Origin of the sequence: Beduini sp. (assembly GCF_047239305.1) — a bacterium.
Classification (GTDB): Bacteria; Bacillota_I; Bacilli_A; order Erysipelotrichales; family Coprobacillaceae; genus Beduini.
Genome location: NZ_JBKTEM010000006.1, coordinates 1 through 57671 on the forward strand (window position 1 = coordinate 1; position 57671 = coordinate 57671).

General features: G+C 35.9%; 34 protein-coding genes and 1 other annotated feature (1 of these 35 running past the window's edge). Of the genes, 4 read left to right on the forward strand and 30 right to left on the reverse strand.

The window, feature by feature from the left end; all coding sequences use genetic code 11:
- Positions 1 to 100: 100 nt before the first annotated feature.
- From ACLRVU_RS09875 to typA, 3 genes are all read right to left on the reverse strand, one after another.
- Positions 101 to 370 carry a phosphocarrier protein HPr gene (locus ACLRVU_RS09875; protein WP_041140373.1) on the reverse strand — a complete coding sequence of 90 codons (270 nt, stop codon included), beginning with the start codon at positions 368 to 370 and terminating at the stop codon, positions 101 to 103.
- Between the two features lie 121 nt (positions 371 to 491).
- Positions 492 to 1532 carry a hypothetical protein gene (locus ACLRVU_RS09880; RefSeq protein ID WP_412891721.1) on the reverse strand — a complete coding sequence of 347 codons (1041 nt, stop codon included), beginning with the start codon at positions 1530 to 1532 and terminating at the stop codon, positions 492 to 494.
- Positions 1533 to 1643: 111 nt separating this feature from the next.
- Complete coding sequence (gene typA, locus ACLRVU_RS09885; RefSeq protein WP_412891722.1) at positions 1644 to 3461, reverse strand: translational GTPase TypA; 1818 nt, start codon at positions 3459 to 3461, stop codon at positions 1644 to 1646.
- A 202-nt stretch (positions 3462 to 3663) separates the two neighbouring features.
- On the opposite strand from typA, the gene ACLRVU_RS09890 reads away from it, so the two are divergent.
- Positions 3664 to 4332, forward strand: coding sequence for an MBL fold metallo-hydrolase (locus ACLRVU_RS09890; protein ID WP_412891723.1), 669 nt, complete (start codon positions 3664 to 3666; stop codon positions 4330 to 4332).
- A gap of 24 nt (positions 4333 to 4356) precedes the next feature.
- On the opposite strand, the gene ACLRVU_RS09895 is transcribed toward ACLRVU_RS09890, so the two are convergent.
- The 18 genes from ACLRVU_RS09895 to ACLRVU_RS09980 all read right to left on the reverse strand — a co-directional run bounded on the left by ACLRVU_RS09895 (position 4357) and on the right by ACLRVU_RS09980 (position 21658).
- A complete protein-coding gene (locus ACLRVU_RS09895) occupies positions 4357 to 6726 on the reverse strand; it encodes an ABC transporter permease (protein ID WP_412891724.1) in 2370 nt (789 codons plus the stop codon).
- Position 6727: 1 nt separating this feature from the next.
- Positions 6728 to 7483 carry an ABC transporter ATP-binding protein gene (locus ACLRVU_RS09900; RefSeq protein ID WP_412891725.1) on the reverse strand — a complete coding sequence of 252 codons (756 nt, stop codon included), beginning with the start codon at positions 7481 to 7483 and terminating at the stop codon, positions 6728 to 6730.
- Positions 7484 to 7565: 82 nt separating this feature from the next.
- On the reverse strand, positions 7566 to 8837 hold the full coding sequence (locus ACLRVU_RS09905; RefSeq protein ID WP_412891726.1) for an ATP-binding protein: 1272 nt from the start codon (positions 8835 to 8837) through the stop codon (positions 7566 to 7568).
- A gap of 258 nt (positions 8838 to 9095) precedes the next feature.
- Positions 9096 to 9626, reverse strand: a complete 531-nt coding sequence (locus ACLRVU_RS09910) for a GNAT family N-acetyltransferase (protein WP_412891727.1) — start codon at positions 9624 to 9626, stop codon at positions 9096 to 9098.
- A gap of 111 nt (positions 9627 to 9737) precedes the next feature.
- On the reverse strand, positions 9738 to 10415 hold the full coding sequence (locus ACLRVU_RS09915; RefSeq protein ID WP_412891728.1) for a response regulator transcription factor: 678 nt from the start codon (positions 10413 to 10415) through the stop codon (positions 9738 to 9740).
- Between the two features lie 82 nt (positions 10416 to 10497).
- Complete coding sequence (locus tag ACLRVU_RS09920; RefSeq protein WP_147550116.1) at positions 10498 to 10893, reverse strand: hypothetical protein; 396 nt, start codon at positions 10891 to 10893, stop codon at positions 10498 to 10500.
- Between the two features lie 122 nt (positions 10894 to 11015).
- A complete protein-coding gene (locus ACLRVU_RS09925) occupies positions 11016 to 11972 on the reverse strand; it encodes a ribose-phosphate diphosphokinase (protein ID WP_412891729.1) in 957 nt (318 codons plus the stop codon).
- A gap of 11 nt (positions 11973 to 11983) precedes the next feature.
- The gene (gene glmU / locus ACLRVU_RS09930; protein WP_412891730.1) at positions 11984 to 13363 is read right to left on the reverse strand and encodes a bifunctional UDP-N-acetylglucosamine diphosphorylase/glucosamine-1-phosphate N-acetyltransferase GlmU; all 1380 of its coding nucleotides are present in this window, start codon (positions 13361 to 13363) and stop codon (positions 11984 to 11986) included.
- Positions 13364 to 13445: 82 nt separating this feature from the next.
- Positions 13446 to 14285 (reverse strand): 4-(cytidine 5'-diphospho)-2-C-methyl-D-erythritol kinase, encoded by an 840-nt coding sequence (gene ispE, locus ACLRVU_RS09935; protein ID WP_412891731.1) that lies wholly within the window; start codon positions 14283 to 14285, stop codon positions 13446 to 13448.
- Positions 14286 to 14290: 5 nt separating this feature from the next.
- Entirely contained in the window at positions 14291 to 15046 is a 756-nt protein-coding gene (locus tag ACLRVU_RS09940) for a sporulation peptidase YabG (protein WP_412891732.1), read from the reverse strand.
- A 30-nt stretch (positions 15047 to 15076) separates the two neighbouring features.
- Positions 15077 to 15901: a 16S rRNA (adenine(1518)-N(6)/adenine(1519)-N(6))-dimethyltransferase RsmA gene (rsmA, locus tag ACLRVU_RS09945; protein WP_412891733.1), complete on the reverse strand. Its 825-nt coding sequence runs from the start codon at positions 15899 to 15901 to the stop codon at positions 15077 to 15079.
- A complete protein-coding gene (rnmV, locus tag ACLRVU_RS09950) occupies positions 15898 to 16431 on the reverse strand; it encodes a ribonuclease M5 (RefSeq protein ID WP_147550099.1) in 534 nt (177 codons plus the stop codon). The genes rsmA and rnmV overlap by 4 nt, the downstream gene beginning before the upstream one ends.
- Positions 16421 to 17017, reverse strand: coding sequence for a viroplasmin family protein (locus ACLRVU_RS09955; RefSeq protein ID WP_412891734.1), 597 nt, complete (start codon positions 17015 to 17017; stop codon positions 16421 to 16423). Before ACLRVU_RS09955 ends, rnmV begins: the two co-directional genes overlap by 11 nt.
- A 128-nt stretch (positions 17018 to 17145) precedes the next feature.
- On the reverse strand, positions 17146 to 17967 hold the full coding sequence (locus ACLRVU_RS09960; protein WP_412891735.1) for a metallophosphoesterase: 822 nt from the start codon (positions 17965 to 17967) through the stop codon (positions 17146 to 17148).
- Positions 17968 to 18123: 156 nt separating this feature from the next.
- The gene (locus ACLRVU_RS09965) at positions 18124 to 19290 is read right to left on the reverse strand and encodes a M20 family metallopeptidase (protein ID WP_412891736.1); all 1167 of its coding nucleotides are present in this window, start codon (positions 19288 to 19290) and stop codon (positions 18124 to 18126) included.
- A 53-nt stretch (positions 19291 to 19343) separates the two neighbouring features.
- Positions 19344 to 20192 carry a transporter substrate-binding domain-containing protein gene (locus ACLRVU_RS09970; protein WP_147550091.1) on the reverse strand — a complete coding sequence of 283 codons (849 nt, stop codon included), beginning with the start codon at positions 20190 to 20192 and terminating at the stop codon, positions 19344 to 19346.
- Positions 20193 to 20211: 19 nt separating this feature from the next.
- On the reverse strand, positions 20212 to 20946 hold the full coding sequence (locus ACLRVU_RS09975) for an amino acid ABC transporter ATP-binding protein (RefSeq protein ID WP_412891737.1): 735 nt from the start codon (positions 20944 to 20946) through the stop codon (positions 20212 to 20214).
- Positions 20939 to 21658, reverse strand: a complete 720-nt coding sequence (locus ACLRVU_RS09980; protein ID WP_412891738.1) for an amino acid ABC transporter permease — start codon at positions 21656 to 21658, stop codon at positions 20939 to 20941. Before ACLRVU_RS09980 ends, ACLRVU_RS09975 begins: the two co-directional genes overlap by 8 nt.
- A gap of 45 nt (positions 21659 to 21703) precedes the next feature.
- Positions 21704 to 21912 (reverse strand) — a binding site (T-box leader).
- Between the two features lie 236 nt (positions 21913 to 22148).
- Here ACLRVU_RS09980 and ACLRVU_RS09985 point away from each other — a divergent pair.
- From ACLRVU_RS09985 to iadA, 3 genes are all read left to right on the forward strand, one after another.
- Positions 22149 to 22805, forward strand: coding sequence for an HAD family hydrolase (locus ACLRVU_RS09985; protein ID WP_412891739.1), 657 nt, complete (start codon positions 22149 to 22151; stop codon positions 22803 to 22805).
- 269 nt (positions 22806 to 23074) lie between these two features.
- On the forward strand, positions 23075 to 24547 hold the full coding sequence (abc-f, locus tag ACLRVU_RS09990) for a ribosomal protection-like ABC-F family protein (protein ID WP_412891740.1): 1473 nt from the start codon (positions 23075 to 23077) through the stop codon (positions 24545 to 24547).
- A 34-nt stretch (positions 24548 to 24581) separates the two neighbouring features.
- Complete coding sequence (gene iadA, locus ACLRVU_RS09995) at positions 24582 to 25700, forward strand: beta-aspartyl-peptidase (RefSeq protein ID WP_412891741.1); 1119 nt, start codon at positions 24582 to 24584, stop codon at positions 25698 to 25700.
- Between the two features lie 26 nt (positions 25701 to 25726).
- Here the strand turns inward: iadA and trpS are convergent, their stop codons facing one another.
- The 9 genes from trpS to ACLRVU_RS10040 form a co-directional block, all read right to left on the reverse strand.
- A complete protein-coding gene (gene trpS / locus ACLRVU_RS10000; protein ID WP_412891742.1) occupies positions 25727 to 26806 on the reverse strand; it encodes a tryptophan--tRNA ligase in 1080 nt (359 codons plus the stop codon).
- 285 nt (positions 26807 to 27091) lie between these two features.
- Positions 27092 to 27970 (reverse strand): hypothetical protein, encoded by an 879-nt coding sequence (locus ACLRVU_RS10005; RefSeq protein WP_412891743.1) that lies wholly within the window; start codon positions 27968 to 27970, stop codon positions 27092 to 27094.
- Positions 27971 to 28007: 37 nt separating this feature from the next.
- Positions 28008 to 28724: an ABC transporter permease gene (locus ACLRVU_RS10010; RefSeq protein ID WP_412891744.1), complete on the reverse strand. Its 717-nt coding sequence runs from the start codon at positions 28722 to 28724 to the stop codon at positions 28008 to 28010.
- Positions 28724 to 29566 (reverse strand): ABC transporter ATP-binding protein, encoded by an 843-nt coding sequence (locus ACLRVU_RS10015; protein ID WP_412891745.1) that lies wholly within the window; start codon positions 29564 to 29566, stop codon positions 28724 to 28726. The genes ACLRVU_RS10010 and ACLRVU_RS10015 overlap by 1 nt, the downstream gene beginning before the upstream one ends.
- Before the next feature lie 93 nt (positions 29567 to 29659).
- Positions 29660 to 30547 (reverse strand): LytTR family transcriptional regulator DNA-binding domain-containing protein, encoded by an 888-nt coding sequence (locus ACLRVU_RS10020; RefSeq protein ID WP_412891746.1) that lies wholly within the window; start codon positions 30545 to 30547, stop codon positions 29660 to 29662.
- 505 nt (positions 30548 to 31052) lie between these two features.
- On the reverse strand, positions 31053 to 32495 hold the full coding sequence (locus ACLRVU_RS10025; RefSeq protein WP_412891747.1) for an ABC transporter substrate-binding protein: 1443 nt from the start codon (positions 32493 to 32495) through the stop codon (positions 31053 to 31055).
- A 39-nt stretch (positions 32496 to 32534) separates the two neighbouring features.
- Positions 32535 to 35060, reverse strand: a complete 2526-nt coding sequence (locus ACLRVU_RS10030; RefSeq protein ID WP_412891748.1) for an SdrD B-like domain-containing protein — start codon at positions 35058 to 35060, stop codon at positions 32535 to 32537.
- 54 nt (positions 35061 to 35114) lie between these two features.
- On the reverse strand, positions 35115 to 53333 hold the full coding sequence (locus tag ACLRVU_RS10035; protein ID WP_412891749.1) for a hypothetical protein: 18219 nt from the start codon (positions 53331 to 53333) through the stop codon (positions 35115 to 35117).
- A gap of 356 nt (positions 53334 to 53689) precedes the next feature.
- Positions 53690 to 57671, reverse strand: the 3' portion of a protein-coding gene (locus tag ACLRVU_RS10040; protein ID WP_412891750.1) for an acyl-CoA dehydratase activase-related protein. 239 nt of this gene lie beyond the right edge of the window; 3982 of the gene's 4221 nt are visible here — the last part of the coding sequence; its start codon lies beyond the right edge, outside the window — the gene reads right to left on this strand; the stop codon is at positions 53690 to 53692.

Here is a 57671-nt window from a genome sequence, read left to right on the forward strand (position 1 = left end):
TCCTTTCTCCTTTGACAAGTCTTTTTTATTACTTTTTTTATTTTTTTTAATAATTCTGTATATATAAATAAAAAAAGCCCCGATGGGCTTCTATTCATAACTATTCCGCTACTTTTTGTTCTTTGATAACTTTAGCGATAGATGCAATAACTTCTTTTTCGTCTTCACCTTCAGCAACGATTTCTACAGTTGCTTTAGTTGGAACACCTAAAGACATAACACCCATGATTGATTTTAAGTTAACTTCTTTTTCATTATAAATCAATTTAACATTGCTAGCGAATTTGCTTGCTTGATTTACTAAGATAGTTGCTGGTCTTGCATGTAACCCAACAGGATCAGATACTACAAAACTTAATTTTTCAGCCATTATATAATTCCTCCTTAATACAATTTGACTGGATATATTATATCACATTTTCAATGAAATTCTATAGGAAAAGCAAAATTTTTTTAGCGCTTTCACTTTATTTAATTTATATGATGATTTCTCACTTTTTTCGACACACTAAATAAAATTCATGAATAGTCAGTTCAAAGAATCCTCTCTGTTTAATACATTCATCAATATAAGCATACTGGTTAATATACATATCGGAGTTTGTTACTCTATCCGGCATTGCCTCTTTCAGATATGTAAATAGTGCTGATAAGCTTCTAAACCCAATCTTAGCCAATTGTTCTTTGCCGTCAAGAATTGTAAAGCCATTTTGATCCAGAATTGCCTGACAAGCATATTTATTCCATTTAGTATTCGGGTTAATCGGCATATACAGTGGATTTAACTCTTTCAGATTATCTCCACCTCGCTGTTTAACTAATAATAATCCACCCGGTTTCAAAATGCGATGCACATCGCTTTTATCAAAATTAGTATATGCAACGATATATGTATCCAGTTTTTCATCTTTAAATGGTAAGCGATTTTGTTGAGTTAAGGTTGTCACTTTGACACCTTTATCCGCTAAGCGGTGTTCCGCATCGACTTTTCTTGTATCAATCACATAAGTGACATCCGGCAGATCATGGATCGAATCAGCAAATTCTCCGGCATCCATACTCGCTATTCCAAGATGGTCTTCCGGTGTTAAATATGATTGTGCCACTTCTTCAAATCCCAATCCCGGCTCCGGATAGATGATATCTTCTTTATTTTCAATTGTTTTTTCTTCATTAATCTTACTGCGAATAGCAATCGCCTTATCCACTCCATCTTTAAAACGACGCTGTGCATACTTATAATAAGTAAACTGTGAAACAACATCGATAATGACTGAGACACATAATAAAGTAACAAACTCTAACAGCCAGGCCATTGAAAACAAAGGCAAATCATTTGTAAACAAGAAGATCAGCAGCGCAATAAAAATGATATAGCTTGTTCTTCCATAAGCAAAAGGTCGGGTAAACTGTAAAAAGTAAGCAACATTGAACTGCTTGCTGGCACGTCGTCCATCCATCTCAGCAAATATAATTTTTAGTATGTTCATGATTACAATCATCATACAAATTAGTATTATTAAATATCCCATAGGCTCCACCTCACCATTTAAATGTACAACATTACCTCTTTAAAAGCAAATAAAATACAGAAAATCCCATGTTCACTCAAAAAAAAAGCATTAGGCAATTCCTAATACTTCTTATAGCTTCTCACGATTCGCACGACGGCGTTCCTGATCTGTCAATAGACGTTTACGCAAACGAATGTTTTCCGGTGTTACTTCTACCAGTTCATCATCATTAATATAATCTAAGCATGACTCTAAGTTAAACTGTCTTGGTTTCTTTAACACAACAGTAGAGTCTTTAGAAGATGAACGTGTGTTGGTTAAGTTCTTCCCTTTAGTAATATTTACTACTAAGTCATTATCACGACTGTGTTCTCCAACGATCATTCCTTCATAAACTTCAACACCCGGACCTATAAACATAACTCCACGATCTTCCACGCTGCCTAAAGAATATGCCGTTGATTGTCCAGAATCGATTGAGATTAATACCCCTAATTGTCTTTCTCCAACCGCTTCACCATCTACCGGACGATATTCCATAAAGGTATGAGAAATAATTCCATATCCTTTTGTCATTGTTAAGAAGTTTGTCATGAAACCGATCATTCCTCTTGATGGAATATGATATGTTACTCTTGTCTGTCCATCATGACTTGTCATGTTTTGCATAATACCACGTCTAAATCCTAATGACTCAATTACTGAACCGATGCAGTCGTCAGGTGCTTCCACCTGTACATCTTCCCATGGCTCGCAAACCTTACCATCGATTTCTTTTAAAATAACTTTCGGACGAGATACTTGCAGCTCATAACCTTCGCGGCGCATTGTTTCAATTAAAATTGATAAATGCAATTCTCCACGTCCGCTTACGATCCACTCTTCTGAATTGGGAATTCTTTCAATCTTTAATGATACATCTTTATTTGTCTCTTTAAATAAACGTTCTTCAATTTTGCTGGCAGTAACGAATTTTCCTTCTCTACCCGCAAATGGAGAAGTATTTGTCCCAAATACCATTTGAATTGTCGGTTCATCTACACGTAATAACGGTAAAGCTTCTTCTTTTCCCATTGTACATACGGTTTCACCTACACCGATATCCGCTAATCCGGCAATGGCAACGATATCCCCTGCTGCTGCTTCTTGAATTTCAATTCTTGATAATCCAAGGAATCCAAATAATTTTTGAATTCTAAACTGTGTGATAGAACCATCCGCTCTGACACATGATACGGTTTCATTTAATTTGATTTTACCACGTTTGATACGCCCAACCCCAATACGTCCAACGTAGTCATTATAATCTAATAAAGCAGGCTGGAACTGCAAAGGACCATCCTCATCAACATCGGGAGCCGGAATTTCATCAATGATCATATCGAACAGATGATCCATAGTCGCTTCCTGTGTCGATAATTCTTCAGATAAGCTTGATGTACCCTGTAAAGCAGATACGTAAACAGTCGGGAAGTCCAGCTGATCATCTTCTGCCCCTAATTCCATAAACAACTCTAAGATTTCATCGCGCACTTCACTAATACGGACAACCGGACGGTCTACCTTATTAATAACAACGATGGGCTTAACTTTTGATTCCAATGCTTTTTTTAATACAAAACGAGTTTGAGGCATTGTTCCTTCGTATGCATCTACCACCAACAAAACCCCATCGACCATTTTCATGATACGTTCTACCTCACCGCCAAAATCGGCATGGCCCGGTGTATCCATGATATTGATATGATAATCCTTATAATTGATCGCTGTGTTTTTAGCTAGAATTGTAATTCCTCTTTCTCTTTCTAGGGCATTACTATCCATTACTCTTTCTGCAACCTGTTCATTATTTCTAAAGGTTCCTGATTGTCTTAATAGCTGATCAACTAATGTCGTTTTTCCGTGGTCTACGTGTGCAATAATTGCAATGTTACGAATGTTACTCATCACAATACCTCTCTTTCTTAATCTTTTTTACAACTTACACATTATAACACAAATCGTGTTTCTGCAAACATTTTTTATCATTGTAAGTGCTATCACTCCTATTTTTTTATTATTTATTAAATTATAGTTCATTATTCTATACTTTTTCATATTCATAGACGAAATGCCAATACTGTTTTATAATGATTTAAGGAGGAATATTATGAAAGCAACCTATATTTTCCACAGTGGATTCATGATTGAACTTGAAAACCATGTTTTAGTATTTGATTATTACCAAAAAGAATTACCCCCTTATCCAGCAAATAAAAAGGTCTATTGCTTTGTCACTCATTTTCATCAAGATCATTTTAACCGTGATATTTTTGATTTATTTCCTAACGCAACCTTTATTCTTTCAAAAGACACACGTATAAAAGAAACAGATTCTATTCACATCGTTAAAAAGAACGAAGCTTATAAAATTGAAGATTTAACGATCAAAACCTTGCGTTCTACGGACGCCGGTGTTGCTTTTTTAGTTACGGTTGAAGATAAAGTCATCTATCATGCTGGTGATCTCAACTGGTGGCATTGGGAAGGAGAACCTAAGAACTTTAATGATAATCAAGCCTATAACTTTAAAAAGGAGATGGCAAAACTTGACGGTCTTACTATTGATGTAGCCATGCTCCCTCTTGATCCTCGTCAAGAAGAAAATGCTTGGTGGGGAATTGAAGAAATTTTAAAACATGCCCAAATCAAACATATCCTACCGATGCATTTTGGTGATGCCATTGAATTGATGCAGGATTATCTAAATGAAGAACCTTTAAAGAATTATCCTCAAATACGTAAGATTGAACATGAAAATCAGTCTTTCGAAATCTAAAAGAATCTGCGGTTTGCAGATTCTTTATTCTTTCAGCATATTATACGGACTTATCTTTCTAATACGCATCGAAACGATCATAGTAATCAAAAGACCAAATAGGAAGATTGCTGAGCCCACACCGATCATCCAAAAAGTCGGAATAGCAAAATTGATTTTCATCATTCCAATGCTGCTGAATAAAACACTCAGCATAGCATTCAGGCCCACTTTTCCTAACAGGCATCCTAGAATTGTCCCAATGAATACAACCGGTAAAAAAGTATAGACTGTTTCCAAAACTAACTGACGGGTTGTATAACCAATCGCTTTTTGAATACCAAATTCCTGCCTTTTACGAATCACAGCTGTTTTGACTACCATATATAAGGCAATACTAACAATCGCCACCGTAATCAACATGATAATAAAGGCGATAATCGTGACAATATTTTGATAAACTCCCAGCATACTTTCAATTTGCAGCTGTGCGTTAGTCGTTTTAGCAATATCATCGGAATATTGATCTAAATCCTCAATGAAGTTAACAGTATCTGCTCCTTTATCCAAATAGACATAAATACATAAAGGGTGATAACTGCTATCTAATTGTTGGAAGGCTTTGCTTGTCAGCATCGCTTCATGTCCCATATAGTTAGAGCCCTGACTAAACCCTGTAATCAAGTATTCAATTTCTGTGGCTCCTTTTTTAAGAGTGACTGTATCCCCAATATTTTTATTCATGTTTTTCGCAAGCAATCCATTGATCGCGATTTCATTGTCATGCTTAGGGAATCTGCCTTTGTAAACTGCCAACTGATTATCCAAAGCACTAAAGTCATCCATAATATAGCAGAAAACTTCACTGTCTTTAGTTCCGATAGAGGCTCTGACCTGATCATAATAGGCGGCTTTCCTTACCCCCTTCGTATTTTGCAGACTGGCTAATAAACGATCTGCCCCCGTCTCATCGATCGTATTGATTTGAACCGTTGGAACTTCTGTGGATACCATCTCTACAAATTTTGTTGATTCTACGGAAATATTATAATACATCACCATCGCAAACATTGCCGCAAAACTGACTCCCATAACAACAAACATAATCATTATATTTAATCGAATTTGATGAATAAAGTTTTTAGCGGCGAGAAGCATCGGTAAATTTCCTTTCGTTGTTTCAAGTGGAAAGGGATTATTTTTAAAGCTATGGGTTGCAATTCCGGTGCGAATGGCGGTGATTGGTGTTAACTTACCTATTTTGCGAGCACTTAAATAAGCTGTCAAAATAACCATTAAAGAAATTCCATTAACACTTATAAACGCTGAAGCAAGATCAAAGCCCTGATTCCAAACGATTCCGGTCTGCAAAGCAAACATATTAGAAATAGAGGGCAGGATCAGATAGGATACCCCTATGCCAGTCATGCTTCCTAGCAGTGTCAGGATCAAGAACTGCACAATCAGCGATGAAATAATCTGATAACTGCTGTAGCCAATAGCTTTTTGTACTCCCATATTCCTTATTTCTTCTTCAATGGTATTACCGATTCTAAACTTCACCATCACTAAGACAACTGCTACAATGATCATCGAGAAACCAATGATAATCATAGAACCAATGGATGATGTCATTGTACGTGCTTGTTTAACCATTAAATAAAAAGATGAATCATGGTACACATTAGAATCATAATCTTCAAGTAAAGTATTATACGTGCCGACAAAATTTTCTCCCATTGTTTTATTTTCTTTTAATATGGCATTGAAGATCGTTCCATCTATTTTACCATCAAAAGATTGTGACAGGTCCTGATATTCCTGCGCAGGCAGTACCACTCCTGAAATCGTGGAATTAACGGTTCCTAAAATTGGTTCTTCAAAGAATCCGGCAACTTGATATATTCTTGTTTCCTTTTCCCCACTCATTAAGACGATCTCCATCTTGAATGAATCTCCTAGCTGATAATTGCCTCCGGTATGAAACAGCCAAGGCAAATAGATCGGATGTTCATAAACATCAGAGGAATACTCAATATAATCAATCTGACTGATATTGGGGCGATCCTGTTGATTCATAAACACCATATTACGGGTTTGCTCACCATCCCCGTAAGCGAGTGTTGCGGTGGCAAAAAGAATATCACGTTTTTCAACCTCTGTACTGCGGTCATCCTCCTGCATGGCTGTCATAAGTTTATCAACCAGCTTCTCATCCTGTGATTTTATCGCTAGAATGGCACCGGCACTATTTAATCTATCAGCATGCTGATCATAGCTGCGGTCATAATTATGCGTGATAACTAACCCAATATTAAGAAGAACGGCTCCTACCAGTACAATAACAAAAAATGAAACAGCTTGGCTTTTGCTTTTATGAAACTGGGCTTTTACTAATTGCCAGACAGATTGCATATTACCACCCCATTTCCTTTAAAAAGGCAGTTAACTGGTCATGGCGTTTTTCATCGTTTGGAAGATATTCACCTAAATTACATTCTCCGCGGATAGCCCCATCTTGCAAATATAAAATACGATTTGCCCGACGAGCAGATATAACATCATGGGTTACCATCACAATGCTTTGTCCGGACTGATTCAAATGAGTTAAAACATCCAAGACAGCTGTACTGGCATATGAGTTTAATTGTCCGGTAGGTTCGTCTGCAAATAAGATATCGGGCTGATTAATCAAAGCTCTGACAATGCCTGCGCGCTGTGCCTCTCCGCCGGAAAGCTGAGTTGGAAATTTATGATAAAGCTCTTCTTTCATCTCTAATTGAGACAGCAGTTGTCTTGCCCTTTCAACAACCTCTTTCTTCTTACGGCTAACCAGCAATCCGGCAGATAAAATATTATCCATGACACTCATATTATCCTGTAAATAGATTTGCTGGAAAACAAAACCACAATGATGACGGCGAAAGATCGCTAAACGATCATCCGAATAATTGGATATTTCTTCATCTCTAAAGTGAATATCCCCTAAAGACGGCTTATCCATTCCGGATAAAGCATAAAGCAAAGTCGACTTGCCTGCGCCGGAAGGTCCCATAATCACCGTAAAATCCCCGTCATAAATATCTAAATCCAAGTTTTTTAAAATATGTTGTAATACACCGCCACTGGAAAATGTTTTACACAGTTTATGGGTAGATATAATTTTTTTCATAGTTAAATCTCCTCTCCTTGTATATCCATCCTACCATGTAAAATTCTTAACGGTCTTTATCCAATCCTTAATTATTTCTTAATTATGCCAGTTTTAAAGCAACCTGCATAATAAAACCGTCTGCCGTTTTCTCACATTCGATCGCACCATTCATCTGCATCATAATATAGCGGCAAATATATAATCCTAATCCCGCACCGCTTTTTTCTTCGGCATTCTCAGCACGATAATATTTATTAAATATAAGAGACTGTTCTTCTTCGGTTACCCCATCACCAAAATCTTTGATAGAAATAAGGAACTCATCATCAATAATCTTAAAATAGACTTCTATTGCTGTGTTGGCATATTTATAAGAATTACCAAACAGATTGTCAAATACCTGCTGTAAGCGAAGAGCATCAAATAAAAGTAAGCAATCCGGTATTTCTCCAATAACCGCTTTATCTTGATAGTCTGCCATCTGAAGCAATGTCGCTAACTCTCGACTTGAATGTTCTTTAACAGTAATGGTTAATTCCTGCAATTCTTCCAAAGTCGCATGAAACAAATCAGATACAAGTTCATCAATCTGGTTAGCTTTTTGTTCAATGATCTGTAATTGTCCGCGCTCTTTTGGCTCTTTTACCTTGATCAGCATTAATTCTAATATTGCTTTAATAGAGGCGATTGGTGTTTTAATATCATGACTCATCTTGGCAACCAATTCTTTCTTGCTTTGATTGGCTTCCTGTTCTTTTAGTCGTGCTTTTTTTAGTTCGGTTCTCATCAAATCAAAGCTTTCAGTAAAAATCCCAAAGTTATTATGACGATCCATCTCTAAGGGGAAATCTAAATCTCCACCCGCTACTCTATTAGCAAAACGCTGCAATGTACGAAAAGGCTGAATCATCCGCTTATTTAAATAATAAGTATAGCCCCCTAAAGCAACCCCTTCTATGATCAGTGTTCCTCCTAAAACCTGCAAAAGAAAGACAAGATGTGAAGCTAAACGCTGAGTGCTGTCGTTATAAATTAAGATCTTTCCTACACTTTGTCCGTTTTGTTCAATATCGATAATACTGTCACGATTTCGGATTGCCGCTTCCATAGACTGCGAGATAGATGGAGATGACGTATACACCTTTTTCCCATCATGATCAAGTAAAGTAAAGTCTAAATCGATATTCGCTGTCACTGTACATGATTGTGTTTCTTTTATAATTTCCCACTGCTGGTTAATCTGCCGACTTAAATCATTCACCATAACATTATCGAGCGGCGTATCCTTAATTTTCCCTATGACACTCCAACCTATCATCCCTTCTATTAAAAACAATCCCATAAATAAAAAGAGGATAAATTTCAATTTCATCTTAGTTCCTCCCTAAATCAATATCTGACAACTCATCGCTATTTTATTTCTGAATACCTTTTAGTTATTTTGTATTAAACAATTTTACATATTTAATTAAATAACATTCTTCTTATTAACTATCTCTTTTTCGGTGAGTAATATTTTTCATTTAAATACAGCTATTATAACTCAAAATACTTTTTGTAATCTTTTGTTTGTCAAATAGTAAAGAGAGGCATAATGAACTCCCCTTTTATTGTTATGACAAAACAAAATTTAGAGAACTGCTTGTGAGATTTCTTCTACTGTATCTGAGCGAAGCCATTTTCCGAAAACTTGCGAATTCTTTGACGGCAAGTAGCCTAAATCTATATAGCCAAGCTTTTTAAGTAATGCTTTACTTGGTTCATTATCAACTTCAGTGAAAGAAATATAATCCCATTCAGGATAGTGGGTATGCAAATATTCGAGTAAAGTAGATAGAGCTTCGTAAGCATACCCTTGGCGATGTATTTTGTAAGAGAATGTATATCCAATAGAAATTGTCCTCTCATTTGGCATTACCACAATCTCGCCAATCAGACTATCCGTATCTTTTAAAGCTACCGCAATCCATGTAGAGGTTTCTATATTCAAGATGTCACTGTTTTTATTCTTCACCAATTCAATAAGCTTCTCATAACTTTTTTCTTGATCCCTTTGATATTTCCCACATATCTCATTATTTCGATAATCAAACATTTCATCGACATCTTTTTCATTCATATTCCTTAATCTCAATCGTTCTGTCTCTAAAAAAGTCATCATCCTATCCCCCATAGATTCTAATCATAATATAAATTACTTGTTGCACGAAGCCCATTACAACAAGCAAAAATCTTTCAATACTGTAAGCCATTAAAACTTCCACTCTATCTTTTATTCCTTGAATCGGTAGCCTACTCCCCAAATGGTTTCAATTAATTGAGGATGATTAGGATCTTTTTCTATTTTTTCACGCAAATGATGGATATGTACATTTAAAGTGCCGTCACTTGTAATCGTATCCTGCCAAACGTTTTCAAAAAGTTCTTCTTTCTTTAAGACTTTTCCTCGATTCATAACAAGATAAGCTAACAATTTATATTCCAGCGCCTTTAATTTAATTGTCTTTGACCCTGCTTTTACTTCATGACTGTTAAAATTGATCATAAAATCATCAATCTCAAAAATATCTGCGCTCGTGTTTGCACTGCTGTATCGTTTTAAGACCGCTTTCACCTTAGCAAGCAAGACACTGAGTGAATACGGTTTGGAAATATAATCATCACCGCCAATATTTAATGCCAGCAAAATATCGTCGTCACTGTTTCTGGCACTGATGAATAGAATAGGAACACTGATCTCTTTTCTTAATTGACGGCATAGTTCAAAGCCAGAGCTTTCCTTTAAATTAATGTCTAACAAGATCAAATCAGCCGTATGGTGCTTAAAAAATTCTAAGCAGGAAGGCGCATCAAAAACAGCCTTGCAAGTAACATTGAAAAGATTGAAATATTCTTCTGTGCTTTGTGCCAATGGTTTTTCATCATCGACAATTAAACATTGATAATGCATGAGATCACTTCCTTTATCTTTTATTGTAGCGATTTTCCAAGTTGAAAGCAATCGTAACTAAAAATAGCTATCGCATTGATAGCTATTTTCCATATTGCCCGCAATAAATAAAGAAGACCCCAATAATGATTAATAAAAGCGCCCATACTTGCATACTGATTGTTATATTTAATATAACAATATCAAATTGATCTATAAATAATGATAAAAAACCACCGAAAAGATAAAAAATACCGCTTGTGATGGTAGAAGCATAAGAATTCTTTCCTAATATACCTTCCATCGTTGCAAAAAGCAAACATCCGACTAATGCTGTTGCCAGCAAATCATTCATATAACTATTTGATATGAAGTAGTTCCAAATGATTTGTAAGCATAATTCTACTAATACGATTCCACATAGGGCAGGCGTCAATAAATTGATGGTCATTCTTAGTGTCTGCAGGTTTGATGGCTGTTTTAATTGCTGTCCTTTCATGACGATCACCCGCTTTCATCATAGCATGTCCCACTTTATTATAAATATGTAATCGTTCCCATAATATCGACAGAATTTATCTACGATAAATAAAAAAAGTGCCTATTTGGCACTTTTTTTCATTATTCTTCAAAATCATATTTAGAAAATACATCACTCACTGGCTTAGAATGTTCAATGTTGTAAATCGTACTTGCAATTAAGTCAGCGATTGACACATGTTTTAATTTATCAAATTTCTTTTCATCAGGCAATTGAATAGTATCTGTAACGATAATTTCCTTTGCTACTGAGTTTTGCAGTCTTTCACAGGCTGGTCCTGAGAATACAGCATGGGTGCAGGCAATATAAACCGCTTTAGCACCTTTATCCATAACCGCTTGAGCTCCGGCAGCAATTGTTCCGCCGGTATCAATCATATCATCTACCATGATACAGTTTCTTCCAGCAACATCGCCGATGATTCCCGTTACTTCCGCTACGTTTGGTTTAGGTCTGCGTTTATCAATGATAGCTAAAGGCACATCTAAAGCATTCGCTAATTTTCTTGCTCTGTTTGCTCCGCCATGATCCGGTGAAACTACAGTAACATCTTCGATTCCCTGATCTTTAAAGTAATTGCTTAATAACGGCAACGCAGTCATGTCATCTACCGGAATATTGAAGAAGCCTTGAATTTGGGCAGCATGTAAATCCACAGTCACAACACGGTCAACACCGGCAGTTTGTAATAAGTCTGCAACTAATTTTGCTGTGATTGGCTGTCTGGCTTTTGCCTTGCGATCTTGTCTTGCATAACCAAAATATGGAATAACGGCAGTAATTTCAGCAGCTGAAGAACGTTTTAATGCATCTACACAAATTAGTAGCTCCATTAAGTTTTCAGTCGCCGGACATGAAGTTGATTGAATAATATAAACATGTTTACCACGTACAGATTCATTTATTTCGACTAAAATCTCCCCATCAGCAAAGTGATGAACTTTTGTATCACAAACCTCTCCATCTAAGATTTTTGCGATATCCCCTGCTAATTTCTGACTAGCTGATAATGCAATGAGTGTTGTTGTTTCTTTCATTTTTTTGCCCCTTATTTTCTTTCTCTTTTTTCTTTCAATACTTTAGCATATTCTTCTTTTGTAACTTGTCTTTCTCTTGCAATGGCAAATGCATCTTCCGGTACTGTTTCAGTAATCGTTGATCCTGCCGCAACATAAGCTCCGGATTCCAAAGTGACAGGTGCCACTAAGTTTGAGTTGCATCCGACAAAGACATTGTCTTTAATAATTGTCTTGAATTTATTTTTTCCATCATAATTGCTGGTAATTGTTCCACATCCGATATTAACATCTTTTCCAACGACCGCATCCCCTATATAGCTTAGATGCGCACATTTGCTGCCAACACCGAAAGTTGTATTCTTCATCTCTACAAAGTTGCCCATATGAACATTTTCTAAGATATGGCAATCTTTTCTTAAACGAGCATAAGGACCGATATCGACACCTGATTCAACGATTGAATCGCTCAGCACTGAGAATTTAATTTCGACATTATCTTTAATAATTACATTATCAAATTCACAATAAGGTCCGATATGGCAATTCTGTCCGATAACCGTATCGCCTTTAATGATACATCCCGGTTCAATGATTGTATCTTGACCAATTTCAACATCTCTGGCAATATACGTATTTTCCGGATCAAGAATCGTTACTCCGTTCAGTAATAATTCATGGTTGACACGCAGCTGCAGTTTTTTCTGAGCTTTAGCTAATTCTACACGATCATTGATACCGCCAACCTCATCAAAATCACTGATCACACAGCTTCCAACCTTCTTACCCATTTGATTTAAAATTTTGACTACATCTGTAATGTAATATTCTTTTTGGGCATTATCATTTGTCACCTGTTTCAATGCTTCAAATAATAAACGATTGTCAAAACAGTAAATTCCGGTGTTCATTTCTGTAATAGCCAGTTGTTCTGGCGTTGCATCTTTTACTTCCACAATAGCATCAACATCACCCTGGGCATTACGCAAGATACGACCAAATGATTTTGATGTATCGCAATGTGCCGTTAAAAGCGTTGCCTGATTCTTATTTTCTTGATGCACCTGCACCAAAGTATCCAATGTTTCTTTTCTTAATAACGGGGCATCCCCATTAATCACTAAGGTAATTCCTTCTTTGTCTTCTAGGATCGGTGCTGTCATTCTAACAGCGTGTCCGGTTCCTAACTGTTCATTTTGTTCAACGTAAGACACTTCATCCTTCATGATTTTACGGATAATGTCTTTTCCATGACCAATTACAGCGATTGTTTCAGATGTCTCCATCTTTTTTAATTCATCGCAGATATGTTTAATCATGGGTTTATATAGCACAACATGTGCCACCTTTGGCAAACTAGATTTCATTCTTGTTCCTTTGCCGGCAGCTAATACAATTGCATAAATATTCATTGCTCCACCCCTTTTATCCGACATTATTCTACCAAAAAACCTATAAAAATAAAAGAGTATTACGGTAATACCCCCTATTTTTCTATAAAAAAGTTGCCTTCTGTGCAAATATTTTCTGTTTTCTGAAACGATCTACAGCTAAATCCACGAGTTTTTCATCCTCTGTTAAAGCAAATACACAAGATCCACTGCCAGACATTAATGCTGTATCGAAGCCCATTTCTAAAAGAGTGTTTTTTATTTCACCAATCTGAGGCACAATCTTTACCGAAACACCTTCAAGTGTATTCCCCATGCATGTGAGCATTTTGTCGTAGTCATTTTCTTGTATGGCTTCTTTTAATCCACGGCAGTCCGGATGAATCTCATTCGCTATATCCAGCATTCCAAAAGAACGTTTCGTAGACACTCCTTTTCTTGGCTTAATCAAAACAATATGTTTATGAATACGGTTATCTATGAATTCCAGTTTTTCACCAATCCCGGATACAAAAGCCGTTTTTTCATGAATACAAAAAGGAATATCTGCTCCTATCGTTTTGCCCAGTTCAGCTAGTTCTTCATAGCTAAGTCCTAATTTAAATAAAAGATTGATGGCGCGCATCACCGCCGCTCCATCAGCACTGCCGCCAGCTAATCCGGCCTGCATCGGAATATGCTTGTAGATATGGATACGGATTCCTTTTTTGATGTCATAGCGTTCCATCATTGCCTTAGCGACTTTATACATAATATTTTTTTCATTGACCGGCATAATTGTACTATTGCCGGAAATCTCTATTCCTTCATCAATGATATTGATATAAAGAAGATCGTGCAAAGAGATCGGCGCCATGATCATTTCTAATTCATGATAGCCGTCTTCTCTTTTCCCAACTACATTTAAACCAAGATTAATCTTAGCGTGTGCTCTTATTTTCATCCCATTCATTCCCTTCTCGGATAGATGTTGCGGGCTACCCCGCGTGTATCAATTCCACCGATCCCTGCAGCTTTATTATAAGTATTTTTAATGACAGTTTCAACATCGACATAATTCTTCACACTTTCATTGGCTACTTGAAAAGCTATATAGACAGGATCTAAGGCATGAATATTCTTTCTTTGCGGTGAAGAAGCAAAATTAGCGCCTGCTGCGATTAGTAATTCATAATTAGACTGACAGCCTCCGGCAAAAATCACTAACTGATCAATATTGCTTTCATATAAACGTGCCTGTTTCACCGCTTCAATATAGTCTCGGGTATGACTGTAAGTATCAATATTCTCACAGTTTCCATCTCTGGACATAGAGTCATGTCCGGTAATCACTAAGATTTGCGGCTTATGTTTTTCCAACAATTCACAGATCTGATCTTTCATTTCGCCTTCTTTTAAATAAATACAGACCGCTCGAACTCCCAATGTTTTATACTTTTCCTCACACATTTTTAAGTATCTGGGATCTCCGTCTAAATGCAGTACTTTTCCCCTGATCACTTTATCATTTCTTAACAATGTGGATTCATCCAGTTTAGAAACAAAATGACTTTCCTGTGCCGGTTCTAAATCATCCAGTGTGCTGTCTGCCACCAGACGAACTTCTACACCTTTTAAATAAACGACATCCTTTTGAATATCATAGATTTCAAAAACGATGTCGCGGTTATATTTTATACGTACTACTAAATCTCCTATTTTCATATGACCACCTATTTAAATATATGAAAAATATTAAATAAGGTCATACAATTCTTTAAATTGATCTAAAGATAATTGTTCTGCACGTAATTTAGAATCAATATTACATGTTTTTAAGACATCCTTCAGCTTATCTTTATCTTGTGCCACCTGAGATAAATTATTATAAATCGTTTTTCTTCTTTGTTTAAAGCAGGCTTGCAGAAAGCGGTAAAAATCCGCCAGATTTTCTTTATTCATTTCCTTAAAAGTGACCAAGATAACAGCTGAATCGACATTAGGCTTAGGAATAAACACATTTGCGGTTACAGTAAATTCATAGTTCACTTCACCGACACAGTCCATCAGCAGACGCAGCGGACTTTTTTCTTTAGACGTCAGCTTCAAAGCTACTTCTTTTTGCATCATTCCGACAAAACAATCAATTTTTACTGGACTGATCATGATTTTGGTTAAAAGCTCACTGGTAATATAGTAAGGCAGATTAGAAATAATGATAAGATGCTCATAGTCCTTGACTTCCTCTGCCAAAGAATGAAGATCAACAGTTAAAAAATCCTGCAAACGCACTTCAACATTGGGATATTCACTTAAACTGTAAGCTAACACATCCATTAACCGTTCATCAATATCATAAGCAATTACTTTTTTTGCTGCTCTAGCAATATATTCAGTCAATCCGCCGATTCCCGGTCCAATCTCCACGACACAGGTATTTTCTTTAATATGCGCACACTCTACGATATTCCTAATAATATTGATATCTACCAGAAAGTTCTGACCAAAAGATTTCTTAGCACGCAATTCAAAGTGATTCAATATTTCCAATGTATGATTTACTTTTCCGATATCTCTCAAGCGTCTTTTCCTCCCTGAGCTATAAAATCTTGAATCTGCTGAGCGGTAATGCCAACTAAATTCAATCTTTTAAACAACGTTTTAACATTCCCATAGCCTAAATGAAAATGCTCATATATTTCTTCACGTCTTTTTTTATCACCGATGATGTTTAATTGGATAAATTCTGCCCAAGTAATGCTTTCACTATCAGGACTGAATGTCACGACATTTTCCAGTGCTTCTAAAATCGCATCCTGCGTCGCTTCGGCAATCCCTACCTTATGATGCTTGATCGCATCTTTTTTATTCACAAAAGCATGCTTACAATGGGGAATCACTTTTGATATTTGATCACGGATCTGTTTGCCCGGGAAATCAGGATCTGTCATCACGATAATATCACGTGTCAAACTTGTTGTTTTGATATATTCCAATGTCTTTTGATTTAGTCCCGATCCTCCAGTTTCAATCGTATCCACGTCTAAAAAGGATTTTAATACCTGCGTATCCGTTTTTCCTTCAACAATAATAACCTCATTAATCTTCATTGATAACCCCCGCTGCTTTCTTCGCCAAATAGTCGGCTCTTTCATTATATAAATCACCGCTATGCGCCAAAACTTTAATAAACTGAATCGCTATTTTTTTTCTAAACTCTTTAATGATCTGCTGATATCGCTGAGTTCCGACTTTGTTTGCTTTCCATAACCCATCTGCCCATTTCTGAATACCTTCATAATCATAATAGATATAGATCGCTGAGTAACCATGTTCGATCGCATAATTAATAGCGACTTCACTTCCAAATATTTCCCCGGCAACATTACGCATTGAAGCATACTCCGGATGATCTCCTTTTCCCAGCAATTCTTTAACAACGTTCTGTCCATCTAAAAGGACGCAGCCATATCCATATTCTTTTGTTTTAATATTGTAGCTGCCATCAACATAAGCTATCAACCCCGGCTGATCCATCGTTTTAGGCTGATCTTTAATAAATGCTTCTGCTTCTTCTTTGGTTGTGAAACTCTTATATACTGCTCCGGAAAATCCTGTCACCTGCTTTTTACATGCTTCCCAAGTAGAATAAATTCCCGGTACTTTTCCATTTTTTACTGCATAAAATTTTGCCATATCTACACCTCATTGCCTCTATAATAGCATTTCATTATTAAAAAAACCAGTGTATTAAAAAAGAACTCTTTTGAAATGAATTCCCCTATTTGAATATCCAAACTATCGGGTACACTTCTTTTTGAGTTCTAAAATTTGATTTCAAACACATCGATTTCCGGTGGTACCATAAACCGTGCATGAATTTTTGTTGTACCAATACCGGTATTGACAAACAGCTGAGTTTCTTCATCAATTGTATAGAATCCATCAACATAGCGCTGAGCTAACTCCGTACGGATTCCCGGAATAATCGGAAGACGAATCTGTCCGCCATGACTATGCCCGGTCAAAATCAGATCTGCCGGTGTATTCACCAAAGTTTCGGCTTCATCAGGCTCATGCATCAATAATAAATTATAATCTCCATTCAATTGATTCGCTGTCCTTTTCATTTGTGGATCTCCCAGTAAAAAATCATCAACACCACCGATAGAGAATACCTTACTGTCTATTTCCATTGACATCACTTCATTGCTTAACACAATAAATCCCGCATTTTCCATTAAATCCTGATAGATGCGTTCGGCACCGCCGCCATAATCTCGGTTGCCCCATACCGCAATCTTTCCATACGTCGCTTGTAAACGTGAAAGACTCTCTTGAACTTCATCTTTTTTAGGGTACTGACTGTAATTATCAAACAGATCACCTGTAAAGATAATCAGATCCGGTTCTAAGCGATTCGTTTTCTCAACTAATTTATCTAATTGCTTTATATCGTAATGGGTTCCGACATGTGTATCGGACAACTGAACAACCTTCATTGAGGACAGCTGATCATTCTTTTGTAACGTATATTCATTAACAACCAATCGTTCAGGCTCCACTAAAAAGGCATATCCTATGCACAGACAACCAACCACAAACACTACAGCAAATATCTTTAATAAACGTTTGACTATCTTCATAGTTTTCTCCTTTTTGTTTAGTTTATCATTCTTTAAACACTCTATTCTAAAATAAAAAGACTCTCTAATGAAATCACGTTTGTGACATTGAACACATTAGAGAAATCTAATTTATTCTACAATACTCATTTATTTTTATCAACTAAGAACCCTTAATTATTTTGTTGCGGCAATAAATTCATCTTTTGCTTTTTGAAGCAATTCCGGCTTTTCTAACAATTCCAGTGCGGTTAAAGCGATTCCTTCCGCCGCTTTAATTAAACCGTTTTTACCTTCTGGTGAAATTGTCGCTGCTGCCATTTCTTTTGAATGTCCGGTTACACAAGTATCTGCGATTTTAATTCTTCCTTGAATGGTCGGACATTTATAACTTACAGCCCCAACGTCGGTTGATCCGTCACCCACTTCATTAACAGGCTCGATATCCGGAACACCTAATTCCATATATTTATCATTTAAGATATCCGCTAAGGTGTAGTTAATCAATGTATCCTCATACGGACATTCATAAATAGATGTCTTGAATGTTGTTCCTGTCGCAAGACATGCTCCCTTTGCACATTCGATTGCTTTATCTGTAACTTCTAAAGCATATTTCATTGTCGGTGCTCTGAAATAGTATTCCATTGAGGCATAAGCCGGAATAACATTAGCAGCTGCTCCGCCATCTCTGATAATCCCATGAATAAATGTATTCTTTTCCACAAACTGTCTTAACAGGTTAATTTGAATATATGTCATTACGGCTGCATCTAAGGCAGAAGCTCCATCCTGAGGCTGACATCCATGAGCATTTTTTCCAAAGAACTCAAATTTAACTGGATTGATTGCATTTGAACGTCCGCCTAATCCGCTTGATGTTCCCGGATGCACCATCAATGCCGCATCTACATCATCGAATACGCCGGCATTTGCCATGGAAACTTTACCGCCAAAATTTTCTTCAGCCGGTGTTCCAACCACTAATACAGTACCACCAAATTGATCCATAACAGCTTTTAAGGCTTCTCCTGCCGCAATTCCGATCCCTGCAATCAGGTTATGCCCACAGCCATGTCCGACTTCCGGCAAAGCATCATATTCACACATAAAGGCAATCTTCGGTCCCGGTTTCCCAGTCTCATACTTTCCTAAAAAGCCAGTTGGTACCACGTATCCTTTAGTTGTTTCAAATCCGGCTTTTTCTAAGTATGAAGAAAGTAATTCCATTGTTTCAAATTCTTCATTTCCGATTTCCGGATTTTCATACATACTCTTAACTAAGCTCATGTAATCTTCTACTTTTGATTCTACTGAATCTTTAATAATTTGTTTGCAGTCCATTGTTTTTCTCCTTTTTTATTTTTATAAAAAGCAACCGTGGTTGCTTTTAATGATTATTCTTCAATCGCCTTAGATACCTGAGCTTTTGCTTCATTTACCCATTTATCTAAATCACCATTCGCTCTTGCATCTTCAATCACTTTATTTACTACTTCAATCAATGATTTATATTCATCCCCTAATGGGAACCCAATTACATTTGTTGAATACATTTTTTCCGGATCTAAATCAAATTCGTCTTGAGGCAACAATACTAAATCAGGGAATGTCTTTAACATTGGTTCAGCAGAAGAACTAGCTGAAACCATTGCATCGATATCTCCAGCATTTAGTGCTAAAGCAATCGCATCTGTTGTTCCTAATTGCTGAATATTTGCTTCTTTTGTTAATTTTGTTGCCATTTCATATTGAATAGAAGCGGCTTGTGCTCCGATTTTTAAATTAGCTGCTTTTAATTCTTCTAATGTTTTATACTTTTCAGCTGTTGCTTTGCTGACTACTAAGCCTTGATATCCATCATCTGCTTCTCTTTGGTATCCAACTGAAAACTGCATCACTTTCTTTCTTTCTTCAGTTGCCGCAAATCCTGAAATACCCATATCCACTTGCCCAGATTGGATATTGGCAAGCACACCATCAAAGTTTGTTGCTTTGATTTCTAATTCAACCCCTAATTCTTCAGCGATTGCTTTTGCTAGAGCGATATCACTTCCGACAATTTGTTTCTGTCCTTTTTCATCCAAAATATAGAATTCTGAAGGTGGGAAATCAGGGGAAGTCCCAACTACAAGTTTCCCTGCTGCTTTAATTTCATCTAATTTATCTTTCTTTTCTCCGCCTGAACATCCGACTAATGTCACCATCATCACGACAGCCAATAATGCAGTTAATAGCTTTTTCATAGTTTTTCTCTCCTTTTTATTAATACATCACTTTATCTAAAAATTCTTGTGTACGCTGATGTTTAGGATGATTAAAGACATCCTCTGGTTTTCCCTCTTCCAATATGATCCCTTGATCAATAAACATCACACGTGATGCGATTTCTTTCGCAAATCCCATTTCATGAGTGACAATAACAGTTGTCATTCCACTCTCTGCCAAATCTTTAATAACTAATAATACTTCTTTTACCATTTCCGGGTCTAAAGCACTGGTCGGTTCATCAAACAGCATCACATCCGGTTCCATCGCCAATGCTCTGGCAATTGCCACACGCTGTTTTTGTCCCCCGGATAACTTATTTGGATAAACATCCTTTTTATCGACTAAGCCAACACGCTTTAACAGCTCTACTGCTTTCTTTTGAGCATCGTCTTTATTCAATCCTTTTACTTGGATTGGCGCCAATGTGATATTTTCCAAAACTGTCATATGCGGGAATAAATTGAAGTGCTGGAACACCATTCCAATGTGTTCACGTACTTTATTAATATTGAAAGACTTATCTTCTTTAGTGGTTAAGTTCACACCTTTGAAGATCACCTCTCCTTTTGTTGGTTCTTCCATTAAGTTTAAGCATCGTAAGAAAGTAGATTTTCCAGATCCTGATGGACCAATGATAGCGACTACTTCACCTGTATGAATCTCTGTCGAGATTCCTTTTAATACATCTAACTTACCGTAAGTTTTATATAGATCATTTGTTTTAAGCATCTGTATTCATCTTCCTTTCTATAACTCCGATGGCTGCCGTTAATACCGAAGTTAATACAAAATATATGACAGCAATAATAATTAAAGGTTCAAATACGGAATAAGTAGAAGCCTTTACAATATTACTTGTATACATCACATCAAATACTCCAACAACCGAAACTATTGAAGATTCTTTAATCATCATAATAAACTCATTACATAGCCCGGGCAATACCACCTTTACCGCCTGCGGTATAATGATATAACGCATTGTTTGTGTACTGGTTAATCCCAATGAACGACCGGCTTCCATTTGCCCTTTATCGACTGAATCCAAGCCACCTCTTAACAATTCACAAATATAAGCCCCTGAGTTAATTCCTAAAGCCACAACCGCAGTTAAGAATACTCTTGAACCATAAGTTGGACCTAAGAACGGCATTGCCGGAATCGCTATTCCGATCAGTGTAAATCCGTACAGCCAAATATATAACTGAAGTAAAATCGGCGTTCCACGGATCACCTGTGTATAAGCTGCTGCTACAAAGTTGAGGATTTTACTATTAGACCGTTTCATTAGAGTGGCAATCAACCCTAATACACATCCAATTACCACAGTAAGCAACGATAATACGATCGTTACAATTGTCCCATCAATAAATGTTGGGATCCATTTTGTCATCTTGCTAAAATCGATGACAACCGCTGAAACTAAGCTAAAATCTAACATCTCTTTCTCCTCCTTTTATAAATAAAAAACGCCTCTTGAAATTAATCAAGAGACGAATATATCGCGGTACCACTCTCGTTGATATAAGTTGACCTCATATCCACTCTCGCTTGTAAGGTAAGCTTACCGAATATCCTATGCATTCAGATATTCCCCTCCAAAGTGCGCTTCGCCATCTTTCCTGTGTTAATCTCTCACCTACATTAACTCGCTGAAACATTTCAGATAACTACTCTCTTTATCGTTGGGTTTGTTTGTATGCCCTCATTATACATTTTTAATTTGACTTGTCAACACCTATTTATCATTTTTTATTTTTTGTTTATCATCACTAAATTTACGGTTCCCCTAAAATATATGCAAAAGGTTCGTATATTAGTAATGTATTTTATAAAAAACATTTATTGTTTAATTTTAAATTTAGTTTAAATTGACACTTGGTATAATTTAGTTTACATTATAACTAACAAAATGAAAGGCGGATTATACTATGCTTAAAGCAGTTATTTTTGATATGGACGGTCTCATGATCGATAGTGAAAGAGTCACTTTTGATGGCTATGTGATTGAATGCAATAAACTGGGACATACCATGACAAAAGAATTTTATAAAACCTTACTGGGTAAACCTATTACCGGAATTTATGATCAATTCCATAAAGAATTCGGAGAAGATTTTCCTATTGAAGAGGTTATTCAAAAAGTACATGCTTATATGGCAGATTTATTTGAAACAAAGGGAGTACCTGTTAAACCCGGTTTAATTGAACTGCTGAAATATTTGAAAGAGAATAACTATAAAACAATTGTAGCGACTTCTTCTAACCGTCATCGTGTAGACGTTATTTTAGAGAATGCAAAGATCGCTTCTTATTTTGATGATTCTATCTGCGGAGATGAAGTGTCAAAAGGAAAACCAAATCCGGAAGTATTCCTGAAGTCTTGCGAAAAGCTCGGAGTCAGTCCTGATGAGGCTTTAGTATTAGAAGATTCAGAAGCCGGTATTTTGGCGGCTTACAGTGCTGATATTCGCGTGATCTGCATTCCCGATATGAAATACCCGGAAAAGGAATATGCTGAAATGACGCATGACATTGTCGATAACTTAAATGATGTCTTAACTTTAATAAAAGACCAACAACTATAAACTTAATACGGTATGATTGCTTGTTATATCGTTTTTTTATAGAAAAAGATGAATAAAAAGGGTTGCTAAAAAGTTAAAAATAGCCTATATTTAAAGTAACAAAGGGGATGAGAAGATGTATAAAATTTCTTGCTAAAAAATAGGATGCACGAAGCCAAATAATGGCAATTTTCAGTGTGTCCAAGCAAGAAATTATATATCTTCTTTTTATTATGCTAAAAAAGATTGTAATTTCTTGCAATCTTTTTTGATTATAAGGAGGACCACTTATGGCATTAATAAATATATCCCAATTAACATTTTCCTATGATTCTTCATTTGATGATATTTTTCATGATGTAAGCTTTCAGATTGATACAAATTGGAAACTTGGTTTTATCGGCAGAAATGGGAGAGGAAAAACAACCTTTTTAAAGCTATTGATGGGAGAATATGAATATAAAGGAACAATCAGTGCAGATATCGAATTTGATTATTTTCCTTTCTCTATTGAAGATGATTTAACCATTAATATTATTGAAGAGATGCTTCCAAACATTGAACAATGGCAGATTTACAAAGAATTTTCATTACTGGAAATTCCTGATGAAACCCTATATCAGATGTTTTACACATTATCTAAAGGGGAGCAGACTAAAATAATGCTCGCTATCTTATTTCTAAAGGAACATCACTTTTTATTAATTGATGAACCGACCAACCATTTAGACATGAATGGACGAAAGATAGTCAGTGATTATTTAAACAAAAAGAATGGCTTTATCTTAATCAGTCATGACCGTACCTTTTTAGATGGCTGTATCGATCATGTGTTATCCATCAACAAAGCCAATATTGACGTGCAAAAAGGAAATTACAGCACTTGGAAGCAAAATAAAGACTATCAGGATCAGTATGAACTTGATGAAAATCAGCGTTTAAAGAAAGATATTAAGCGTTTGAATGAAGCTGCCAAACGCACATCTCAATGGTCAGACGCAGTAGAAAGCACAAAAAAAGGACAGCGTATCTCCGGGTTAAGACCTGATCGCGGCTTCATTGGGCATAAATCCGCTAAAATGATGAAACGCTCAAAGACACTGGAAAAAAGACGAAGCGACCAGTTAAATGAAAAAGAAAAACTGCTTAAAAATATTGAAGAAGCGGAATCTCTTGCTATTCATCCATTAAAGTTTCACAGCAGTCAGATGCTGTACGTCGATCATTTAAACATTGCCTATGATCGTCCCATCATCGAAAATCTCAGTTTTGATGTGTATGACGGAGAAAGGGTAGCATTGATCGGTAAAAACGGCAGTGGAAAATCAAGTATCATTAAATTACTATTAGGACAGGATATTCCGCATTCAGGCACTGTCGTCATTAAGAATCAATTAAAGATTTCTTATGTATCACAAGATACTGCTTTTTTAAAGGGAAATTTAAAAGAATATGCTCTAAATGCTGGGATTGATGAAAGTTTATTCAAAGCGATTTTAAGAAAATTGGACTTTTCAAGAATTCAATTTGAGAAGAATATTGAAGAATTCAGTGCCGGACAAAAGAAAAAAGTGCTTATTGCCGGCAGTCTCGCTCAACAGGCGCACTTATATATTTGGGATGAACCACTCAATTATATCGATGTTCTGTCTCGCATTCAGATCGAAAATCTTATCTTAGAATATCAGCCGACCATGATCTTTGTAGAACATGATGCAGCATTTGCAGATAAAATAGCGACCAAGCGTATTCAATTAGGATAATTTGTTTTATAATACCTCTAACGGAGGTATTTTTATGTATTTGATTAAAAATATAGAAGTCTATGCACCCACCTATTTAGGCAAGAAAGATGTTTTAGTCAGTGATAAAATTGAAATGATTGAAGATAACATTAATAGTGATTTATTTGAGAGGATTGATGGGACACATAAAAAACTGATTCCCGGATTCATCGACCAGCATGTGCATATCACCGGAGGCGGAGGAGAAGGAAGCTTTAAAACAAAAGCTCCGGAAATTACACTATCTAAATTAACGACTGCGGGGATTACTACCGTGTTGGGACTTTTAGGAACGGATGATATCAGCCGCGATATTGAAAATCTGTTGTCTAAAGCCAAAGCACTTAAAGAAGAAGGATTAAATTGTCTGATTATCAGTGGATCTTATCAATATCCTCCCATTACAATTACCGGAGATATTAAGAAAGATATTCAATTTATTGATGAAGTCGTTGGCTGTAAGCTGGCTCTGTCTGATCATCGTTCCAGCCATGTCACTGCTCAGGAATTGATTCGTTTAGCCAGCGACATACGCGTCAGTGCCTTATTAAGCGGCAAGCCCGGCATTTTGACTTTGCATATGGGCGATGAAAAGCAAGGATTAAGCCTAGTGTTCGAAGCCTTAGAAAAAACCGATATCCCTATCACGCTGTTTCGTCCTACGCACGTGACAAGAAACGCTCATTTATTAGAAGATGCTTATCAGCTGTTAAAGATGGGCGGGTATATTGACATGACAGCAAGTCCTGACCATCAGCCGACTCATGCCATAATAGAAGCTAAAACACGTCGGCTTCCATTATCTCACATCACGATTAGCTCTGATGGACAAGGCAGCTGGTCACATTATGATCAAGACGGACAGCTGATAAAAATAGGCGTATCCAGTGTGGAGTGTCTATTCAAAGAATTCCAATATATGCTGACTGCAGGATTTACGATTGAAGATGCCTTACCATTCTTCACAGTAAATGCAGCAAAAGGGTTAAATCTAAACAAAGGACAGATTGAACTTAATAAAGATGCCGACCTTATTCTATTAGATGAAAATAATGATATAGAAGATGTGATGATTAAAGGCGTTCTTCACGTTCAAAATAAACAGCTTTTAATAAAAGGAACATACGAATAAACCGGTGAATGCATCACCGGCTTTTCTTATTCTTGAAAGTAATCTTTAATATTATGTTCCTGATCATCAAAATAATTGATCTTCATCGCATCTTTTGCTTTCTTTAAAGTAGCATTCGCTTTAGCGTTCGCTTTATCACAGCCTTCCTGTAAAACTTTCATCACACCATCAATATCTTTTTCCAGTTCTTTTCTTCTTTCACGAATCGGGATTAAAAGTTCCTCTAAGACATTATTTAAGAAGCGCTTAATCTTCACATCTCCCAAACCACCCCGCTGATAATGGGCTTTCAATTCATCTAAGTTTTTGTATTCAGGCAGATATTTTTCAAAGTATTCATCTTTACAGAAAGCATCTAAATAAATAAACACCGTATTTCCTTCAACACTACCCGGATCCTCTACTTTTAAATGATTAGGATCAGTATACATACTCATCACTTTTTTCTTTACTTCTTCAGGTGTGTCTGATAAATAAATACCGTTTCCTAAAGATTTTGACATCTTTGCTTTCCCATCAATCCCCGGCAGTCGCAAGCAGACCTCATTATCCGATAACAAGCCTTCTGGTTCCACTAAAACATCACCATAAATATGATTAAAACTGCGTACAACTTCACGAGTTTGTTCGATCATTGGCATCTGATCTTCGCCAACCGGAACACAGGTTGCTTCAAACGCTGTGATATCAGCGGCTTGAGATACCGGATAATTTAAAAAGCCAGCCGGAATACTTGTTTCAAATCCTCTTTGTTTAATTTCTTCTTTAATCGTTGGATTACGCTGTAATCTCGCCACCGTTACCAAATTCAAATAATAAGCAGTTAATTCATATAAAGCCGGAATCTGTGACTGAATAAACATTGTGGTAATACTTGGATCTAACCCTACAGATAAATAATCTAATGCTACTTCTAAAATGTTTCTTCTGATTTTTTCAGGGTTATCGGCATTATCTGTTAATGCCTGTGAATCGGCAATCATAATATAAATTTCATCAAACTCTCCTGAATTCTGTAATTCTACACGTCTTCTTAAAGAGCCGACAAAATGTCCTAAATGTAGGCGACCGGTTGGTCGATCTCCTGTTAAAATGATTTTTTTCATAATTTTCCCTCTTTCTAACAAAAAAAGTTTCTGCCCAATAGGACAAAAACTGATCCGCCACCTATTCAAACACCATCATGTCTGCTTCCAATAACGCAGGAATTGCGGCGCCACTACTCGTTTCCTTTCGTTTTGCTTCTCATCAGGCCCATTCCCTTGAACATTGATATAAGTTTCCACCAGCCACTTACTCTCTATGATCTTACTTTCAAGCTACTCTTCCTAATTAAGCGAATTTTTTTGTTATTAAAATAATAGAACGTAAACTATTTTTTGTCAACGAAGTTAGTTAAAAAACTTTATTTTCTTAATTCCTATATTAAGAATCAGTATAAATACACTTGGTACAATCAAATACGCCCATAGCCTTTGTAATTGCAGATAAGGAACTGCACTCAGCCATTGATTCAAAGTCCCGTCACTTATACAGATGATGCCAATACTTAATATAATGCCTAAGCAGTTTAATATAAATGTCTGCAGCATATTAAAATGACTTAATTTGCTTAACAATAGATCCACACCTAAACAAAATAAGCTGACAATCGCAAAAAGGTCTAAAGCTTTCATTATTTTTTGCATATAGCTAATCACTTGGTCATGCTGATTTAGGGTAAAGCCTGATTGTTCCTGCAAAGTCTCCATATCCGTTGATGGTGAAAATAATAGACGATGCGTTGAGGATGCGGGAATTTCTTTTATATAAATGACCCATTCCTTTTGCATCTGAACACTCGTAATACCGCAGATACGATAATCGAAAAAGTCCCTGCCAAAAAGATCCTGATCACTCTCTAATTGATAAAGAGAGATCAAATAATCGGCTATTTCCCGAGAAATAATGACCTCATTCTCTGTCTTTGGCATCGTTCCGCTTTCTAACTCAATAGCTGAAATAAGCTGATAAACAGAAATTTCCTGATCTTCTAAATGAAACAGGCGTTCATCTTGATAACCGATCATTGACCTATACTGTTGTTTTAAATCCTCAATATTTGCAGTAGGTTCAATATCTACTTGATTATAATGATAATACCATGCAGCTTTATTATAATTTTCAATAGTGCCATTCACTATTAAAGAGGTACAAAAATAAAGACAGGTAATCCATACAGACACAATAAAAGTATAAAAAATATATTTAAAAAGGTTAGTCGAATGCATAGCTTCATCTCCTAACCTTTATTATAACGATATTCGATTAATTGTCCAAACTATTCTTCTTATAGACAAATTTAAATACGACAAGTGAAATAATCATCCATGCAGCGATAACCGCAATGGAAAACAAGCCTTTTCCGGTCATTAAATCTCCGGCACTTTCGATGCTTTGCAGCCACATCATTGACTGGGTTGGAATAAATTGTGTAACCTTGCTGATGGATTCTGACATCATTCCAAAAATTGGAGCCATAAACAACAGCATGACTGGGGTTGAATAATATCCTGTTGCCATCTGATCCTTTGAAATCAAACCGATCACTGCTCCAAACATTAAAGCAGATAACGATGTAACAAAGATTACAAACATGGTCCATGGGAATAATGCGATATCTACTCCGCAAATAAAATAAACTAATACATTAACGCCTAAGAACATAACGATCCCTAACACCAATTTTGCTGTCATGAATTCAACTGCCGATACATTAGAAAGCATCAATGTACGCAAGGTGTTTTTTTCTTTTTCTTCTGCAATACTCATTGCTACTATTGAAATAGGGACAACCCCCATATTTAAGATAGTACATAAGTTAAAAACATACATTCCCGCTTCATCAGGCATTTCCATAATATGAGTATATAGGAAAGCAAAGGCGATTGGCAGCAGCAGCATAAAAGCTACATTTGGATTACGAAACAAGTTTTTAATATCTTTAATAAATAACGCTTTTATTTTATATCCGGCGATTTTCATTATGCTGCCTCCTTTGTTAATTCTAAGAAAATATCTTCAATCGTTGGTTCGATTGTATGCAAAGTGATAAGTTCATCATTTTTTGAAAGCTCCGCTAATTTAAGCAATGCTTCAGATGACTTATCTAATTCTACTTTACCGTTTTCTTTAAATACTGCAATCATTTTATCTTTAGCGTATTTCACTTTTAATTCTTCCGGACTTCCGGATTCGATCACATGTCCTTTGTTTAAGAAGGCAATACGATCACATAATTGATCTGCCTCTTCCATTCGGTGTGTAGTCAGGAAGATCGTTGTTCCTTCTCTGTTTAATTCTAACAGCATTTGATGAATCTCTTTTGTTGTTGAAGGGTCTAAAGCCGCTGTTGGTTCATCTAAAAATAACAATTTCGGTTTATGCAAAACTGCCTGAACGATCAACGCTCTTTGAGTCATCCCTCTTGATAAACTTTTCATCTTTTTATTACGGTCTTCATAAAGCCCAACACGCTTTAATAATTCATTGATTCGCGCATGATCCACTCTGCGGATGTCTGCAAAGAATTTAATATTGTCATATAAGCTAAAACGTTCATAGGCACCGCTGTTGTCACTTAATATTCCTATTTTTTCAAATGTGTCCTGTGATACATGATCAATCTCTTCACTAAACAATTCAATCATGCCGCTGTCTGCTTTTAATTGCTTTGTCAATAGTTTGATTGTCGTTGTTTTACCGGCACCACTGGGACCTAAGAAACCAAAAATTTCATTTTCATAAACTTCAAAGCTTAATTGATCCAATGCTTTTTTTCCATCAAAAGATATACTGACATCCTTCATGATTAATTCATTTTTCATAATATCCCCCCTGTTTAAATCATCTTACACACTTTTATACTACTTTACCACTAATTTTAGTCGAATGGAGCCTGGAAACTGCTGAAAGGAGCCCTAAAAATCATAGAGCTCCCTTAATTCATCAATTCTTCCTTTAGATAAAGGAACATGTTTATCTTCCATATTTTTCAATTTAAGCGAATAAGAGTTCTTTGTCCATTTCTTTACTTCTTCGACTTTCTGCATGTTGACTAGATAGGAGCGATGGCAGCGATAAAATCCAAATCGCTTTAATTTTACTTCCAATTCCTCTAGCGTATACTGACAAGGAAACATACTGTCACGCACACAAATAATCGTTTTAGAATTTTGTGCTTCAATATAGCTGATATCCTCCGGATCAAATAAAAATACTTTATCTTCAACTTTAGCACTAATTTTAGTGTAGACCATCGGTTCCTGACGCAGCAAGTCAAAATAATCATCTGTATAGATTTTTTGCAGCTGCCCTTGAAATAAACTATAAGGATTCCCCGGTAAAAGTAAGGTTGATTTTAAGGATAAAGAAGTGGTAATCAATTTCATCTGCTGTTTTAAAGTATTTGTCCATCTTAATATAATATTAAAACTAGTTTCATCAAGATCAGTCAGCGGCTCTTGGATATACATAACCTTAGGATCACGCAGCAGTTCCCTGGCAATCGCAATTCTTCTTTTCTGTGAATGGGTTAACTGGTGGCATCGTAAATTCATTAATTCATGCAGTTCCATCATATCAATAATATCCTGATATTGTTTTATTTTATTAAGACAGCTAAAAAGCCTAAGATATTCTTTTACCTTCAAGCGATCATAAAGAAATATCTCTCTTGTGACTATACCAATCTGTTTCCATGTCTGTAAATATTCCAAAATTTGGTCACTGCTTTTACTATCACACTCAATATTGATAATCATGCCATCTATTTGCATTTGTTCACTGATATTTTCTAAATAGTTCATTCCTTCATCCTCTGATATTTCTATTTTGACTTTAACATAAATCTATTCTATTGCCAACCGGAATAAAAATATTTCAAGAACGCTTTTCATTTTTTTTATAATCCAGTTACCGATTTTTATGCTATAGTGGAATCAGATTATTTAGTAGGGAGAGAGAATAAAATGAATCACATAATGAAAAAGACAATACTATATTTGCTATGCGCCTCCATCAGTTTATTTTTATTGATACGAATAGAAGGAATCTTAATTTATCTATCCCAGTTTTATGACAAGCTTGTTCATAATTATGTATATCCTTGGATGGCTACAGATACGCTTATTCTTCAAAACAGAATTATTATTCTTTTAATCGTCTATTTTATCTATCGTTCTTTTTTTGCTAAGAATAAGAAATAAGATATCGAATATTTGTTTAAACAAAAACACTGGAAACAAGTTTATTCCAGTGTTTTTTTTCAATTCTTTATTCTTTTCATATAGGCTAGATACCTAATTAGAATTTCTAATAAATGTTTATTTGATTCCAAATATCGATTGACGTTCTTTTATTTAGCTCAACAACATAATAACTTTCATTATGGAGGGGAATACATAAAGCTTCTTGAGTTAAATATTTCTCCAATAAATCTGCACTCTGTTTCAATTCACTGTCATTTAGCTGCTGAAAGTAGCCATTTAGATCAAAACTATTTAATACTTCATCAACTCTGCCTGAATAATGATAAATAGCTACACTAGGATCGTCGATAGATAATGTCTGTAAGCCAACCATTCGATCAGCCAGAACGATCTTCTCTTGCAGTTGATTTTTGAGCGTATCAAATAAACCTAAACCGACACCGTCATAGGTATGCTGGAATAAAACCGTTTGATTTAATGTTTCTTCGCTCTTCTTTTTTAAAGATAAATAATTCGGGGGTTCTTTTTCACCTGATAAAATTCCTTTAGATAAACTTCCATCTTCATAAATAGTTTTCACTATTTCTTGTGTATTTAAAGCATCAGCAAGAATTCTTCTGTTTTCTGCTTCCTGCATCAATTCATTATCTTTATTGAATATCAGAAAATCTCTTTGCTTACTGGAATATTCGTATATACGATAAGCCCCCAGCTGTTTTATAGAATCAAGACTGCTTTTAGAAATAACCATTGTATCTAATTCCTGTTCATTTAGTAAAGAAAGGTCAGCTGCAACTATTTTTATTTTGCTGTAATCAGTTTTGACTTTATTAAATTCATTTTTAATTAAAGTCACCTGATTGTATAAAGATAAGCTTTCTATTTTATATTTACCTGCACCTAGGTGTCTTTGGGTTTTAGAAGAATAATCATAGGATCCATTCTGATCTTTTAAGATAGGCAGTTCAAAACAGTCAAATATACCGGATTTAAGTTCAGAAAATTCAATTTCTAAAGTCTGTTCGTCCAATTCTTTTATCCCACTGATCTCATTTGTATTGCCTGTCTGATAATCTTTTATTCCTTTAATGGATAAACATGTGTTTTTGCCTTCATAATTAACATCTGGGTGATTTAAATAATAATAACTATATAAGACATCCTTAGCTATTAATGGGCTTCCATCGCTGAATTTCAAGCCTGTTTTGATTTTTATGACAGCCCTTGTTCCCTGTTCTTTCAAAAGAATACTTTCAGCTAAAAGATACTCATAATTTCCCTTATTAAAATGAACTAAAGAAGGATAAACTAAATCATTTATCATTTGTGCAGAATCATTGTTTTGCAAATAAGGATGAGCATTAGATAATACCTGTGAAACACCAATAACATAAGTGTCTTTTCTTTCCACATCTAGTTTTTTTACTTTTGATTGCTCTCCTGAAAAAATAAGATTCTCCGGTTCCTTCGGTGATTTGCTTATTATATAAGCAAACATAGCAATCACAAGAATAACGGCGATGCCTGCAGCAAGTTTATGTTTCATCTTATCCCTCCTATTAATGATGAGAAAAGGAGTATAAAACTACTCCTTCTCATTCTTTTCTTTTTTCTTTTTGTTTAACACGATGAAAGCTATTCCTGATAATGCGAGCAATCCTGCCACACCCATTAACTGATTTCGATCTCCGGTATCTACATTTTCAATCACTGTTTCATATTCAGGATCATATAATGAGAATCCTGCATCTAAATCATGGATATTAGAAGCTTTGACAATATTATAGCCATTTATTGTATACATTGGATCAATCGTCTGATCCGCTTTTGAAGCTAAGACCATTAATTCTTCATATTCTGATAAATAGCCTGTATTGCCATTTAAATCACTGTCTAAATACATGTCATTTGCATGATAGCTTGTCACTTCATAATCATTTGGATAGTTTTCTATTTTAACTTTATAGCCATATAAAACAAGTTCTTCATCAATATAGCCATAAGTTGACAGGTGGTTAAATTCATATTTTCCTTCTTCACTTGTGATAGCTTTCAATACGACTTTATCCTTTAACTGCTGCCATTTTCCTTGCTGGTAATAATAGGTTTCCAATATCACTTCAATATCCGCCATTCCTTTTTCAGTTTCATGACGAATACCATTTTTATCTTCATCTTCCCATACTATTCCAGAGATACTTCCGGTATCAATAGATGTAAATCCGGCATTATAATCGGTTAATGATTTAGCGGCAATCGTATCATATTTTCCAATGACATAATGTGTATTCTGATATGATTCCTGACTGACATTTTCAGCGACCGTCAAATATCCGCTGTTCATTTCTGGCAGTGACATATCAGCTTTCATTAACTGTTTAGTATCTGCTTTTAATGCACTGTCATTTTCACCGTTGTTTTGCTGATACTTAGTTACTGCTGTTCCTTGAGGAATATCACCAATCCATAACTGATAACCATAGATATAACGTTTTCCGTCTATTTCTTTGTAGGTCTCTAAATTATCAAAGATATAATGTCCGTTTTTATCTGTCAGCATCTGACGATAGATACTTTCTGGTTTTTCAGTCTTTTCATAATCGTCAGCTTCTTCACCAATGACTCTCGGACTGCGATTATCCTCAATCCATTTTCTTTCATCACTATTGTAATAATAGCGTTTTAATTTTACCAGCACTTCTGCTTTAACTTGGTCACTATTATTATAGATACCGTCATAATCCGCATCTTCAAAGGCAGTACCTTCAATGCTTCCTAACTGATATTCCACATAACCGGCACTATAGTCTTTGTTGTGTTCTCCTACTAAAATATCATAGTAGCTTGCAGACTTCAGCCAGCCATTATCGACTTTAATCGTATATGGCTTATTGATATAGTCATCGTGAGTAGCATCATGTGCTAAAATGATATACTCATTTGCTTCTGTCAACCTTGATGTTTCGACGTTGAGATCACTGTCTTTTACAGGATCATCCCCTTGACGATATTTTGTTACCGCATATTCTTCCGATATCATGTCTAACTTCAGCTGATAGCCATAGAGATATCGAGTACCGTCATCCTCTTCTTTATAAACCGGCAAATCTGCAAATAGATAATGTCCGTTTTCATTTGTTGTCGTGAAGAGATCACCGTCTTCTACTAATTCCCATTTTCCATTCTTCAGTAAATACTGAGATAGAATAACCGTTTGATCAGCTATTCCCGGCTCATTGTCATTTTTAATACCGTCATAATTTGTATCTAAGTCATCACTGCTGTCGAGCCAAACATCTCCCTCTATACTTCCTTGTTTGAACTGAACTAATCCGCCATCAAAATCATTGATTGTCTGATTATCCAAAATATCATAGTCCTGTCCATTGTAAGTATAGATATAATCTTCATTGCGTGGATCGTTTTCCCGAAGTGGATAAGCCGTTAAAATATATTCCTCAGTGGTTTTCTTTCCATCACCAGAAGTCAGATAATGTGTCGCTGCTACAAGATCACTGTCTCTTGTTTCATCATAGATATCCGTTGAATCCTGACTGCGCATGTTCAAATAAGTGATTCCATAAATTTCCGGAATATCCCCTACTTTTACTTTATAGGAAGCTAAATGCACTGTACCATCAGCCGCAGTTATATGCGTTGGCACCGCATCAAATAAGAATAATCCATCTTTTCCATTCAATGTCTGCGTTTGAGTCTGAGCATAATCTTCTTTATTTAAAGTCCATGTACCATCATCAAGTAAGTAATATTGTTCAAGATAAACATCAATACCATTGATGCCGGCTTCGCTTTCGCCATAGAAACCATCATAGTTTTCATCATCAAAGATCGTTCCCTTAATTTGTCCGCCTACCTTATCGGTAAATCCAATATTATAATGCTCTAAGTCTCTTGACTTCACAATATCATAGCCATTGATTACAGTAGCTGTGTTGACATTGTCAGTTTCTGTATTATGGTAAGCCGGAATAATATAACCGTTTAGTTCTTCAAAGCTTGATCCGACATACCCTTTATCCTGTGTCGTCTTAGTGAGTGCTAATGTATTTCCTTGCTTGTATAAAGTGCTGTCTTGTTTTCCAACATTCATTAAGTAACGTGTTGAACCATAGCCATCAGGAATTGTGTTAATAAATAACTGATATCAGGCTAGGTAATGTTTACCAGACGCATAGATCTGTGTATCCACCTGACTAAATACATATTTACCATTGTCATCTACAAATACTTTTTGTTCATAAGGATTGCCATGTTCATCCAATCGTACTTGCCAGATACCATTTTCATCTTGATAATACCCTTTTAAGGTCACTTCCAATGGAACCCCATTGTCTACTGCTTCTTTTATTTTTGCATAGTTTTCTTCCGTATCATAGATACCGTCATAATCTTCATCTTCAAACACATTTCCTGTGATTGTAGACTGTTCATACTGAACAAATCCGCCATCATTGTTAATATTGTCTTTTGCAGTAATGAAGTCATAGCGTTTTCCCTCGACACTAACAATGTATGGTGTGTTTTCTGCACTGCCTGCAGTCACCTCATCAGCAATCACTAAATAATCAGTGCTTTCTTGCATTTGATAATCTTTCGTTAAATCACTGTTTCTTATATCACCTGTAACAGGGACTTTGTAGAGTGTTACGGCATATTTTTCATTGTTCGGAACTCTTAGTACATCAGCCTGATACCCTGCCAAATAATTCTTATTATTTATGTGAACATAGGTCTCTAAATCTTCAAATGCATAGTTACCATCTGCATCCGTTGATTCTTGATGCAGCAATGGATTCCACTGAGCTTCCGGAACTTTCTTCCATACTGATCCTTCCAGATAATATTGCTGTAACTGTAGAATGACATTCGCTATTCTTGGTTCATCAAGAACATTGCTGCTGTCATCTTTATACGTATCCATAAGTCCATTATAGTTTTTATCTTCCCAAATGGTTCCTTTGAGAGCCGCTTTTTCATACTTAATCAAACCACCGTCATAATCTGTTCGATGAGTGACTTTATTGACATCATAATTACCTAAATCATTTTGAATAATATAATCCATATCATAGTTAATGCTTGTTACTTTTTCTGCGACTGTAATATATTCATCATCCGCATTTAAATATAGATTATTCTCTTTTAAATCACTGTTGATTGTATCATCACTGCCTACACGGTATTTACTTACTGCATAGTCAGCAGGCAACTGATCCACTTTTACTTTATACCCGGTCATATAACGATCACTGCCAATCGTGATATTGGAAGCAACATCATTAAATTCGTAATGACCATCGGTATCGGTTAATACTGTCGGTGATACGAAGTCTGTTTTTTGTATCCATTGCCCATTTTGATAATAATATTGTTCTAAATGGACAGATACATTACTGATTCCCGGTTCATTTACTAGCTGATCCGCCGCATCCTTATATTGGTTTTGCAATCCATCATAGTTCTTATCATCCCAGATTGTTCCGGTGATGGTTGAAGTATCGATAGAGGTTAATCCCAAGTCTAAGTTTAAGATCATCTTTCCGTTGGAAATATCATATTTAATTCCTTCATGGATATTGATATATTCATTTGGCGTATCATTATCTGCTTTTTCAGCAATAATAATCATTCCCGTTGAATCTGTATCTTGAGTAACATCTAAATATCCGTTTGTTGTTGAGATCGGTAATTTACTGTCATCTAAGCCGTTGTTCATTTTAAATTTAGTAATTGTGTAATTTTGTGGCAAAGTGCTGGTATCCACTTTCAGCTTATAGCCTGCCAAATACACTTTGTCTCCGAGTGTATAAGTGGTCTTAACATTTTGGAAAGTATAAGATCCTCCTGAATTGGTCAGCTGTTCATAAGCAGTAACAGCTTCCGGAACAGGTTTCCATTCATTGGTATTATCATCAAAATAATATCTTTCTAATATTAATTTGATGTTTTCCACTCCTGGTTCGCTCATAACTTGATTATTAGCGTCAATATAATTTCCACGAAGTCCATCGTAAGTCACATCATTCCATACATACTTACCGATATATCCACGTCCCGCTTCAACAAATCCTAAACCAAGATGATTGTAGACACCATAATAGTTTCCATTTGTATCTAATATTGGCTTATTGCTTGCATCAAACTCTACTCCGGTAGTAAAGACAAAGGTTTGATTTGTCTTTTTATCACTGGATAAAGTTAAATCATTGTCATCATTCTGCACTTTTGGATCAGTATTGATCGTAATCGGAGATGGTTTATAAACCCCATCTGTTTTCGCTGTGCCTGCAACAGCTAAATAACTACGTTCTGGATATAAACTCATTTCAAAATATCCATTAGCATCACTCTTTGTAATGGCATCTTTACCATCCGCATTCTTGGCTAATACTAAACCTGTGTCTGTTACTTCATAGAAAGTCACATCCACATTTTCCAAACGTTTTTCTGCTGCACCGATCAATCCATCACTGATCACATTATTCGGATCTGATGGATCAGGTGTTTCATCTACCCATGCGGTTCCGCCATAAACATACGCTCTTGATACACCGACGTTATATGATGTCATTTTTGCATCATAAGCGGCATACGTGCTCGGATCACTGCCGATTGCATCGATACGTATACTGTCAGCTGTCTGTACTACTAATTTATTGGTGACTGTCTGTGCATCGCTCTCGACATCTCCCTGACCTGGATTTCCTAGATCTGGTAAAGTATCTCCATCACGATATACTTCCATCTTCGCTTTTGTATCCCCTATTTCTAAGGTCGTTAAAGCGTGTGTGTTATACGTTTTTTCAGGGAACGTATATCTTAGTTTATAATTACCCGGAGTGACATTTGAGATAATGAAATAGCCGTTATTGCCATAGGCATCTGATTCGGTTGTATAGGTTGTCGGTCCATAAAGACTGTATTCATAAGTTCCGTTGATATCGGTCATCTTCATGCCTGTGGTTTCATCAATCTTAATAAACTTACCGGTTCCTGCTTCTTCAACAACTGCTTCACCCAGTTTATTTACCGGATATCCGTTTTCTGATAATAATTCAACAAGTACCCCATTGATTCCCGGATCATCATTGATACCATCATAATCCAAGTCTTTTGTCTTATTTTTAAAGATCAGACGACCATCATCACGACGAACATATTCACCTTCATCGATATTAGCATTGTAGTTGGCATCATACCAGACATAGCTTCCGATATAGCCTTTTTCTACAGGAGCATTCAAATAGACACCTGCACGCGGAGATTCTACAACAGACATCGGATTTACATCCTGCCTTGCCTGAACGGCAAAAGTATTCCATCCCGTATAGTCCGTTACATTTTGACGAATTGCATCATCCCCCATATCGCTTGTGATAGCACCATTGTATTGTGGAAGGTTCAATGGAGAATGTAAGTAGTAATTTAATTCAAATTTGACACCGCCATCTAATCCAAGTTTTTGTCCATCTGCTACCTGTACCCAAATAGCTTGAATATTTTTAGATAACATCGTGTAAGCTTCTTCATCACTAGCCTTAACTGCTTTTAAATCCGATAAGCGAACAAAATATTGACTTCGCATCACTGGATCAGCATACATGTTACTGTAAAATTCTGTATTAGAGGTATCTTTAAACGCAGGCAGATCACTTATCTGTTTAACTTTGATTTGACCACCTGTTTTTTCAAATGGTCCTACCCAGATTTCACAATCTGTACCATCTGCCAATTCTTTAGTAATCGTTCCACCAGCTGATGGTGTTTCCATTCTCAATAGTTTTACACTTTCCGGAATAACCCAGCCATTCCATTTTGAATTACGATCTGCACCAAGTGAGTTTGGATCATCTTTATTTTGTGCATTTACGATATTTTTGTCATTTTCATACGGTAAGACATCATAAATGATCGTCTCTTTATAGCCAGGAGCACCATAAATATCCGGATTTAGTATAATTGATTTGAACTGATAATCGGTTCCTTCCGGAACTAATGAAGGTCGGGTTGTTTCAAATCCAGCTGTATCATATTCAGAATATGAGAATTTCAAACGATTAATTGCTCGTCGAGATTCAAACGAAATTCCCCCTACCCCTTTAACAAGAGTAGCTTCACTTGTTGTCATTCCGTTATCATTGATATCACGCTTATCAATTTCAAATGCATAGGTTTCATTGCTGCTTTCAATTTTTGGAATAAATGGTTTCAAGCTTCCTTGCTTATATCCATAGACACTGCACTTCATTAAGTCCGTTGATGTCATCCCAAAATCTTTTGTCGCTAATGGCACCATATAATCTACCACGATGGTTTGTCCCGGTTCTAAGAATCCATCAAAGCTCCAAGTCAATATCTTTCGATCAACCCCGCTCAAGTCTGCACTCTTTGAATAGCTTACGAAATCAACACCCTTGATCTTAGAATTCGTTACAATATTCCCGGCTTCATCTAGCACATAATATGTCCATTGAGACTGTTTTCTTTCCAGTCTTTCAGTCGCTGAGTAATCATCGCGGACAAATGAATCTTGATATTCTGTTGACTGAGCATCTACATATTTATAATCTGTATCCAAAATATCTTCTAAATATGGCAGTACTGTAGAAATCTGCGGCTTAGAAAGGTTATCCTGTGTTTCATCTTTAAATCCGGCGGCCTCTATTTCTGCATCCGTAAGATTATGAATACTTGCTTTATATTTCAGCATGGTACTGAAATTCTGTTTAATCAGCATGTCTGTATCTGACCATTCAAATCCATAAGTCTTATCTTCTTTTTGATAACGATGGAAATAATATGGCTCTAAATCGACTTGCATATAAGGCAGTTCTGCATTGACATAATATCCGGCTCTTGCTGCCGAAGATGTTGCACTGTACTGACTATCATCATAACGTGACCAGCCTGTTGCAAAGTTATTTAAATGCAGTCTCTTTCCTGATCCCTCCATATGAGCAGAACTTAATCGTACATAAGCAGCATTATCTTTAATGCTTTGAGGTAATTCGTTAATATTCTCTCGCTTAGGATCCACTTCATCCATTTCCTGTATACCACCTGTGTTTGGATCTGCATCTACAGATAATCTAAAGCCTTTAGGAACTGGATATTTTACAGTTTGTTTTATATCTCCTTCTGCTTTGATCACATAACGAATCTGCGTAATATTGCTGTTGTAATCTTTATCTTCCAGATTAATAACCGCATTTTCTGTAAGACTATAGCTTCCCAGATCTTTCCAATGTGCCGCTGTATAATCCCCATTATTTCCCGGGTTAATATAGGCTGTTATCGGTGGATTATCACTGGTTAGTACATAAATATGAACCCTTAATTTATTTTTTAATACATCTAAAGGCGCACTGCCAGTATACTTATCCGGTTTCGGCAATTCCCATACACCGGTTCTTATTTCTTTAATCATCGATAAAATTGGTTTTGCTGTCATTGGTGCTTCATAAAGCGTTCCTACTTCTGTTCCTCTTGAAGGCACACGATAATCAATGATAAATTCAGGTACTGCTGAACTTAAATTAACCACCTGATCAAGATAGACATTCATAGCCGTAGCTCCTTTGACACTCGGATCTTCAGCTACAACAATACCTGCATCCGGATTGCTGATCAAGGTATGTTTAACAGAAGTATCTAAACGTGTTGTTGAAGATGGTTTTAATACTGTCACTCTTGCTGATGAGTCTGTAGCGTATACATCTTTAAGATCACCGTCATAATTATGGTCTAAATCGACATCTTCAGGAATTGAAGCATCTTTTTCATAATCTGTTTCTTGACGCTCAAATCCAACTAAATCAAGTGGAATTTCGATTAATCCCGGGATATTCAAATAATTTCCGCCAGTATCTTTTAAAGTTACATAAGACTTAGCTGCATACTGTTCATCCCAATAATTTTCTCCAACTGTTAATGTATCCGGTGATTCTAAATGATCAATCACTGTTTTCACTTTAAAATCAAAGGTACTGTCTGTAGCAAAATAACCTGGGAAATTTTTACCATCATAATAGTCTTGATAGCTTTCCGCTTCTCCGGCTGTAATCACTTCAAAGACAAGCGTTTCTTCTAAAGTATCCGGATCAATGACATGGTTTAAATAATTAATCTGCCACCCTTTAGTACGAAGGGAATCCCCACTATCTATATCTGCTTTAGTAATTTTTACTTTTTGCCCTAATGAATCTTTAAATTCTAAATAATAATCTTCTTCATAAGAAACATTAGAAGGTAATTTTATCGCAATAGAAATCTTAGAATGAAGAATATCTCCTGCATGGGCATAATCTTGGGCATTCTCCGGTTTATTCATTACCTGAGTGGTATACCATAAATAATCACCGAACTGCTTATGGTCAATATCACTTTTTACATAATCCGGATCATCAAAATTGATTGTAGGATAATGATCGATACCGACCTTCGTATCATCATCACGCATTCCTAATACGTCCACATCATCACTGACATATGTCTGAGTTTCCATACGCGCATATTTAACACGAATTCTCATAGAGGTGGTTACGCCTTGTTCTGAGATAGTTTCACCAGTAACTGCAGCATGAGTCAATCCACCGCTTAAATTAAAGTCTTTTTGTGTTTCATTCAGATTTAAACCTGTTCTGATATGGGTATAATCCTCTAAATTAAATGAATCTGTTTCATCATAACGCTTTACACCACCATCTTCTACAGCATCAATAATAGAATATTGAGTTCCTAATTTAGAAACTGTATTATTTGGTATAACTCCTCCTGATACCGAATTATATGAATAAGGTATAGGAACACTATTGTATATCGCATCTTTTCTGTTATCGCCAACAAAATAGTTACCTGCATAATACGGGTTCCATAGAGCGCCTACTGTATACGGATTCCCTTCAATATCTTTATCCGTTATGAATTTGAATCCCGGAAGCTGACTGGTTACATAGGTGTTATTTCTTTGATATTGTGCAAGCAGTTCAGAATTTTTTTCTCCGTTTTGCATAGTATCATCGGGAACATCCACATTGGTAAAATCAAAGCTAAAGATTCTTGTATCACCTGAAACGATTTTTGCATCCGGAGCATCTCCTTGAGCAGACTGATCCTGATAGAAAGTAATCTTATAGCGACCTTCTTTTCCACTGCCATCTTCTTTATCAATTTCAATATACTCTACAATTGTTTTATACAGGTTCTGTTCTGCGTTGACCGGTAAATTGGTTGCACCATCGTATAAATTCCAGCTTAACTGTTTAGCTGCATTTGCACTGTTATCGGTAGTAAAAAGCTGTCCGTTAATATCTTTAGGAACAATATTTTCAGGTAAAATATCAGTAACTACCGGGAAGAAGAATGTTCCTCTATTTCCACCATCCGTAGAATAGTTATGCAAATGACGCATCGTGCCGGAATTATCATAATATCCACTTGCCGAACCAGACCAATTGGTAGATAAATCATTCCAATAATAATTGTTTTCTACATGAATATTCATTGAATTATCATCTAATTCAGCGTTTAAATAGTAATCTTTAATATTGCTACCATCGAGAGACTGATCATCTCCTAGGGTTGTCCATGTACGAATCAGCGGCTTTCTCTTTTTCGCACGTGTTCCTGTGCTTGCATAAACATTAGTTTTTCCACTGCCATAATAGTCTTTTAAATCCCCACTGACCACTTTGCCATTGACATTTTCATTAATCATTACTTCATTGTTTTGAATATTAAATCCGTTAATATATGGTGTATTAGGTGAACCACTGTTGTAGGCAGTCATAGCATCAAAACCATCTCCATCATTATATGCACCATCATAACCATCCCATAAGTAATCCATACCACCATACTGAGTGCTTAATAATCCATAGACTGTATCATATACCTTATCTTTGGTAGATCCCTGCCAAGCGGTAATATCAAAAATCTGGCTGTATTGACTATTGACACTTTCTATAGGTGATGCGAATACTTTGTCATACCAGTATTCGTTGTCATCAACCGTTTCGACAACACATTCAATATCCACATTGAGGATATAGCCTTTATTACTTTCTCGATTGAACCACTTGCTTAATTCCTGATCCACTGTAATTTTAATTACCCATGACTCCGCTTCTGAAATCGTATAATAATCAGGATGATCACTATACACATCGGTCGTTGTATTGGTTCGGTCATCGACCAAGAACGGATCCTGAATCTTTCTTGGAGTTAAATATCCACTGTTTATTCCACCAGGCTCTTGTAATACTTCTACTTTTATTTTTCCACTGTCAATTGCACTATAGATTGGATTTAATGAATCTCCTCCGGTTAAGGTGTTTGCACTAATAATCATTTTACCATTTTCATCTAATTGCGGTGCCATGCCGTTAGGAAGCACATAAATAAATTCTACCCCGTCTAATTGCCAGTCCCCATAATTATAAGCGGATAAACGTGCTGTATAGGTATCTTTATATTCAAGAGTTGAAATACAATCGTCCATAAACAATGCTTTTCTTTCAGCATCACCATAATTACTCCACTGATAAAAAGGGTAGTTTGGATTCGATTTATCCCAGCCTTTAAGTTTACTAAAGCGATTACCTAAATATTCTTTAGCGTGATTGGTATAGTCAAGATCACTTTCTCCTGCATTTTTAGTCGGAATAATTTCGGAACTTGTAGCCAGCCAGGCTGTCTGTAAATGAACTCTTGCTTCTGACCAGACAATAGGTGTCTGCTGATTTTTAGTTTTATTATCCCACGCTGTTTTAGAGATATCTGTTCTTGGTTTCACTACATATTCATATTGGTCACGATTGGCATTATTCGCTCCCTGATATTGAATTCCTGTTGGTAATACATCAAGATCTGTGCCTGTTACAGTCGGAACATATTTCACTGCCTGATAAACACTGCCTGATGCACTGTCATAATCCATTACTGTTCCATTATTTCCGTAAATTGAGGCTGCATTTGTAACATTAGCTGCCGTTCCCGGAATAAAGGTCGTTGCTCCTTTTAAGAATTCCCACTTATCTACATTGGCATTTACTGTTCCGGTAATTCCAGCATCATGGATTAGATAGTTCATATCCATCAATATCCCACTGTTATCTAATGAACGCGTTGCCCCATCACCCAATGCTCCTGATCTTGATCCTCCAACTAGCGGCCATCCGGCTATACCGTATGAGCTAGTAAAAGCTGTTTGATAATATTCCCCCATCTTAGGATAATATTCAGGATAAATATTTCCATTATCATTGGTATATACCATTGGCAGCTTCTCTTCTCTAGCCGTTGCTTCATACCAGATTTCAATAGATTCTCCAACTTCTAAACGTACATCTTCTGCAAACGAAAACTCATAAACTTTGTAATTAATTTTTGTTGAATTAGCTTCTGTTGGCTTTATATCATCAAATGCTTTTCCGGTAATATTTGATCCGACACTTTCTTTTGGTGTTCCTTTAGGAACGACCATGTCTCCGCCATAATCTGGAACTGAGTTTATATCGTACTCTTTTATTTCTAAACTTGGTATATCTAATCTCTCATTACCCTCTTTATCCAACCAACGAATTTTAATGTTGTTCATATCAGCTGTAACATATTCCGGAATCTTATCATAGAATATCGGATTCAAGAAAGCCCCCTGATAGCCTGTAGCTGCATTTGAGCTGTTAAGCTTATTGTTGATGACAGACAGCTTATACCACATCTTATCATTTGGTCGATAGCTATTCTTTTGTACTGCCTGAATATCTGGGTTATAAATAACCTTTGCTTCATCTTCAGTATTAAATATTTGAGTTTGATAAGTGATTACCGGTCTTTCACGAGCAATTTCTTTTGTAATTTGACCAGCACCTTCAAATTTTACTTCTTCAACAACATTTACCGCAGTGACATTGTCATCAACCGTATTATCCATTAAAACATTATGTTCATGGATTGGCTTTATTGTCCCTGCCATCATCATTTCAAAGCGATCCGCAATCTGATAACTGTCGTCTTGACGGGTATCATTATAACGTCCTGTTCCTTCAAATATGAACGGATCCGTTGTTGTCGCAAAAGTAACTTCCTTATTATCACTGCCTAATGCAGGTACATCATAGTAAGTCCAGCGGATTTTCTTTGCATCTATCGTATAATAAGAATCTGAAATTGTCTGTATCGGATTTAGATCAGAGTCTTTTTCTATAACGTCATTCTCTTCTATCCACTCATCTTTGCCATTCACTTCAAATAAGTATTCTACCTTGATTGGCTTTGCTGAAGTCATTGTCGCAGGATATTCAAATTTCGGTTTTTTATTCAACTCAAACCCTTTGAAATAGTCAATCGAACCATCACTGCGTGTTATTTTTGATAAGAAAGAAACTTCAAAGGTGATCTCTTTAGCATTATGCTTTGTATTGTTTGTAATATCTATATTGTTGGTACCATTTTTACCGGATACTTTTAGAGTCATTGGTTGTCCGTCGTACTGTGATGTTATATCATCATAGACATACTCAAACCAGAGATCGTTAATCTTCTCCTTAAACTTGATATCACTGGTAATAATAGAAGTATAATCTGAACCTGTATAAGGAGTTCCGCTTTTTCTATAAAAATCGGTACGATTACGATAATAGATAACATCATTTACTTTTGAGTAATACGTAGATCCCCAAGAAGCACTGCTATCCTTGTTTCCGGTTATAGAATACTGGCTGTAAGTATGCTTTGGCTTGCTTACTGCCTCATATTTAGCGGTAATAACTTTTTCTTCATAATTCGGATTACCATCATTATCTTTTAATTCATCTGTCGTTTGTGTATAAACAACAATTTCAACTTCCTGTCCTTTTTGAATCTGATTGTCTAGCTCACTCTTAGTAACATTCCCAATAGAGATATTCAGTTCTTTATAATTCGTATTATTATTTTTACTATCCTTGATATAGTAAGAATCCGCTTTAAAGACTAAATCACTTCCGTTATCTTTTACTGTTGCTGTAATATCCTCTGCTTGAATATCTGTAGAATTTGAAGCAATTTCCCATCCGATAATACGTTGACCTATAGGTGCCGTAAAACGCATGTCTGTATGTTGAAGAGGAATTGCCGAATTTGTATCAGCGCCAACAGTTAAAGTGTAATCAATATAATCATGAGGAATTATTTTCCCATTAGCAACAGGAGATTCTACATTTGTATTGGTCGTTTCATCTAAGTGACGATCGTAAGCAAAAGTATCTACATTAGTCCCATTGAGATTTAACGTCTTTCCACGTTCCATTGCAACATTCATTTTTCCTACTAAGTTAGCAATCACAGATGTTGCTGTCGGAGTAGTTCCGGTTAAGTTTCCTTGATAATTTTCAGCGTTGAAATCAGCTGCAGCAAACGTTGCATTCATCGAAGCCGATGTACCGGTGGTTGGATAAGCATTTGGTGTCATCCCAAATGTCGGTCTTGAAGCTTCTGTCCAATCATTAGCTTTTACATCTGTTTCTGTTCGGTTTACCCATACCCCATCATAGGTAAAGGTATAGCCTAAAGCTTTATCGGCAGTTAAATATTGAGATGCAGAGAGTAAAGTAGCATCATTTTCAGTATCCGGATTTACTGCTGACATCGTTACAACAAAACTATTAATATGTTCTTGTATATATGTTTCAGCAGAGTTATCTACTTTATAAGTTGGAAATTTATCAATATAATCACGAATAAATTGATCAACATCAAATTCATAATGTTCGTCAGAATCACTGGTCTTTGTTAAATAGAGAGAAAGATCAAGGGTATTGGCATTATCCGCATTATAATCAATCACTTTGCTTATGCCGCTTGAATTTAATGTGATAGAATCAATATTAAACCAATCTCCTTCTACAAATTCTTTTGGAAAACTGATAGATTTCATATTATAGCGAGAATCCAATGCTACTGTAGCATTGACTTGTTTAATTCGTGTTGCCTTATTTTTGGCACCACTTCCGTCTGCCTGATTCCATATCTTTACCCCATAGCTTGTCTTATGCGGCGTCATATTCGCTATAATGCCTTGGCTTGCATCGTCAACACTTTCATAATCATATTGGGTTCCTGTGGATAGACTCTCAAGTGCAAAGCCTGCTTTAAACGGTATTCTAAATCCCATCAAATATGCTGTGTCATTGTTTTGTGGTATCAAGGTTTTCTGATCATAATCATTTTTTAATGTTGAATCGACCGTATTAACCGCATCATTAACCGGGTTAATATTCTTGATTAAATAAACATACCCGCCCACTTTAATATCGACATCTGCATTTGTACCATGAAAATCTGCTTGTTTTAAATCTGTATTGCCTAATAATTCTCTTGCAAAATCTCCATTTCCCGGGATATTTTTTAAGATAATCTTATAACTGAAAATATAGTCATTTTTTTCTAATACAATATCGTTGCTTCCGCCAGAAACAGCATTTTCATCTCTTTCTTTATACTGGAATTTAATTTGATAGTGTCCATTTTCATCCGCACTGCCTAAATCATCTTTTGTTAGAATAATCAGATTTTCATTATCTAATGTAATCTTATATCCTTTCATCCCATCACTGCTGTCTGGAACTAATGAAGAATTTGGATCTTTTTCTACATGCTGTTTAAGAATTTCAATACGGTCAACATATTTATATAATGCTTCCGGTATTGAGATATCTTCTGTTAAGAAACCATAATAACCATTTTGTTCATCGGTTCTGATCTTTGGAAGGGTATCTTTTAATATAACCTCATCTGCATATGAAATTTTATTAATAAAATCGTCTAAATCTTGGTATGACCAGCCGTTATTCCCCGATTTATAATCATGATTAGCGGCTGCTGATTCACGATAAAAACTAACAGAGAAATAATCCTTCTTTCCATACTCTACATCTATATCCTGATTAAGATTAGGATTGTCATGTACGCCTTTTAAAACTTTATTTATATCATTTCTGACATTTACCCATGCTGTGGATTGTAAATGACGGGCATCGTATTCAGCCGTAGTACGATTATACGAATAGTAGCCTGTCTTATATTGATAAGTATTGCTGTATGACCAGTTAGAACGCACATTTTTACTTGCTGAATCGACTCTTTCCTTACTGCGTTTTCCCCCAACTTTTAATTGTGTAGACGCTGTTGCTTCTGCTTTACCCGTCTCATAGAAACGTCCTGTGACTTCAAACATGTATTTCGTTTTCTGATCATTTGGATTATACCAGCTGCCAAAATCAGGATTATTCGCATTAACCCCATCACTAGAATCAACTTGATTAATATTTAAATTAAAGACAATAGATGTAACCGGATTGTCTGCTTTATAATCAATCGGTGATTTGTAATAATCGGTATTTGTACTTCCTGCTGCCACTGTCTCATACAAATCCGCATTTTCATCAGCTAAATTGATTCTGAAATAAGGCTGATTATTTTGGTCTTGTTCAATTCCATTGCCAACCTTGTTTATCCATTCATTTCTTTCTAATGTCTGCGGTATCCCGTCACTTCTTGTGATGGTAATACCTTCTAAGTAGTTGATCGCACGAGGATCAACTTTAATGTAATACGTGTCAAATTTATCAGCCGGAAGATTCATGGTCATTTCAAGATTTGCGGCAGTATTGAAAGACTGCGTATAAATATAATTCATACTCTGATGTTCCTGACTTACATATCCTAAATATCCAGAAAGCGGATTAGAGTCAATCGGATAACTGGTTCCGACATTCAAATACTGTCTGAAATCCAACATATATGAGCCAATCGCTTTATAGCCGATATCTAATTCACTGTCATCTTTAAAGCTGTTCCAATCACTGCCATAACCTTCATATCCATAATAAGTATCACGATACCCATAACGAACATCTTCCACCTGCGTAGAAATCTGATCAAAACGATCTCCTGTCTCACTGTCTTTAAATCCTGCCGTTAAAATTGTATCAAAATACATTTTACTAACAGTTGAAATAGCAGTATCTGAAGAAGCAATTTTATGATTATCATCTCGAATACTGTTGATATAGTTTTCAGCTGAAGCTTTAATCGTATTTTCTGTACCAAAATATGAATCAGAATAGCCATAGAAATCAACCCATGCATTAGCTGTATCTTCATTTTTAAGCACAACATCTAATCCAGATAAAGTTACCTGTCCCAGCTCATCAATCCCTATAGTATCCAACTGGTCAAATACTAATTCTCCTTCACTGTTAAACGTTATTGTTCCATAGTCAGGAGAAGTAAATGTCTTTGTAGCTTTATCATAAGTAAACTCTATGCCATGATCTAAATCATTGCGATCATATAAAGTTAATGTTTTAAAATCTGTAAACTGTTCAAATAATTGTTTATTAAATATGACTTTAGTAGTATGGAACCCCGTATTGGCTTCATCTCCGGTATTCGCATTTATAGGTAATTCTATCAACAGATCGACATCATCTAAATGCGAAATTTCAGTATTTTCAATCGATACACGGTATTTGAAATCACGATCATAAGGAATTCCTAAGCGCATTAAATTTCCATCTGAATTTCCTGATGAAGGGTTAGAAGTCTCTAAAGTATTGTCATAATAATAAATATCAGTATGCAGCATCAAGCCCGGTCTTTTTATCGTCAATCCAGCTGTTACTGATTTAGTTTGATCGGTCATTGTTGGATTTTCCGGATTAAACGTTAAAACTGCATCCAAATTATCATACCAATCTGTATTCCCGGTAATTGTGACTTTTAATTTCTCCGGATTATTAGCATTGGTTTGACCATAAAAGTCTTTAAATTCAATATGAATATATAACAGGCGATTTATTCCCGCCGCATTAAGAGCAGCTTTATCAATGTGTAAACGTCCATCAGTTGTTTTTGATATATCCGCTAAAGCTAACGTCAGTTTAGGTGTATCTTTTTTAGGATCTTGATCCCAATCAAAAATCTGTATATTATCAATTTCTCCGACTAACTCATAATTACTTGATAAATAGATATCTGATGTATCAAATCCTTTAATCATAGGTGAACAACTGCTGTCACGTCGATCCAATAACCAATCAAAGAATGTTTGTGTACATACATTTTTATCACCAACGTTTCCTGTTAGATCAATCGTTACATTGGCTGCCCCAACATCTGAATTAGAGCCGTTTCCAATTTCAAATTCATATCCATTATTATCCTCATTATTAGCTACGGTTAATCTTGAAATATTAGCCGGTAAAGTCGCTGGTGTGTTTGTTCCTGAATAATTTCCTTTTGTATCAAAACTCTTACCTGTTAATATCGGATTGATTGCCTGTACATTTAAAGTTCCGGTATCTGTTGCTGTTATATTTGAAATATTGCTGTATTGTGTTATAAATGAACCGGTTACCGTTAGATTTCCTGATACATTGGGAGTTCCATTGATCAATATATGAATATCATCATTGAATGCAATATTATTTTTAAAAGAGTTGAATCGTACTTCAATATTTTGAAAATCACCTATTGTGTTCCATTGCGATTTCTTAATAACAATATCTCCGTTATCATTCGTTGTTAATGATGTAAATGGAATCACTTTATTTCCACTTGTACCTGTGATAATTACTTCATTAATTTCACTTACATCGAGCAATCCTTTAGAAAGGGTTACTGAATCAACAATTAATCCTAAACCGCCGCTTATCATATTGCCAGAAGTAAATGCAGCCGGTGTAATCTGTGACACAGAAGTATTTCCTAAACGATAGCGATATCCGGAATTACCATTATTTACCGCAGCTCCTAATGGATCACCAAAACTATAGCCGTTTGTTTCATCGTAATGATAGGCATCAACATCAATAATCGGAGCTCCCGGTGTAATATTAATAGCTGCAGAATCTTCTACATATCTATCTACAGTGGCATCATTGTATTGTGTTTCAAACGATCCCATTGTTGTTAACGTACCGACCATATTCAGTGTTCCGTTAATCATAATATTAAGGCTTGCTGCCAGTGAAATATTATTTTTAAAAGATTTGAATTTGATTTCTACATGAGCTAGATTTCCTAATGCATCCCATTGTGATTTTTCAATAATTATATCACCATTACTGTCAGTTATTAGTGTATTCCCCGATATATCAAGCGAACTGCCGCTTGTATTTGTAAGTCTTATATTTTCAATAACACTGTTCTTCACTAAATCTGATGAGAGTTTAATAGAATCTGCCACTAAGCCTAATCCATTTGAGTCTAATAAACTTCCTGACTTAAAGATCGCAGGAATGATTTGTGAAATAGAATTATTTCCCAATTGATAGCGGAATCCTGTATTGGTTTGATTTGCTACTGCGCTTAATGGATCGTTGTAAACATAATTTGTTCCATCATTGTGATAAGCATCAACATTAATCATCGGATCTCCCGGCAATGCATCAACTGTTGCATCATCTTGCTGTACTGATTTTTCAGTAATAGTATAGTCGCCGTCCCTTACCACATAAATCCACATCTCATAATTGGTATCCAGTGTATTGTAATAGCTATCTAAGATTGGGGCTTCCCCATTAACCACAATTCGTCCATTGAAAGTCTGATTGACCTTTATTTTTTCTGCTAAGTTGAATCGCATTTGTCCGGTAAATTCTGTACCAGGATTTGAATCTAAATAGCTCTTAATTTTACCATCCATATCAATTGACCAAACTTTAGAAGATGATGTATCGGCCTCTGCGTTAAATTGACCTAAGCACACATAGTCTAAAGTTCCATCACTTCTTTTAAATTCAAATTCTACTAAATGATCTTTCCTGAACCATTCTTCTAATGATGGAATGTAGCTTGGATCCTCCTGCGAAAAATCCATCTCAATAGAAAGTTTTTTTAGATCAAAGGATTTTGGTAAAGTATCAGTGACTACCGGGTTAAATGCCGGTAAATTCCCGGTATTTTCAAAACCTGATAAATAATAATTAACCGTATCACCTATTGCGACTTCGATATGATCCGTCTTTTGCCCATTTTGATCTAATACATATTTTTCATGCGTAAATCCTGGATTAGGTTTTCCAAAATAAGTATCAATACTTGTAGTTTTAGACCACGACAACCCTTTATTAAAATAAATAGTTGGAATATACTGTGTCGTAAATATATCCCCCATACTATCAGGAATATTATTTGGAAATGGGATCGCTACATAATAGGTTCTCTCTTCTCCCAGCGTTATTTTTTTATCCGTTACCGGGATATTAATCGTTCGGTTATTTGTATAGTGATAAACCATCGGAGAATCCGTTACATTTGAATACTCCGATAAATCCCATTTAGCCAGTTCTTCGTTTGTTTTATCTGTAACATCATAAACTAATACCCCACCTTGATTAGGGACCCCGACATAACTACGGTCAGCAACAGTATGATCCTCATTTTTTATTGGAGCTCCATTTTCATTATAAATCCATGCCATAATATCTTCATCTAATGTTCCAAACATATCTTGATCAACATTTGGTACCATAAAATTTAAATCAAAATCAGAGAAATAACTGTCTTCATCAGTAGAAACATTCTTCATCGTAACTTGATAAGTAAAATAATTATATTTATCCCATAAAACTGGTCTCTCAACTTGATTGATTGAAGATTCCCAAGCTAGATTCGAATTAATCAATGTATAAATACTGTTTTCACTTGCCCCCGGTGCAACTGAAAAATTTACCTCACAGCGTTCGTCACTCTCATTGTAATAATTCTTATAACCACCACCTACTTGAATATTTGCAGCGGCATTTTCCGGAACATTACCATAGAAGCTGACAGCTATTCTTAATTTTTGATCAGTCTTTGGCATCAAGCTTTGTTCCCCATTTACTATCATGGTACCTCGATACAGATACGCTTTGCTCCCATTTGATATTGCTGGTAAATCATAATCTCCATTATTATCAATTCTTGCTTGAATTCCCATTAGATTTTCACCACGCTGAGCTTCTGGGACCTTATTAATATCATAAGTCGTAATAAGCTCATTGTCATCATTGTAATAGAAATAAGGCAAATCTATTTTAAGATTTAATTTATCTGCCTTACCTGCGGTGAATGCCGCAGTGGTAGTAACACTAACAAAAAATTCATCATTTTTTCCTAACAAGCTCGTCATTGACTGGCTTGTTGGATTGCCCCCGCTCCATTCAGTTAAATAAACTTTAACAGCTGGATTTCCGCAGGTATTCGTTGTTCTTTCCTCTGCAGAAACGAAAAAAGTACGCATTTCAAGCGTAGTAAAAACAAGCGCAAATGTAAGTAAAACGCTTACAATCTGCTTCATCTTTTTTAACAATTTCTTAACGCTAAACCCGTTCATATTGTAATCCTCCCGATTGTTATGACACATATTTCTTTATAAATCAAAAAGTAAACAATATGAATGGTATATATTCCTACTGGTTTTATGTAGTATTTAATATTTAATTCTGTAAAATTTAAACATTTTTTGTAAAATTATTGCATTGACTTTTCCTAAATATAGTGATTAAATTAACCTTGAAGATATAATATAAAAACGGTCAAAAAGTTTACATTATGAACGATTTATAGGAATATTTGTTTTTTAACAAATATCTTTTAATAATTAATTTAAATGAAATATAAATTTCATTAATCTCTAGTGAAAATTTTAATTTGTTTTTTTAATAAAATAAGTATTTAAAAAAGGAGGAATCAATCCTCCTTTTTCAGTGATTTAAATGCTGTTGACAACATCAGCTTAATACGATTCAACTGATTAACCTCAGAAACCCCTGGGTCATAATCAATCGCTACAATATTACTTTTGGGATAAGTCGCTCTTAATGCTTTGATAACTCCCTTACCTGTAACATGGTTTGGCAGACATCCAAATGGCTGCATACAGACAATATTAGGAGCCCCCAATTCAATTAACTCAATCATTTCCGCAGTCAAGAACCAACCTTCACCAGTTTGGTTTCCTACCGAAACAACCTTATTAGCCTTTTTAGCTAAATCATCAATGTGTCCCGGTTCATCAAAGCGTTTTGAGGCTCTTAAAGCCTTGCGCATATCCTTGCGCATAAATTCAATAGCTTTAATCCCAAGATTTGAATAACGCTTCGATTTCTTGTCTGTTTCTAAATACTGGTGGTTAAAATTATTGCTGTAGAAGCAATACATAAAGAAATCAATCAGATCCGGCATGACCGCTTCCGCACCTTCATTTTCTACAATATCAACAATATGATTATTTGCTTCTTCAGAGAATTTAACCAAAATTTCTCCAACCAGACCAACTCTAGGTTTCTTTATATCTAATAATGGCAGTTCATCAAAGTCTTTTACAATTGCATATATATTTTTCTTAAATCTGCGATAACTCAAATCATCGATATTTTGTTTTATTTTCATGACCCATTTTTCATATAAAGCATTTGCTGAGCCCTTTTCTTTTTCATAAGGTCTGACACGATAAAGCACTCGCATCATCAAGTCTCCATAAACTGCCGCAAAAGCAATTCCCTTGGCTAGTTTATAGGTAATCTTAAATCCGGGGTTACTTTCCAAACCGCTGACATTTAAAGAAATGACAGGGACTTGTGACATTCCAGCATCTTTTAAGGCTTTACGAATAAAGGCAATATAATTCGTTGCACGGCATCCGCCACCCGTTTGCGTCATAATTAACGCTGTTTTATTTGGATCATAACGACCGCTCTTTAAAGCATTCATCATCTGTCCGATTGTTAAGATACTCGGATAACAGGCATCGTTATTGACATAACGCAGTCCTTCTTCAATGTCTTTCTTCCCTTCTTCTGGAAGAACAACCAAATTATAGCCAGCATTTCTTGCTGCCGGTTCAATAAATTGAAAATGAATAGGAGACATCTGCGGACACAAAATGGTATAGTTTTCTCTCATCTCTTTGGTAAATGATACAGGATTTGTCACATAGCTTGTTTTTGGTTTATCAATTGGCTGCTGGCGGCGTTCATCCATTGTTGCTTTTAAAGAACGAATACGGATGCGGATTGCCCCTAAATTGCTTCCTTCATCAATCTTAATCAAAGTATATATTTTATTTTTTGCTTTTAAAATTTCTTGCACCTGATCCGCTGTTACTGCATCTAAGCCACAGCCGAATGAAGTTAACTGAATCAGTTCCAAATCTTCATGAGCAGTAACAAACGCTGCCGCATTATATAAACGGGTGTGATACATCCATTGATCGACTACTCTTAACGGTCTTTCAACAGCGTGCTGACCGGATACCATTTCTTCTGTCAAAACGGCTAATCCTTCAGCAGTTATCAGATCCGCTAATCCATGATTGATTTCCGGATCAATATGATAAGGACGTCCGGCTAAGACAATTCCCTGACAATGATGTTTTTTCATGTAGTCTAAGATGAGCTGACCTTCGTTATAAATATCATCTTTATAATGATCTAATTCGCTATAGGCAAGCTCAATGGCTTTATGTAAGTAGTCTTCGGATATATGATACTCTTTTAAAGCTTCCTTCATTGTTTCAAAGACTTTTTGCTTATCATTTAACGTTATAAAAGGCTGAATATATTTTACCTGTTTTATTGATTCCACATTATTTTTCACGACTTCCGGATAAGACTGAACAATTGGACAGTTGTAGTGATTATTGCTGTTTTGATCTTCTTTTCTTTCATAGATAACACTTGGATAGAATATCGCGTTAACCCCTCGCTTAATCAGACTTTCAATATGTCCGTGAACCAATTTTGCCGGATAGCAGACAGATTCTGAAGGGATTGTTTCCATTCCCATTTCATAGATTTTCTTGGAAGAACGTGGAGATAAGACTACTCTGAATCCCAGAGAGGTAAAAAATGTATGCCAGAAAGGATAATTATCATACATATTTAAAACTCTTGGTATTCCGATCGTTCCTCTTGGTGCCACACTTGGCAATAATGACTGATAATCAAAGACACGGCGATATTTATAATCAAATCCGTTTGGCATATCATGCACTTTCAATGGTAAATTAGCACCACGTTCACAACGATTTCCGGAAACAAATTCACGTCCGTCATTGAAAGTGGTTATTGTTAAGGCACAATTATTGGTACACTTGCTGCAATGTCTGAACGTTTTCGCATAAGCTAAATGTTCCAGTTCTCTTGGTGAAAGCAATGAAGTTATAGCTTGCTCCTGACAGGTGTCTCTTGCCATCAGGGCAATCCCAAAGGCTCCCATTAACCCTGAAATAGTAGGTCGGAAAGGAATTACACCGGTCTCTTTTTCAAATGCTCTTAAAATCGCTTCATTATAGAAAGTCCCTCCTTGAACAATGACATTCTTGCCCATGCTCTCCGGACTTCTTAATTTTATGACTTTATATAAAGCATTTTTGATGACAGAGTAGGATAACCCGGCAGAAATATCAGCAATGCTGGCTCCCTCTTTTTGAGCTTGCTTTACTTTTGAATTCATGAAGACAGTACAACGGCTTCCTAAATCAATTGGGTGTTTTGCCAGTAAAGCTTCTTTAGCGAAATCTTCGACAGACATATTTAATGAACTGGCAAAGGTTTCAATAAAAGAACCACAGCCTGATGAACAGGCTTCATTTAACAGAATTTCTTCAATAGCACCATCTTTGATCTTGATTGCTTTCATATCCTGACCACCGATATCAATAATAAAGTCAACATCTGGCATAAAATATTGCGCAGCTTTAAAATGGGCAATCGTTTCTACTTCTCCTAGATCTACTTTTAAGGCTGCTTTGATTAAAGATTCACCATACCCTGTAACCCCTGCTTTCCTGATGGTAACACCAGATGGCAGACGGTCATAAATTTCCATCATGATTTTTCTGACTAATTCCAAAGGACTTCCATTATTACTTCCATAGTAAGTATATAAAAGTTCCGCTTGATCGCTGATTAATACAATTTTTGAGGTCGTTGAACCAACATCTATACCAAGATATGCATCTCCGCTGTAAGTTTCCAGCTGACGCTGTTCAACCTGATTTTGATTATGAGCATGTCTAAATGTATTCAGTTCTTCTTCATCTTTAAATAAAACCGGTAAAATATCATTTTGATCGATTTCAAGATGCTTCATTGTGTTTAAACGCTCATACATTTGTGAAAGTAATAGATCTGATTTGGCATCACGAGCATGAATAGAGGCTCCCATTGCCACAAATAATTGCGGATCATCAGGGAAAATGACGTGTTCTTCTGTTAACCCCAATGTTTCAATAAAACGTTCTCTTAAACTTGATAAGAAATACAGAGGTCCTCCCAAAAAAGCCACCATACCTCGAATAGGTTTTCCACAAGCTAATCCACTGATTGTCTGATTTACTACCGCCTGAAAGATAGAAGCGGCGATATCTTCTTTTGCTGCTCCTTCATTGATAAGCGGCTGAACATCCGTTTTAGCAAATACTCCGCAGCGTGATGCGATCGGATAAATGGTTTCATGATGTTTTGCCAGTTCATTCAATCCTGCGGCATCCGTCTGCAATAGGCTTGCCATCTGATCGATAAACGCTCCTGTTCCTCCGGCACAGCTTCCATTCATACGCTGTTCCAAGGTTCCTTCAAAATATGTGATCTTGGCATCCTCGCCCCCTAATTCAATGACTACATCCGTTTCCGGGATGTATTTTTCGACTGTTGATGTACAAGCGATC

Excerpts from the sequence above, each read along its gene's own strand:
- ACLRVU_RS09890 (WP_412891723.1), top strand. The coding sequence starts at position 3,664 with ATGAAAGCAACCTATATTTTCCACAGTGGATTCATGATTGAACTTGAA.
- ACLRVU_RS09920 (WP_147550116.1), bottom strand. The coding sequence starts at position 10,893 with ATGAAAGGACAGCAATTAAAACAGCCATCAAACCTGCAGACACTAAGA.
- ACLRVU_RS10020 (WP_412891746.1), bottom strand. The coding sequence starts at position 30,547 with ATGAACTATTTAGAAAATATCAGTGAACAAATGCAAATAGATGGCATG.
- ACLRVU_RS09975 (WP_412891737.1), bottom strand. The coding sequence starts at position 20,946 with ATGCTTAAAACAAATGATCTATATAAAACTTACGGTAAGTTAGATGTA.
- trpS (WP_412891742.1), bottom strand. The coding sequence starts at position 26,806 with ATGAAAAAAATCATTTTAACAGGAGATCGACCAACCGGTCGCCTACAT.
- iadA (WP_412891741.1), top strand. The coding sequence starts at position 24,582 with ATGTATTTGATTAAAAATATAGAAGTCTATGCACCCACCTATTTAGGC.
- ispE (WP_412891731.1), bottom strand. The coding sequence starts at position 14,285 with ATGAAAATAAGAGCACACGCTAAGATTAATCTTGGTTTAAATGTAGTT.
- ACLRVU_RS10015 (WP_412891745.1), bottom strand. The coding sequence starts at position 29,566 with ATGAAAAATGAATTAATCATGAAGGATGTCAGTATATCTTTTGATGGA.
- ACLRVU_RS09915 (WP_412891728.1), bottom strand. The coding sequence starts at position 10,415 with ATGCATTATCAATGTTTAATTGTCGATGATGAAAAACCATTGGCACAA.
- ACLRVU_RS09895 (WP_412891724.1), bottom strand. The coding sequence starts at position 6,726 with ATGCAATCTGTCTGGCAATTAGTAAAAGCCCAGTTTCATAAAAGCAAA.
- ACLRVU_RS09965 (WP_412891736.1), bottom strand. The coding sequence starts at position 19,290 with ATGGACTGCAAACAAATTATTAAAGATTCAGTAGAATCAAAAGTAGAA.
- ACLRVU_RS09960 (WP_412891735.1), bottom strand. The coding sequence starts at position 17,967 with ATGAAGATAGTCAAACGTTTATTAAAGATATTTGCTGTAGTGTTTGTG.
- ACLRVU_RS09900 (WP_412891725.1), bottom strand. The coding sequence starts at position 7,483 with ATGAAAAAAATTATATCTACCCATAAACTGTGTAAAACATTTTCCAGT.
- glmU (WP_412891730.1), bottom strand. The coding sequence starts at position 13,363 with ATGAATATTTATGCAATTGTATTAGCTGCCGGCAAAGGAACAAGAATG.
- ACLRVU_RS10035 (WP_412891749.1), bottom strand. The coding sequence starts at position 53,333 with ATGAACGGGTTTAGCGTTAAGAAATTGTTAAAAAAGATGAAGCAGATT.
- ACLRVU_RS10025 (WP_412891747.1), bottom strand. The coding sequence starts at position 32,495 with ATGAAACATAAACTTGCTGCAGGCATCGCCGTTATTCTTGTGATTGCT.
- abc-f (WP_412891740.1), top strand. The coding sequence starts at position 23,075 with ATGGCATTAATAAATATATCCCAATTAACATTTTCCTATGATTCTTCA.
- typA (WP_412891722.1), bottom strand. The coding sequence starts at position 3,461 with ATGAGTAACATTCGTAACATTGCAATTATTGCACACGTAGACCACGGA.
- ACLRVU_RS09985 (WP_412891739.1), top strand. The coding sequence starts at position 22,149 with ATGCTTAAAGCAGTTATTTTTGATATGGACGGTCTCATGATCGATAGT.
- ACLRVU_RS09905 (WP_412891726.1), bottom strand. The coding sequence starts at position 8,837 with ATGAAATTGAAATTTATCCTCTTTTTATTTATGGGATTGTTTTTAATA.
- ACLRVU_RS09925 (WP_412891729.1), bottom strand. The coding sequence starts at position 11,972 with ATGAAAGAAACAACAACACTCATTGCATTATCAGCTAGTCAGAAATTA.
- rnmV (WP_147550099.1), bottom strand. The coding sequence starts at position 16,431 with ATGAAGATTAATGAGGTTATTATTGTTGAAGGAAAAACGGATACGCAG.
- ACLRVU_RS09910 (WP_412891727.1), bottom strand. The coding sequence starts at position 9,626 with ATGATGACTTTTTTAGAGACAGAACGATTGAGATTAAGGAATATGAAT.
- ACLRVU_RS10005 (WP_412891743.1), bottom strand. The coding sequence starts at position 27,970 with ATGCATTCGACTAACCTTTTTAAATATATTTTTTATACTTTTATTGTG.
- ACLRVU_RS10010 (WP_412891744.1), bottom strand. The coding sequence starts at position 28,724 with ATGAAAATCGCCGGATATAAAATAAAAGCGTTATTTATTAAAGATATT.
- ACLRVU_RS09875 (WP_041140373.1), bottom strand. The coding sequence starts at position 370 with ATGGCTGAAAAATTAAGTTTTGTAGTATCTGATCCTGTTGGGTTACAT.
- ACLRVU_RS09980 (WP_412891738.1), bottom strand. The coding sequence starts at position 21,658 with ATGTTAGATTTTAGCTTAGTTTCAGCGGTTGTCATCGATTTTAGCAAG.
- ACLRVU_RS10030 (WP_412891748.1), bottom strand. The coding sequence starts at position 35,060 with ATGAATGTTGGAAAACAAGACAGCACTTTATACAAGCAAGGAAATACA.
- ACLRVU_RS09970 (WP_147550091.1), bottom strand. The coding sequence starts at position 20,192 with ATGAAAAAGCTATTAACTGCATTATTGGCTGTCGTGATGATGGTGACA.
- ACLRVU_RS09940 (WP_412891732.1), bottom strand. The coding sequence starts at position 15,046 with ATGAAAATAGGAGATTTAGTAGTACGTATAAAATATAACCGCGACATC.
- ACLRVU_RS09880 (WP_412891721.1), bottom strand. The coding sequence starts at position 1,532 with ATGGGATATTTAATAATACTAATTTGTATGATGATTGTAATCATGAAC.
- ACLRVU_RS09955 (WP_412891734.1), bottom strand. The coding sequence starts at position 17,017 with ATGGCAAAATTTTATGCAGTAAAAAATGGAAAAGTACCGGGAATTTAT.